Origin of the sequence: Candidatus Contendobacter odensis Run_B_J11 (assembly GCF_000531125.1) — a bacterium.
In the GTDB taxonomy this organism is placed as follows: domain Bacteria; phylum Pseudomonadota; class Gammaproteobacteria; order Competibacterales; family Competibacteraceae; genus Contendibacter; species Contendibacter odensensis.
In genome coordinates, this window is sequence record NZ_CBTK010000257.1 from 1 (window position 1) to 57671 (window position 57671).

Annotated in this window: 43 protein-coding genes and 1 pseudogene (1 of these 44 running past the window's edge); 23 read left to right on the forward strand and 21 right to left on the reverse strand. The window is 56.9% G+C overall.

Going from position 1 to position 57671, the window contains the following annotated elements; genetic code table 11:
- Positions 1-99 precede the first annotated feature (99 nt).
- From BN874_RS14855 to BN874_RS22765, 13 genes are all read left to right on the forward strand, one after another.
- A complete protein-coding gene (locus BN874_RS14855; protein WP_195912205.1) occupies positions 100-459 on the forward strand; it encodes a CZB domain-containing protein in 360 nt (119 codons plus the stop codon).
- 165 nt (positions 460-624) lie between these two features.
- The gene (locus tag BN874_RS14860; RefSeq protein WP_051497892.1) at positions 625-1473 is read left to right on the forward strand and encodes an ABC transporter ATP-binding protein; all 849 of its coding nucleotides are present in this window, start codon (positions 625-627) and stop codon (positions 1471-1473) included.
- Positions 1470-2255 (forward strand): lipid asymmetry maintenance ABC transporter permease subunit MlaE, encoded by a 786-nt coding sequence (gene mlaE / locus BN874_RS14865; RefSeq protein ID WP_034434935.1) that lies wholly within the window; start codon positions 1470-1472, stop codon positions 2253-2255. Before BN874_RS14860 ends, mlaE begins: the two co-directional genes overlap by 4 nt.
- Positions 2256-2257: 2 nt before the next feature.
- Positions 2258-2740, forward strand: a complete 483-nt coding sequence (gene mlaD, locus BN874_RS14870) for an outer membrane lipid asymmetry maintenance protein MlaD (protein ID WP_034434937.1) — start codon at positions 2258-2260, stop codon at positions 2738-2740.
- 379 nt (positions 2741-3119) lie between these two features.
- Positions 3120-3731: an MlaC/ttg2D family ABC transporter substrate-binding protein gene (locus tag BN874_RS14875; protein WP_034434939.1), complete on the forward strand. Its 612-nt coding sequence runs from the start codon at positions 3120-3122 to the stop codon at positions 3729-3731.
- Positions 3731-4027, forward strand: coding sequence for an STAS domain-containing protein (locus BN874_RS14880; RefSeq protein ID WP_034434941.1), 297 nt, complete (start codon positions 3731-3733; stop codon positions 4025-4027). Before BN874_RS14875 ends, BN874_RS14880 begins: the two co-directional genes overlap by 1 nt.
- Before the next feature lie 15 nt (positions 4028-4042).
- Positions 4043-4441: an MAPEG family protein gene (locus BN874_RS14885; protein ID WP_034434943.1), complete on the forward strand. Its 399-nt coding sequence runs from the start codon at positions 4043-4045 to the stop codon at positions 4439-4441.
- Between the two features lie 70 nt (positions 4442-4511).
- On the forward strand, positions 4512-4757 hold the full coding sequence (locus BN874_RS14890) for a BolA family protein (RefSeq protein WP_034434945.1): 246 nt from the start codon (positions 4512-4514) through the stop codon (positions 4755-4757).
- Between the two features lie 19 nt (positions 4758-4776).
- Positions 4777-6036, forward strand: coding sequence for a UDP-N-acetylglucosamine 1-carboxyvinyltransferase (gene murA / locus BN874_RS14895; protein WP_034434947.1), 1260 nt, complete (start codon positions 4777-4779; stop codon positions 6034-6036).
- Between the two features lie 6 nt (positions 6037-6042).
- Positions 6043-6675 (forward strand): ATP phosphoribosyltransferase, encoded by a 633-nt coding sequence (gene hisG / locus BN874_RS14900; protein WP_034434949.1) that lies wholly within the window; start codon positions 6043-6045, stop codon positions 6673-6675.
- Positions 6676-6739: 64 nt separating this feature from the next.
- Positions 6740-8038, forward strand: a complete 1299-nt coding sequence (gene hisD / locus BN874_RS14905; RefSeq protein ID WP_034434951.1) for a histidinol dehydrogenase — start codon at positions 6740-6742, stop codon at positions 8036-8038.
- Between the two features lie 80 nt (positions 8039-8118).
- A complete protein-coding gene (locus tag BN874_RS14910) occupies positions 8119-10266 on the forward strand; it encodes an SLC26A/SulP transporter family protein (RefSeq protein ID WP_034434952.1) in 2148 nt (715 codons plus the stop codon).
- Between the two features lie 66 nt (positions 10267-10332).
- Positions 10333-12420, forward strand: coding sequence for a sensor domain-containing diguanylate cyclase (locus BN874_RS22765; RefSeq protein WP_051497893.1), 2088 nt, complete (start codon positions 10333-10335; stop codon positions 12418-12420).
- Between the two features lie 186 nt (positions 12421-12606).
- On the opposite strand, the gene BN874_RS14920 is transcribed toward BN874_RS22765, so the two are convergent.
- Complete coding sequence (locus BN874_RS14920) at positions 12607-14427, reverse strand: RNB domain-containing ribonuclease (RefSeq protein ID WP_034434954.1); 1821 nt, start codon at positions 14425-14427, stop codon at positions 12607-12609.
- Between the two features lie 418 nt (positions 14428-14845).
- On the opposite strand from BN874_RS14920, the gene BN874_RS14925 reads away from it, so the two are divergent.
- Together BN874_RS14925 and accC are read left to right on the forward strand one after the other, a co-directional pair.
- A complete protein-coding gene (locus BN874_RS14925; RefSeq protein WP_034434956.1) occupies positions 14846-16378 on the forward strand; it encodes an acyl-CoA carboxylase subunit beta in 1533 nt (510 codons plus the stop codon).
- 12 nt (positions 16379-16390) lie between these two features.
- On the forward strand, positions 16391-18376 hold the full coding sequence (gene accC / locus BN874_RS14930) for an acetyl-CoA carboxylase biotin carboxylase subunit (protein WP_034434958.1): 1986 nt from the start codon (positions 16391-16393) through the stop codon (positions 18374-18376).
- Positions 18377-18468: 92 nt separating this feature from the next.
- Here the strand turns inward: accC and BN874_RS14935 are convergent, their stop codons facing one another.
- From BN874_RS14935 to BN874_RS14980, 8 genes are all read right to left on the reverse strand, one after another.
- Entirely contained in the window at positions 18469-18936 is a 468-nt protein-coding gene (locus BN874_RS14935; RefSeq protein ID WP_034434960.1) for a bacteriohemerythrin, read from the reverse strand.
- A 98-nt stretch (positions 18937-19034) separates the two neighbouring features.
- Positions 19035-20849, reverse strand: a complete 1815-nt coding sequence (gene phaC, locus BN874_RS14940; RefSeq protein ID WP_034434963.1) for a class I poly(R)-hydroxyalkanoic acid synthase — start codon at positions 20847-20849, stop codon at positions 19035-19037.
- Between the two features lie 170 nt (positions 20850-21019).
- Complete coding sequence (locus BN874_RS14945; RefSeq protein ID WP_051497894.1) at positions 21020-21478, reverse strand: phasin family protein; 459 nt, start codon at positions 21476-21478, stop codon at positions 21020-21022.
- A 135-nt stretch (positions 21479-21613) separates the two neighbouring features.
- The gene (gene pepN / locus BN874_RS14950; RefSeq protein ID WP_034434965.1) at positions 21614-24268 is read right to left on the reverse strand and encodes an aminopeptidase N; all 2655 of its coding nucleotides are present in this window, start codon (positions 24266-24268) and stop codon (positions 21614-21616) included.
- Positions 24269-24419: 151 nt separating this feature from the next.
- A complete protein-coding gene (locus tag BN874_RS14955) occupies positions 24420-29405 on the reverse strand; it encodes a hypothetical protein (RefSeq protein ID WP_051497895.1) in 4986 nt (1661 codons plus the stop codon).
- Positions 29395-31203 (reverse strand): methylation-associated defense system protein MAD7 family protein, encoded by a 1809-nt coding sequence (locus BN874_RS14970; RefSeq protein ID WP_051497896.1) that lies wholly within the window; start codon positions 31201-31203, stop codon positions 29395-29397. Before BN874_RS14970 ends, BN874_RS14955 begins: the two co-directional genes overlap by 11 nt.
- Positions 31204-31262: 59 nt before the next feature.
- Positions 31263-35132, reverse strand: a complete 3870-nt coding sequence (locus BN874_RS14975; protein ID WP_034434967.1) for an NERD domain-containing protein kinase family protein — start codon at positions 35130-35132, stop codon at positions 31263-31265.
- A 20-nt stretch (positions 35133-35152) separates the two neighbouring features.
- A complete protein-coding gene (locus tag BN874_RS14980) occupies positions 35153-37984 on the reverse strand; it encodes an N-6 DNA methylase (protein WP_034434968.1) in 2832 nt (943 codons plus the stop codon).
- Between the two features lie 132 nt (positions 37985-38116).
- On the opposite strand from BN874_RS14980, the gene BN874_RS14985 reads away from it, so the two are divergent.
- Positions 38117-39607: an aminotransferase class V-fold PLP-dependent enzyme gene (locus BN874_RS14985; RefSeq protein WP_034434970.1), complete on the forward strand. Its 1491-nt coding sequence runs from the start codon at positions 38117-38119 to the stop codon at positions 39605-39607.
- A 186-nt stretch (positions 39608-39793) separates the two neighbouring features.
- Entirely contained in the window at positions 39794-40711 is a 918-nt protein-coding gene (locus tag BN874_RS14990) for a 5-bromo-4-chloroindolyl phosphate hydrolysis family protein (RefSeq protein ID WP_034434972.1), read from the forward strand.
- Positions 40712-40728: 17 nt separating this feature from the next.
- Here the strand turns inward: BN874_RS14990 and BN874_RS14995 are convergent, their stop codons facing one another.
- The 7 genes from BN874_RS14995 to BN874_RS15020 form a co-directional block, all read right to left on the reverse strand.
- A complete protein-coding gene (locus BN874_RS14995; protein WP_051497897.1) occupies positions 40729-41601 on the reverse strand; it encodes an alpha/beta hydrolase in 873 nt (290 codons plus the stop codon).
- An 8-nt stretch (positions 41602-41609) separates the two neighbouring features.
- Complete coding sequence (modD, locus tag BN874_RS15000) at positions 41610-42449, reverse strand: ModD protein (protein WP_034434975.1); 840 nt, start codon at positions 42447-42449, stop codon at positions 41610-41612.
- Between the two features lie 116 nt (positions 42450-42565).
- Positions 42566-42736 carry a hypothetical protein gene (locus BN874_RS25175; protein ID WP_195912206.1) on the reverse strand — a complete coding sequence of 57 codons (171 nt, stop codon included), beginning with the start codon at positions 42734-42736 and terminating at the stop codon, positions 42566-42568.
- Positions 42737-42830: 94 nt separating this feature from the next.
- Positions 42831-43259, reverse strand: coding sequence for a group II truncated hemoglobin (locus tag BN874_RS15005; RefSeq protein WP_034434977.1), 429 nt, complete (start codon positions 43257-43259; stop codon positions 42831-42833).
- 58 nt (positions 43260-43317) lie between these two features.
- Positions 43318-43794, reverse strand: coding sequence for a Uma2 family endonuclease (locus BN874_RS15010; RefSeq protein ID WP_034434979.1), 477 nt, complete (start codon positions 43792-43794; stop codon positions 43318-43320).
- 20 nt (positions 43795-43814) lie between these two features.
- Entirely contained in the window at positions 43815-44201 is a 387-nt protein-coding gene (gloA, locus tag BN874_RS15015; RefSeq protein WP_034434981.1) for a lactoylglutathione lyase, read from the reverse strand.
- A 76-nt stretch (positions 44202-44277) separates the two neighbouring features.
- Positions 44278-45495 carry an argininosuccinate synthase gene (locus BN874_RS15020; RefSeq protein WP_034434983.1) on the reverse strand — a complete coding sequence of 406 codons (1218 nt, stop codon included), beginning with the start codon at positions 45493-45495 and terminating at the stop codon, positions 44278-44280.
- A gap of 161 nt (positions 45496-45656) precedes the next feature.
- Between BN874_RS15020 and pyrC the strand changes: the two genes are divergently transcribed.
- Positions 45657-46703: a dihydroorotase gene (pyrC, locus tag BN874_RS15025; protein WP_034434985.1), complete on the forward strand. Its 1047-nt coding sequence runs from the start codon at positions 45657-45659 to the stop codon at positions 46701-46703.
- 123 nt (positions 46704-46826) lie between these two features.
- Positions 46827-47216, forward strand: coding sequence for a phasin family protein (locus BN874_RS15030; RefSeq protein WP_034435018.1), 390 nt, complete (start codon positions 46827-46829; stop codon positions 47214-47216).
- 225 nt (positions 47217-47441) lie between these two features.
- Here BN874_RS15030 and BN874_RS15035 read toward each other — a convergent pair whose 3' ends face one another.
- From BN874_RS15035 to BN874_RS22770, 4 genes are all read right to left on the reverse strand, one after another.
- Positions 47442-47912 (reverse strand): hypothetical protein, encoded by a 471-nt coding sequence (locus BN874_RS15035; protein WP_034434987.1) that lies wholly within the window; start codon positions 47910-47912, stop codon positions 47442-47444.
- Positions 47913-48165: 253 nt separating this feature from the next.
- Entirely contained in the window at positions 48166-48507 is a 342-nt protein-coding gene (gene grxD, locus BN874_RS15040) for a Grx4 family monothiol glutaredoxin (RefSeq protein ID WP_034434990.1), read from the reverse strand.
- Positions 48508-48549: 42 nt separating this feature from the next.
- Complete coding sequence (locus tag BN874_RS15045) at positions 48550-50346, reverse strand: N-acetylglutaminylglutamine amidotransferase (RefSeq protein ID WP_034434992.1); 1797 nt, start codon at positions 50344-50346, stop codon at positions 48550-48552.
- Positions 50347-50386: 40 nt separating this feature from the next.
- Positions 50387-50749 (reverse strand): BON domain-containing protein, encoded by a 363-nt coding sequence (locus BN874_RS22770; protein ID WP_051497898.1) that lies wholly within the window; start codon positions 50747-50749, stop codon positions 50387-50389.
- Between the two features lie 262 nt (positions 50750-51011).
- Here BN874_RS22770 and BN874_RS15055 point away from each other — a divergent pair, with 262 nt between their 5' ends.
- Together BN874_RS15055 and BN874_RS15060 are read left to right on the forward strand one after the other, a co-directional pair.
- Positions 51012-51590 (forward strand): superoxide dismutase, encoded by a 579-nt coding sequence (locus BN874_RS15055; RefSeq protein WP_034434994.1) that lies wholly within the window; start codon positions 51012-51014, stop codon positions 51588-51590.
- Between the two features lie 266 nt (positions 51591-51856).
- Positions 51857-52381, forward strand: a pseudogene (locus BN874_RS15060) (DUF3782 domain-containing protein).
- Positions 52382-52634: 253 nt separating this feature from the next.
- Here BN874_RS15060 and hrpA read toward each other — a convergent pair.
- A complete protein-coding gene (gene hrpA / locus BN874_RS15065) occupies positions 52635-56507 on the reverse strand; it encodes an ATP-dependent RNA helicase HrpA (protein ID WP_034435021.1) in 3873 nt (1290 codons plus the stop codon).
- Between the two features lie 262 nt (positions 56508-56769).
- Between hrpA and BN874_RS15070 the strand changes: the two genes are divergently transcribed.
- Positions 56770-56982: a cold-shock protein gene (locus BN874_RS15070; protein ID WP_034434996.1), complete on the forward strand. Its 213-nt coding sequence runs from the start codon at positions 56770-56772 to the stop codon at positions 56980-56982.
- Positions 56983-57371: 389 nt separating this feature from the next.
- On the forward strand, positions 57372-57671 hold the beginning of the coding sequence (gene typA / locus BN874_RS15080; RefSeq protein ID WP_034434999.1) for a translational GTPase TypA. It continues 1518 nt past the right edge of the window; 300 of the gene's 1818 nt are visible here — the first part of the coding sequence; the start codon lies at positions 57372-57374; the stop codon falls past the right edge of the window.

Consider the following 57671-nt stretch of genomic DNA (forward strand, 5'->3'; position numbering starts at 1 on the left):
TTCGGCTGCGAACTGGCCCAGGGCTACGGCATCGCCCGCCCCATGCCAGCCGCCGACCTCCCGGGCTGGGCGGCCGCCTGGCGCCCCGATCCGCACTGGGTGAATCGGTCCGCCGTCAGTCGTGACGAGGTGCCGATCCTGTTTGCCGGCGTCGAACACCGCGCCTGGATCATGGCCTTCGAGGCCTTCCTCAAGGGAACCAGGGAAGCCCTGCCGCTGGATCATCATCCGTGCCGGTTCAGCGCGTGGCTGGAGGCTGAGAGTTTGGCCGGACGGAACGCCCCGTCCGCCCTCGCAGTGATCGCCGCGCTGCATCAACAGATGCATACGTTGGCGGAGGCGCTGTTGGTGCTTCACGCTCAAGGCCGGAACCCGGAGGCGCTGGCCAGGCTGGGCGAACTCCACGCCCTGCGCGACCGGCTGCTGGAGCATCTGGCGGGTTTGCTTGAGAAATCCTGATGCATTATGCATTCGGCGCTTCTGCCCGGTGTCCTGTTCAGGGCGCTGCCGCAACGGGTCAGGAGTGCCGGCGACCCGCTGATTTGACTTGACAGCGGCTTGACCGGAAACTACCGCGCTTTCACACCTTGATCCGCTGCTACTTTCAACCGGTTACGCATCGTAATGTCCACCAGCGCCACGCTCTCCCACACCGCACTGCCCAATAACAAACCGCTGATCACCGTGCGCGGGTTATCGTTCCATCGCAGCGAGCGAATTATTTTCCAGGATGTGGACCTGGACATTCCTCGCGGCCGGATCACGGCGATTATGGGACCCAGCGGTGCCGGTAAAACCACGCTGTTGCGGCTGATCAGCGGCCAGATTCGTCCCGATGCCGGACGCATCGAGGTTGATGGGGTTTGCATTCACCAACTGGGGCGGCGAGAGCTGTACCAGTTGCGCAAGCGCATGGGCATGCTGTTCCAGAGCGGCGCCTTATTCACCGACCTGAGCGTATTCGATAATGTCGCCTTCCCGTTGCGCGAGCATACCCGCCTGCCAGCGCATTTGATTCGCACCCTGGTGCTGATGAAACTGGAATCAGTCGGTCTGCGCGGCGCCCGCGAGTTGATGCCGGCAGAGCTGTCCGGGGGCATGGCGCGGCGAGTGGCGCTGGCCCGTGCGATTGCCCTTGACCCGATGATGATCCTGTACGATGAACCCTTTGCCGGTCAGGATCCGATTTCAATGGGGGTGCTGATTAAGCTGATCCGCACCCTCAACAATGCGCTCGGTCTGACCAGCATCATCGTTTCACACGATGTCAAGGAAACCGCCGCCATCGCTGATTATCTTTACCTGATGTCTGACGGTCGGGTGGTGGAACACGGCACACCCGCAACGCTGGGTCACTCCGCTTCACCCTGGGTCACTCAGTTCATGCACGCCCTGCCCGACGGTCCGGTGTCGTTCCACTATCCGGCACCGCCCTACTCTGCCGATCTACTATTAGCAGGCGCGCCGGCATGATCGCGGTGCTAACCAAGATCGGGCAAAGCGTTCTCGATCCGCTGGCGCGAATGGGACGGGCCAATCTGTTCTTCCTGCGTCTGCTGGGTGCATTGTCCTTCCTGTTGCAACGCCCTGGCCTGCTGGTCAAGCAGTTGCACGCGGTCGGCGTCCTGTCGCTACCGATTATTCTGGTATCCGGTCTGTTTGTCGGGATGGTGCTGGGGCTGCAAGGCTACGCCAATCTGGTGGATTTCGGTGCGACCTCATCGCTGGGCACGGTGGTGGCGCTGTCGCTGGTGCGTGAGTTGGGGCCGGTGCTGACGGCATTGCTCTACGCCGGTCGCGCCGGCTCGGCGCTGACCGCCGGGATCGGACTGATGAAAGCGACCGAGCAACTCGCCAGTATGCAGATGATGGCGGTCGATCCCTTTCAGCGGGTGCTGGCCCCCCGGTTTCTGGCCGGTTTTATCGCAGTTCCCCTGTTGACCGGTATTTTCACTGCGGTCGGTATCCTGGGAGGCTATCTGGTGGCGGTGGTGCAACTGGGCGTAGATGGCGGCGCCTTCTGGGCGCAAATGCAGGCGAAAGTGCATTTCTTCACCGATGTAGTAAACGGGGTTGTCCTCAAGAGTCTGGTATTCGGCGTGGTAGCCAACTGGATCGCCCTGTTCGAGGGTTATGAGGCGCAGCCCACCTCGGAAGGCATCAGCCTCGCCACCACCCGCACCGTGGTGTCTACCTCGCTGGCGGTGCTGGGGCTGGATTTCCTGTTGACCGCACTCATGTTCGGAGTCTGGTAACTATGGCGAAAAAGAATCTGGAACTGGCGGTAGGTCTGTTCGTCGTGCTGGGACTGGCAGCGCTCTTCCTGCTGGCGCTTAAAGTCAGCGATATCGCCAGCCTCGGCGAGGACAAAGGCTATCGAGTATCGGCGCGCTTTGAGAACATTGGCGGCCTCAAGGTTCGTGCGCCGGTCACCTTGGGCGGAGTGCGGATCGGGCGGGTGGTGGGTATTGACCTCGATCCGCAACGCTACGAAGCCGTGGTCACCTTGTCCATTGATCCCCGCTATGATCATCTGCCTGAAGATTCCAGCGCCAGCATTCTGACCTCTGGTCTGCTGGGCGAACAATACGTTGGATTGGAACCGGGGGGGATGGACAGCGCTCTCAAGAACGGCAGCACCCTCAAGCTGACCCAATCGGCGCTGGTGCTGGAGAAACTGATCGGTCGGATGGTCACCAACGCCGCTTCGGGCGATCCACCACCGGCCAAGACGCCCTAAGTCAACTACCCCGCCCTAAAGGGCGAGGCTTGTGGCGACAGTGCGGCAAGCCCAGGTTGACCAGCCTAAGCCCGCCTCACCGGGAAGTTGAAAAGGGCTACGTTGCGTAGAGGTTCAAGACCTACCTTGGGATGCTTCCTCAGTCCCAGGCTCTAGAAGTCCCGGTTGCAGACACGCATTGGGTAAGCACGAAACGGATCAGGACGTAATGCCGCTACGCAACATGGGCGAGGGGAGCGAGCCGCAAGGCTCCGTTACCAGACCCTTACGGGTTGACGGCCGGGAAAGACCGGCACCTAACATCAAAAGCGGACCGTGCTTTGCACGGTTCGCTCTACCTCCCCGGCCTAAAGGCTGAGGTTTCTCGCGGAGAATCTTGATGAAGAAAACGATTGCTCTTGGATTGCTTCTGCTGCTGTTGAGCAGCAGCGCCCTCTGGGCTGCCGCCCGTGCGCCCCAGGATGTGGTGCAGGACACCTCGGCGCGGATGGTGGAAGCCCTGCGCAAGAATCGGGCGACGCTCGACCGTGATCCAGGTCGGCTGTACGAACTGGTCAATCAGATTGTGCTGCCAAATTTCGATTTCGAGCTGATGTCGCGCTGGGTGCTGGGCCGGGCTTGGCAACAGGCCACGCCGGAACAGCGCCGCAGCTTCACCGAGGAATTCCGCATCTTGCTGGTTCGTACCTATGCCAAGGCGCTGCTGGAATATGCCAACGAGGAGATTCGAGTGTTACCACAACCCACGGGGGCGGACGGCAACGAAACCACGATCAGGACCGAGGTTAAACCAAGAACCGGTCAGCCGATTCCGATCAATTACAGCATGCATCTTGGCAATGACGCCTGGAAGGTCTATGACGTGACCGTCGAAGGGGTCAGTCTGGTCACCAACTATCGCGGCACCTTTGCCAGCCAGATTCGTAGCAATGGCCTGGATGCCGTCATTGCGGATCTACGGCAACGCAATAGCATCCCGGGCGGACGCTGATGGCAACAACCACCACCGACCGCGACGGTGAGACCCTGTGCATCCGGGGCGATCTGGATTTTGATTCGGTCGCTGAGTTATGGAACGCGACTGAATCCCTGTTTGCCGCTACCCCACCCTCCCGGATTGACCTGAGTGGAATCCGTCGCGCCAACAGCGCCGGGGTCGCGCTATTAGTGGAATGGTTCGGTCAAGCCCGGCGTCAAGGGCAAGCATTGGTTTTTGTCAACGTCCCGGAACAGATGCGGGCAATCATCGCCATTGCTGACCTGGATACGGTACTTCCGCTGGCCTGATGGGCGCCAAAAACCATGCACACTCTGTCGCTTTACGCTGCCCTTCTGGCGCTCCTGTTTGTGGCGCTCAGCATCCGTATCATCCGTCTGCGGCGAAGCCTGCACATCGCGCTGGGCGACGCTGGCAACGACGCATTGCTTCGCGCCATCAGCGTTCATGCCAACTTCGCCGAGTATGTGCCGCTGAGTCTGATCCTGCTGTACTTGCTGGAAGGGCAAGGCGCGCATCCAGCATTGCTGCACGGCTTGGGCGTGAGCTTGTTGATGGGCCGGCTTTCACACGCATTTGGCGTTAGCCAAGCCAATGAAAACTTCAGATTTCGGGTTTTCGGCATGGCCTTGACCTTCACCACCCTTATTACCTCGTCGGCGTATCTGTTGGTTGCCTATTTGCTGCGAATGGGTGGCGCTTAGCTTGGTACCCAGCGCGAATAGAGCCAGCCCCCACTGTCTCATCATTTTAATCAAAAGGTTGAATTACGTTATGCACGCTGAAGAAATTGCGTCTCTGATTGAACAGCAACTGCCGGGCGCACGGGCGACCGTCCGCAGCGATGACGGCGTTCATTTCGAGGCTGTGGTGATCAGCGAAGTTTTCGCGGGCAAATCGCCAGTGCAGCAACACCGGCTGGTTTACGCTGCGCTGGGCGAGCGGCTGAAACGCGAGGAGATTCACGCCTTGGCTCTCAAAACCTACACGCCAGACGCTTGGCAACAGTTGCAATCCTGAATTGCGGGATCCATTTTTAATGAGCAAGCTGATTATTAACGGCGGTGTTCCGCTACAGGGCGAACTCCGGGCCTCCGGCGCCAAGAATGCAGTGCTGCCGATTCTGGCCGCTACGCTGCTGGCCGACGCCTCCATGACCATCCACAATGTCCCGCATTTGCAGGATGTCACCACCACCATGGAATTGCTGGGCCGGATGGGCGTGGATTTGGTGGTAGACGAGCGGATGAACATTCAGGTGGACCCGCGCACCATCCAGAGCTTTCAGGCGCCTTATGAACTGGTGCGAACCATGCGTGCCTCGATCCTGGTGCTGGGACCGCTGGTGGCTCGTTTCGGTCAGGCTGAGGTGTCACTGCCGGGTGGTTGCGCGATTGGCTCGCGCCCGGTGAATCTGCACATCAAGGGACTGGAAGCGATGGGTGCCGAGATCAAAGTCGAAAACGGCTATATCCGCGCCCGTGCCAACCGCCTGCGCGGAGCGCGTATCGTCATGGATCTGGTAACCGTGACCGGTACCGAAAATCTGCTGATGGCCGCCACTTTGGCGCGAGGTATTACGATTATCGAAAATGCCGCCCGCGAACCGGAAGTTGTGGATCTCGCCAACTGTCTGATCGCAATGGGCGCGCAGATTGACGGGGCTGGCACCGATACCCTGGTGATCGAGGGGGTGGATCGTCTGCACGGTGCTAATTATCAAGTGCTACCGGACCGGATTGAAACCGGCACCTACTTGCTTGCTGGGGCCATCACCGGCGGCCGGGTCAAGGTCAAGGATACTCGCCCGGACAATCTGGAAGCGGTGCTGCTTAAACTGGAGGAAGCGGGCGCTTGGGTCAACACCGGCCCCGACTGGATCGAAGTGGACATGAACGGCGGTCGTCCCAAGGCGGTGCGCATCCGTACCGCACCCTATCCGGCTTTCCCTACCGATATGCAAGCGCAATTTGTCGCCCTTAATTCGGTCGCTGAAGGCGTTGGGATCATTACCGAGACTGTGTTTGAAAACCGCTTTATGCATGTTCAGGAGTTGCAGCGCATGGGCGCGCAAATCGAACTGGAAGGCAATACCGCCGTCATCACTGGCGTCCCCAAACTGACGGGAGCGCCGGTGATGGCGACCGACCTGCGCGCTTCGGCCAGCCTGGTGCTGGCGGCACTGGTCGCGGACGGCGATACGGTGGTGGACCGCATCTACCACATTGATCGCGGCTACGACTGTATCGAGGAAAAGCTGTCGCACCTGGGTGCGCGGATCCGCCGGACCCCGGGTTGACCACTGATGACCATGCTATTGACTATTGCCTTATCCAAAGGCCGCATCTTCCAGGAAACCCTGCCACTGCTGGCGGCAGCCGGCATTCTGCCGGTGGATGATCCCGAAACCAGCCGTAAGTTGATTCTCGACACCAACCAGCCTGATGTAAAACTGGTGATCATTCGAGCCACCGACGTGCCGACCTATGTGCAATATGGCGCGGCTGATCTCGGGGTGGCGGGGAAGGATGTCCTGATTGAACACGGTGGGGAAGGGTTGTACGAGCCGCTGGATTTGAACATTGCCCGCTGCCGATTGATGGTCGCGGGCCACCCCGATCACCGCCCACAGCGGAGCCGGCCCCGAATCGCCACCAAATACCCCAACACCACTCGCCGCTATTTCGCCGATCAGGGTCGCCAGGTGGAAGTGATCAAGCTGTACGGTTCGATGGAACTGGCACCGCTGGTCGGGCTGGCTGACTACATCGTCGACGTGGTAGACACCGGCAATACTCTGAAAGCCAACGGGCTGGCGCCGCTGGAACACATCGCCGACATCAGTTCGCGGCTGATCGTCAATAAGGCCGCCATGAAGATGAAACACGCTCGGATCAAGACGATCATCGAACGAATGGCGGCGGCGGTCGCGGCGTAGATTCCCTCACCTCCAACCCCTCTTCCAAACGGCGAGGGGTGTTTTCAAGCCCGGAATACCGCTCATGCCGAACATTCAACGCCTGAACACTATTGATGCCGATTTCTGGCCGCGCCTGGAAGCGCTGACCGCTTGGGAAGGCGTTGCCGACCAGACAATAACCGCCACGGTGCGCGAAGTTCTCGCCCAGGTGCGCTCACGCGGCGACGACGCACTGCTGGAATATAGCTGCCGTTTTGACCGGCTGAACCTGGCTCATGCCGCCGATCTGGAAATTCCTGCGGCCCGGTTGCATCACGCGCTTACCGTTATTTCCGCTGAACAGCGCACGGCGTTGGCAATGGCCGCTGCCCGTATCCGCAGCTACGCCGAACGGCAGAAGCTGGAATCCTGGCGCTTTACCGAAGCCGACGGCACCGTGCTTGGGCAGCAGGTAACACCACTGGATCGGGTGGGCGTGTATGTGCCGGGCGGCAAGGCGGCGTATCCATCTTCCGTGTTGATGAACGCCATTCCGGCCAAAGTCGCCGGAGTGCCGGAAATCATCATGGTTGCGCCCACGCCGGATGGTGCGTTGAATGAACTGGTCTTGGCCGCCGCTGCGGTGGCGGGCGTAGATCGGGTCTTCACTCTTGGCGGGGCGCAGGCGGTAGCGGCGCTGGCCTATGGCACGGCGACCGTGCCACGAGTGGATAAAATTGTCGGGCCGGGCAACATCTATGTCGCCGCCGCGAAACGCCAGGTCTTCGGCACCGTGGGGATTGACCTGATCGCTGGCCCGTCGGAAATCCTGGTGCTGTGCGATGGGCGAACTGACCCGGATTGGATCGCCATGGATTTATTCTCCCAAGCCGAACACGATGAAGACGCGCAGCCAATTTTAATCAGTCCCGATACAGCGTTTCTGCAACGGGTTCAGGAAGCGATTAGCCGACTGCTGCCGAAGATGGAACGGGCGGAGATTATTACTGCTTCGCTGCACCGGCGGGCGGCGATGATTCAGGTGCGGGATTTAAGCGAAGCGGCGCAGGTGGTGAACTTTATCGCGCCAGAGCATTTAGAGTTGTCGGTAGAAAGGCCGGAGGAATTACTGCCACTGATTCGTCATGCCGGTGCTATTTTCATGGGTCGCTATACCGCCGAGGCTCTAGGAGATTACTGTGCTGGCCCTAATCACGTGTTACCGACTTCACGCACCGCCCGGTTTTCTTCGCCGCTGGGCGTGTACGATTTCCAGAAACGAACCAGCCTGATCTATTGCTCGCCCATTGGAGCCACGACCCTGGGTCGAACCGCTTCGATATTGGCACGAGGGGAAGGTTTAACGGCTCACGCCCGGTCGGCGGAATTAAGGCTTCCTTAAACAAGCGGGCCTACCTTCCTTGAGATAGGCCACCTGCGGATTCAGCGCCTATCCGCCTACTTGAGCGAAAGTGCTGTGCGATGAAATTACCGGTTGATCTGCTCGCCGATCTGCGCGGGGGTCTGGTCGCTGCTGCCGTGGTGTTGCCGCAAGCCACCGCTTTCGGCGTCACCGTGTTCGCTGTCTCCCTTGGCACTGCGTCCGGCGCGCTGATCGGTCTGGTCGGCGCGATTCTCCTGCTGCTGATTTCCGGTAGCATCGGCGGCACAGTTGGCCTGATCAGCGGCCCAACTGGCCCCAGCATGGCGCTGTTGAGCGGGACGGCAGCTTTGCTGGTTACCGCCGGCCTCGCCCCCGCTGCGATTGCTCCAGCCCTGTTTGCCATCACCGTCCTCGCCGGCCTGATGCAGCTACTGATCGCCCTCGGCGGGGGCGGTCGGCTGATAAAGTTTATCCCTTACCCGGTCATTGCCGGCCTCACCACCGGTACCGGCCTGCTGATGATCAAATCCCAGTTCAAACCGCTGCTTGGCATCGGCCATGATGGAGCGTGGGCACAAGGGCACTGGTTGCCTACCGTCACTGCAATCACCACCTTCGGCATCACCCGTTACGCCCCGCGCCTTTTTCCGCGCCTCCCCGGCCCTATTGCCGGCCTGATCGGGGGCACGGTGCTGTTTCAGATCATCCTCCATCACCCCAATTTGCCCGCCGCACCGGATCACTGGGTCATCGGCGCCCTGCCCAGCCCGGATCAATTCCACTTTGCCGCCCACTCATTCACCGCTTGGCGGGCATTGCCTTGGCCGCTGGTACTCAATGCCGCCTTCGCTCTGGCGGTGCTGTCCTCGCTGAATACCCTGCTGACCTCTGTGCTGGCCGATACCACCACCGGCCTGCGCCACCATGCCCGCCGTGAGTTGCTGGCGCAAAGCATCGGCCAGATCGCGGTGGGTCTGATTGGCGGCATGGCCGGATCGGCCAGCATCGGCGGCACTGTCACCGCTGTCCGGGCTGGTGCTCGCCGTTGGGCCGCGCCCGCCGCCGGAATCGTATTGCTGCTCTTGCTGCTGTTATTCGGCCAAGTTGGACAGTGGCTGCCGACCAGCGCCCTGGCCGGCATCATCATCGCTTCGGCCCTCGGCCTGCTGGAAACCGACATCTTCGCCTGGGCTCGCCGTCGCCGCATCCGGCTGGACGCAGCAGTCGCCCTGCTGGTCACCGGTATCACCCTCGGCTATGACCTGATGATTGCGGTGCTGGTGGGACTGGCGATTACGATTCTGCTGTTCATTCGTGAGCAAAACCGGGTTTCGATTATCCATCGCCGGCTGACTTCCACTGAACGGCCCTCGGTGCGGCAGCGCCCGGCGGAACAAGCGGAACTCCTCGCCCACCACGGTGACCGCATCGTGGTCTACGAACTGCGCGGCACCCTGTTCTTCGCCAAGGCTGACCAATTGTTTGAGGAAATGCTGCCGGACCTCGACCGACCGGCCTGGATCATCCTGCACCTGCGGCGGGTGATTCAGATTGATTTCTCCAGTGTGCGGCTGCTGCAACAGATCGCAGCCCGGCTGGAGGCGCATGGCGGCGAACTGCTGTTCTGCGAAGTCCGCGAAGACCATGGGCTGGGTCGCGAAGTCGAACGGACCCTGCGCCGAATCAGCCTGAATCACCGCAAGCTGAACGTCAAAACCTTCGCCAGCACCGATCTAGCTCTGGAATACGCCGAGAACGCCCTGCTGGGCGCGCTGGGATATGCACCGACGGTGCTGGAGCAGCGCGTCGCGCTGGCAGCGCTGGATTTGTGTCGCGACATGAAGCCGGTGGAAATTGCCGCACTGGTTGCGGTGCTGCGTCCCTGCAACCTTGACCAGGGCGAACAGCTATTCGCGGCGGGTGATTCCGGTGAGACCCTGTATCTGGTACTGCGAGGCCGAGTGGATATCCGATTGCCCGCCACCGCCGATCGCTACAAACGACTGGCCATTTACGGACCGGGCACGGTGTTCGGTGATATTGCCTTCCTTGATCCCGGCCCACGCGCCGCCGAAGCGGTAGCGGTCAAACCCAGTGAACTGCTGGTGCTGGATCGGGCTGATTTCAACCGCTTGCGCGATATCCATCCCAACGCCGCCATCGCCTTGTTGCTGGCGCTCGGTCGGCAACAGAGCCGCACCCTGCGTTGGAGCGCCAAGGAAATCCAGCGGTTGATTCAGTGGTGAAAAATAGAGTATTTATGCTGTATGACTCCATGCCAACGATCACCTGATAATTACAGGTTCACCATCATGCCGGCGCTGGCCCTGAAAACAAAAATGACTTTGGCGGTCTCGCTGCTGGTGGCTGGCATTGCCCTTTTTATCGGTTTCGTCAATCTGTTTGAGTTCGAGCGTTATTACAAAAAAATGCTCGCTGATCAACAGTTCCTGCTAATTTCAGCATTGGTGGATGAAATTGATGACAAATTAGCAACCGCACAAAATTCGCTGGTTGCTGTTTCCAGGCTAATCACGCCTGGTATGATTAGTGACAAACAGGAAGCTCAACATTTTATTGAGGATCGAGTAGGAATTTCTTCCATTTTTGAAGGTGGCCTGTTCCTTTTTTCCACAACCGGAAAAGTCATCACGCATAACACCCATCATGAGATTAGTAGTAATAACTATTCCTATCGTGACTACTTCAAACAGACAATGGCCACTGCCAAGCCCGTCATTTCTGAACCGTTTCTGGCTTCGTTTGCACCTTATAACCCTGTTATTGTCTTTACTGCTCCAATTCTGGATAACCAAGGAAAGGTGATCGCAATATTCGCCGGCGTGATAGATCTGACTAAAGACAATTTCATCAGTAAATTATCCAGTATTAGAATCGGTGAAAGCGGTTATCTCTATCTTTTCAACCGTGACCGGATGATGATTATGCATCCCGACAAGAATCGCATCTTTGCAAAAGATGTATCAATCGGCACTAATAAACTCTATGATGCTGCAATGAAAGGCTTTGAAGGTTCGGGTGAAACGGTTAATTCTCGTGGTACCCCAATGCTGGCCAGTTTCAAGAGTTTGAAAAAGAGTGGATGGATTCTAGCGGCTACTAATCCCCAAAGGCAGGCTTATGCACCACTGGTCGCAGCACGGCGACAGTTTTATCTATTGCTGAGTACGGTGATTGGGATGGCGATGGCGCTCACCTGGCTATTGATGAGCCATCTCACTGCACCTTTGCTGGCGGTGATCGATCATATCGCAGTAATGCCCTTAAAACAGGGCGATGACCGCTTCCTGCATGTTCAGACCCGCGATGAAATTGCGGTACTCGCCACTCGCTTCAACCAGATGATCATGGAATTTGACAGTCAGACCGAAGCCGCTCAGCGTTTAGCTGCGTTCAAAAAAGCGATTGAAGCAGACGACAGTCTGGAAGATGTCTATGTGCGACTGGGCTGTATTTTCCAGCAATTCGGTTTACGTGATAGCCTGATTTATCAGATCAGCGATGATCAACATAAAATGCGGCTCATTTATCCGTCCATCCGTGACTATGAACAAATTCCCGGCGATAACGTCACTCCGAATCAAAGCAGATTATGCGAGAAGCAACCCGCAACCGATGATAGAGCCAGGGCTTCACTGATATTTCAACGGCTTTGCAGCCCGTTTCCTGGCGAATCCGCCAGTCCTTATCACTGCATCCCTATTATCGCCGGTAACAGCCTTATCGGCATCGCCCGATTTCCAGTCAATCCATTAGCGGCTAACTCCCCGGAAATGACCCGGAAGATTGCCCAGGCTGAACAATACATCCAGGAATCGCTCCCGGTCATTGAAGTCAAACGACTATTGCGTAAACTCAAGGAATCAGCGCTCACCGATTCCTTAACGGGTTTACACAACCGTCGCTTTCTCCAGGAGTACACCGAAAATCTGGTTGCCAGCATGCAGCGGCATCAGAAGACGATTGGCCTGATCATGTGTGATCTGGATCACTTCAAGCAAGTGAATGACCAGTACGGTCATGATGTCGGTGACATCGTGCTAAAGAAAACCGCACAGACGATTAAAAAAAGCATACGGGATTCTGATCTGGTAATTCGTTTCGGCGGCGAGGAATTTCTGGTCGTATTATTGGATATTGAAACCGGCAGCGCGGCGGCTATTGGTGAAAAAATACGGGAAACCATACAAAAGACTACTTTCCCATTAGCAAAAGGCACCCTCAAACAAACCATCAGCCTTGGCATCAGCGAGCTACCCCACGATACCGATAGATTCTGGCAATCCATCAAATTCGCCGATGTCGCTCTCTACCAAGCCAAGGCGGCGGGCCGTAATTGTGTTGTTCGGTTCACGGAAGCGATGTGGCGAAAGACTTAATTTCAGGACTTTCGCTAAACCCGTAAATTCGTCATACCCGCGAAAGCGGGTATCCAGGCTTTTCAGCGGCTGACTGGATTCCCACCGACGCGGGAATGACGGAAAGCGAACGTCCTGAATTTTAGGAGATTGCCGCTTTTGTTGCTGGGTACCGGGCGCTGGAACGCTTACAGCCCAGCAGCAAGATCAACGCTCCACCCGGAAATACGCCGCCCGTTCGGGGAGATCAACCCCGGTCAGCCGCAACGGCAGCACGCTATCCAGCGCCACATCCTCCGCGACTTTCACTCGCGTCTCAAAAGCCAGGGCCGGAATCAGTACCGCCCCGCGTGGCTGCCGTTTCTCAACCAGCACCCCTTCACCCCGCCAATCGGGATGTTGCTGGAAATAGACCATCATCCAATGCTCGCGTGACAGCCGCTCGGCCCGACGCACTCCCGCCGCTACCGTTTCCGCCGCCCCGATTCGTTCAACGACTGCTTGAGCATCCAGCAGCATGTCGCCACGCAGGAATGCCCGCAACTGCTGATGAGCGACCAAATCCAGATAACGCCGGAGCGGGCTGGTCACCTGAGCGTAAAGCTCCAGTCCCAACCCACCGTGCGGCCCGGGCAGACTGCTGTATTGACGCGGACGCAGACTACGTCGCAACGCGCACATCGCCGCTAATCCAACCGGTTCGCGACTGGGTATGTCAACCGCTGCTTCCTGGGTCGTAAATGGAAACGGCAGACCCTGTTCCAGCGCAAACCGCGCTGCGGCCTCGCCCGCCATCACCATCGCCTCGCTGACCAGCAACCGGCTGCGCAAGCGGGGCAGTGGCTGGATACTCACTCGCCCATCGGTCACCTGCATTTTCACTTCCGGCAAATCGATAAAGATCGCCCCATTGGCGCGGCGACGATCCCGGTGTTGCTGGGCCAATCGGTATAAACGGAGGAACGGTCCTTCCTCATCCAGCCGTTCCTCGACCTGTTCATAGCTGAACCGCTGCACCCGCACCCAACTGGGCACAATATCCACCTCGGCCACGACGCCGTTCGCATCCAGCCGCAACCCAAACGAGAGCGCTGGCGAACGATCCGCCAGTCCCAATCCCAACCGCTGCACCGCTGCCTCCGGCACCATCGGGACGGTGGTTTCCGGCAGATACAGCGTGGCTCCCCGCGCCCGCGCTTCCAAATCAGCGGGACTGTCCGGCGGGATCAACGCAGCTACATCAGCGACGTGCACCCATAACCAGTCACCCTCTAAACTGAGTGCATCGTCTGGATCCGTGTTACCTGTGTCGTCAATCGCAAAAGTGGCTAAAGCGGTTAAATCCCGCCGTGCTTCCTCCGGCAGTTCCGGCAATTCCACCACCGGCGCGGTCAATAGGGCTGCGACCCGGCGCGGCCACGGATTCGCTGTTACCTCCCAATAACCCAGTCGTAACAGCAGGGCATGAGCATTAACCGGCGTCTGACTGCAATCCAGCGCCTGCAATACTCGGCTCTGCTCCCGCTGCTTCCAGGCCACCTCCTCAACCTCGCATAAGTAGCGGGCATCCTCCACCCCGCAACGACCCGCCCGCGCCCGTGCTAGAAAACGGTTCCACGCCTCCCGCTCAGCGGCTTTCGCCACCCGCTCGGTCTGTTCCCTCGCCACCTCAGTCAGCGACCGAGGCGTGATCCGCTCTGGCGTACCGTGGAAGTACAATCCCTCATGCAGCAACTGCCAGGTGGCCCAAGCGGTCGCCGGGGTGTAAGCGCCATAGACCAGATCGGCCAAATCGGCCAGCGTGGTCGAATTTCCTTCCAGTAGTTCGCAGGCCGCTTCCGCCTCACCGGCGGGTGCATCCAAGCCACTCAGCCCGCTCAACGGACCGGGATGCAGCAACACCACATCCTTGGGGCGAACCCGCAACAACCGACCGTCTTCCAGTTCGATGTCCAGCTTGTCGCCGAGGGTGATGACCCGGGCCGGGCCGTTTTTGTAAAGCACGAGGCTATGTTGCAGGATATTCATGGGGACTCGTTGAGGCTGCGAGCAAAGGCCAGCTGTTGACGGACGGTGGAAAACCCGGGAAGTGATGACGATTAAAATATCGGTTCACGACTGCGAAAATGGCTAAAAACCCTATTATAATTGGCGAACCTAGCGCAGGCTGTTCATCCCGCTGCTATGCCCACAACGACAATCCAAAAAATTGAAAAGACAAATAAATTTGGATCCTCTATCCCGAATTGCCGCCCATCCGCCCTTTGCGGATTGCGTCTTTTGCCGTCGGAAGTTCCGCTTTACCATCGCGCTGGGCGGATCACCGCCCGCAGTGTCTGGATTCGTCCCCGCGATCCGGCAGGTTCAATCGTGGGATCTGATCCCCCCAAGCCTCCGGCGCCGTTAGTCCGCTACTGGTGCCTGTATCCGTGAGGAGAAAGTGTTCATGCATGACATTATTAACCAACTGGACCAAAAACGCGCTGCTGCCCGTCTTGGCGGCGGGCAACGCCGGGTTGACGCCCAGCATAAGCGCGGCAAGCTCAGCGCCCGCGAGCGCATCGAAGTGCTGCTCGATCCGGGCAGCTTCGAAGAATGGGATATGTTCGTCGAGCATCGCTGCAACGACTTTGGCATGGCCGACACCAGCACGCCGGGCGATGGCGTCGTCACCGGCTACGGCACCGTCAATGGCCGGGTGGTCTTCGTATTCAGCCAGGATTTCACCGTGTTCGGCGGTTCGCTGTCGCAAGCCCACGCCGAGAAAATCTGCAAGATCATGGATCACGCCATCAAGGTCGGCGCGCCGGTGATCGGCCTTAACGATTCCGGCGGTGCTCGCATCCAGGAAGGGGTGGACTCACTGGCGGGTTACGCCAATGTGTTTCAGCGCAACGTGATGGGATCCGGGGTGATTCCGCAGATTTCCGTGATTATGGGGCCATGCGCCGGCGGCGCGGTGTATTCGCCGGCGATGACCGACTTCATCTTCATGGTCAAGGACACGTCGTACATGTTTGTGACCGGCCCCGACGTGGTCAAAACCGTCACCCATGAGGAAGTCACCGCCGAGGAACTGGGCGGCGCGATCTCGCATTCGACCAAATCCGGCGTGTGCGACCGGGCATTCGAGAATGACATTGAGGCACTGCTGATGGTGCGGCGCTTCATCAACTTCCTGCCCGCCAACAATCAGGACAAACCGCCATTCCGGCCCACGCCCGACCCGGCTGACCGGACCGACTACTCGCTGGACACCCTGATCCCCGACAGCCCCAACAAGCCCTATGACATGAAGGAGTTGATCCTGAAGGTCGTGGACGATGTGGATTTCTTCGAGGTTCAGCCGGAAAACGCCAAGAACATCATCGTCGGCTTCGCCCGCATGGACGGCTGGCCGGTGGGCATCGTGGCCAATCAGCCGATGGTGCTGGCGGGTTGCCTGGACATCAAGTCTGCGATCAAGGCCGCCCGCTTCGTTCGTTTCTGCGATGCGTTCAACATCCCGGTCGTCACCTTCGTGGATGTGCCCGGCTTCATGCCCGGCACCGCCCAGGAATACGGCGGCATCATCAAGCATGGTGCCAAGCTGCTCTACGCCTATGCCGAATGCACCGTCCCTAAAGTCACCGTCATCACCCGCAAGGCGTATGGCGGTGCCTATGACGTAATGAGTTCCAAGCACCTGCGCGGCGATGTCAACTTCGCCTGGCCAACCGCTGAAATCGCAGTGATGGGACCCAAAGGCGCGGTGGAAATCATCTTCCGCCAGGACATCGGCGATTCGGAAAAGATTGCCGAACGCACCGAAGAATATCGTAAGAAATTCGCTAATCCGTTCATCGCCGGCCACCGTGGCTTTATTGATGACGTGATCATGCCGCACGGCACCCGTAAGCGCATCTGCCGCTCTCTGGCGATGCTGCGGGATAAGCACCTCGAAAATCCGTGGCGCAAGCACGGCAACATTCCGCTGTAAGGGGTTAGGCGCATGTTCAAGAAAATTCTCATCGCCAATCGTGGCGAAATCGCCTGCCGCGTGATCAAAACCGCCCGCAAAATGGGTATCAAGACGGTGGCGGTTTACTCCGAGGCTGACCGGGATGCCCTGCATGTCGAGATGGCCGACGAGGCGGTGCTGATCGGCCCGCCGCCCACCGCCCAGAGCTATCTGGTGATGGAACGCATCCTCCAGGCCTGTAGGGATACGGGTGCCGAAGCGGTGCATCCGGGCTACGGTTTCCTGTCCGAACGGGCGGCGTTCTGCGAAGCACTGGAAAAGGAAGGGATCGCGTTCATCGGCCCCAAGGTTCGCGCCATCGAAGCCATGGGCGACAAGATCACTTCCAAGAAACTGGCTAAGGAAGCCGGGGTCACCACCGTGCCCGGCTACACCGAAGTCATTAAAGACGCCAAGGAAGCGGTGGAGATCGCGCTGGAGATTGGCTATCCGGTGATGATCAAGGCCAGCGCCGGCGGTGGCGGCAAGGGCATGCGCGTCGCCTGGAACGACAACGAATGCCGCGATGGCTTTGAACGCTCTACCAATGAAGCCCGCTCCTCCTTCGGTGACGACCGCGTGTTCATCGAAAAATACATCGAAGAGCCGCGCCATATCGAAATTCAGGTGTTGGGCGACAGCTACGGCAATATCGTCTATCTGGGCGAACGTGAATGCTCGTTGCAACGCCGCCACCAGAAGGTGATCGAGGAAGCGCCTTCCCCGTTTCTGGACGAAATCACCCGGCGGGCGATGGGCGAGCAGGCGGTGGCACTGGCGCGGGCGGTGGATTATCAATCCGCCGGTACCGTCGAGTTCATCGTCGATTCCAAGCGCAATTTCTACTTCCTGGAGATGAATACCCGCCTGCAAGTAGAACATCCAGTCACCGAGTACATCACTGGACTGGACTTGGTGGAGCAGATGATTCGGGTGGCCGCCGGCGAGCCACTGAGCTTCACCCAAGATGACGTCAAGCTCAAGGGCTGGGCGATTGAAGCGCGGGTTTATGCTGAAGATCCGTTCCGCAATTTCCTGCCGTCGATTGGCCGGCTGGTCAAGTACATGCCGCCCAAGGAAAGCGAGGTGGTACGGGTAGACACCGGCGTCTACGAAGGCGGCGAAGTGTCGATGTACTACGATCCGATGATCGCCAAGCTGATCACCTACGGCGCAACCCGCGACCGCGCCATCGCCCACATGCGGGACGCGCTCAACGAGTTCTTCATTCGTGGTGTCGCCCATAACATCAGTTTCCTGGCGGCGTTGATGGTGCATACCCGGTTTATGACCGGGCGGATCAGCACCAACATGATCGCCGAGGAATATCCGCATGGTTTTCATGCCGCCGACGCACCGCACGACGATCCGGCGCTGCTGATTGCGGTCGCAGCCTTCCTGCACCGCCGTTACATGGATCGCGCCGCCCAGATCAGCGGCCAATTGCTGGGTCACGAGAGTACGGTCAGCAATGACTGGGTGGTGCTGATGGGTGGTCAGTCCTACCCGGTACATATCGATCCCGCTGAGGGCGGTTACGATGTGGATTACATGGGTGAAACCTATCAGGTGCGCAGCGACTGGCAGTTTGGTCAGCCGTTGTTCAAGGGGACGCTGAACGGCACGGATATCTGCATCCAGGTCGAACGCCGTGATCTGCATTACCGGCTGTTCCACTGGGGTTCGCAAGCCGATGTGATGGTGATGTCGCCCCGGGTAGCCGGCTTGCAAGCGCTGATGCCAGAAAAGGCACCACCGGATATGTCCAAGTATCTGCTGTCGCCGATGCCGGGTCTGCTGACCAAGATCGCGGTACAGATCGGGCAGGAAGTCAAGGCTGGCGAGGAACTGGCCGTCATCGAGGCCATGAAGATGGAGAACGTGCTGCGCGCCGATCAGGACGCCAGGGTCGCCAAGATTCTGGCGGCGCCGGGTGATAGCTTGGCAGTGGATCAGTCGATCATCGAGTTCGAGTGATCGGAAACGAAAAAGGGGCGGTTACACCGCCCCCACGGTTTTGCCAGAACCGGTTGTGCCATAGTGGACAATCGGTTTTTTGTTTTCTTGCCTTAATTCCCGCCCAGCGACCGCCAAAACCGCTGTGACCAAGAGCTTTTCGACAATTCCGGCTTGATCCCCTGAGCCAGAAAATGCGCGGTGTAACGCTTATCTCCCTCCATAATGTGTTTGGTCAGCCACATCTTGAGGAACTGGGCCAGATCGAAGCTGATCGAACTTTTTCCCGCGTTCATTTTGTTGCGCAGTTCGGTCAATTGCCCAATCAGTTTATCGTGCTCTTCCTTGTGCCGCTCGTATTCGGGATAGTGGAGAATTCGCATCAGGCTCTCCTCGACGGCGAAATGCACCCGGGTGTATTCATCCAGCCGCCGGATAATGTCCTGGGTGACTTCCACCCCCTGCCGCCGCTGGATCGCTTCGTGAACCTCGTTCAGTAAATCCACGAGAATCTGATGCTGGGCATCAATTTCCTCGATGCCGACGCTAAGTTCGTTAGACCATTCGACGAATTTGCTCATGGCTTCCGATTCGCCCTCGCTGTTTTATAACGGCAAAAACGGCCACCGTTTGTACGGCAGCCGTTCGGATCGTTCACTGACCGATTGGGATGGTGAAGCTATTTGACCAATCGCGCCTTGACGTAACTGCCTGGCGCATCCTCAATCACCGGCAGTTTGCCAGTGCCAGGGACGCGGGCCGGCACTTTCTCACCGGAGAGTTTACCCAGCCACTTCGCCCAATCCGGCCACCAGGAGCCGTCGGTCTGCTTGGCTTCCTTCAGCCATTCATCCGCATCGGCAGGGTGCTTGGGATTAGTCCAGAAGAAATACTTATTGGCTGCCGGCGGATTGATCGGGCCGGCGATGTGACCGGAACCGCTCAGTACGAATTTCACCGGGCCAGTAAACAGCAGGCTGCCGCTATAAGTAGAAGTCCACGGGGCGATGTGGTCTTCAATCGCCGACAGGAAATAGGTCGGCACCTTGACCTTGCTCAGATCAATCGGCGTACCCAGCAGGGTAATGCCGCCTGGATCTTTCAGCCGGTTGTGCTGGTACAGATTGCGCAGATAGAAACTGTGCATCTTGGCTGGCATCCGGGTGGAATCCGAGTTCCAGTACAGCAGATCGAAGGGGAACGGATCCTTGCCGAGCAGGTAGTTGCTGATAAAGAACGACCAGATCAGGTCATTGGCGCGCAACATGCTGAAGGTGGTCGCCATCTCGCTGCCGTCGAGATAGCCCTTGAGTTCCATCCGTTTCTCCAGCGAGGCGATTTGCTCTTCCTCGATGAAGACCTCCAACTCGCCGGGCTGGGCGAAATTCAGCATGGTGGTGAGATGAGTGCCGGAGGTGATGCGCGGCGTGCCTTGAGCCGCCAGATAAGCATTAGTGACCGACAGCAGGGTGCCGCCCAAGCAGTAGCCCAGCGCATTGACCTCAGCCTCGCCAGTCGCCTGTTCAATGGCCTCCAGCGCCGCCAGCGGGCCATCCTTCAGATAGTCGTCGAAGGCTTTTTCGGCCATCTTCTCGTCTGGATTGATCCAGGACATCAGGAACACGGTGAAGCCCTGATCCACGCACCATTTGATCAGCGAATTCTTGGGCCGCAGATCCATGATGTAGAACTTGTTGATCCACGGCGGGAAAATCAGCAACGGCTTCTTGAACACATCCGGTGTACTGGGATCGTATTGCAGAAGCTGCATCATCTCGTTCTGGTAAACCACCTTGCCCGGCGTGGTGGCGACGTTCTTGCCCAGTTCAAAGGCATCGAGGTCGGTCATCCGCATACTGAGCTTGCCCTTGCCGCGTTCGAGATCGCCCAGCATATTCTTCAGGCCATTGATCAGGTTCTGACCACCGGACTCAATGGTAGCGCGCACCACTTCCGGGTTGGTCATCGCGAAATTGCTGGGCGACAACGCATCTACGAACTGGCGAGTATAAAATTGCAGCTTTTTCTTGGTCTTGTCGTCGAAACCTTCGACATTGGCGACCATGTCGTAAATCCAGCCTGACGTCAGCAGATAGGACTGCTTGATATAGGAAAACAGTACATTGTCCTGCCAGTCGTCGTGCTTGAAGCGCTTATCCCCCTTCGGTTCACGCACTACCGACTCCATCGGCTGGCCGAACATGGCGGGCAGCGTCTTCTGCCACAGCTCCATGTAGTTCTTCCACAGATCCATCTGGGCCTGCGCCAGCTTCGCCGGATCAGCCATGATTTTCTGGGTCATCTCCATGAAGGATTTGCCCAGAGCCATGGTGTCCTTCATGTCGTGGGCGCCGTCGGTGCTCTGGCGGCTCAGGAAATCCTTGACGATCACCTGGCTCTTTTCGGCAATGTGGGAGAAAAGCTGCGCCATCTCCGCCGGATCCGGCATCTTGATTTCCGGCAGTTTCAATTCAGGTTTTTTTTGCTCAGCCATACCTCATTCCTCGCGTCATTATGGTGGTTAGCGGGTACCCGCTTCATTGTAACTCATGGTGCATCTCTAGCGTCAGCAGCGGGAACCCCAAAAAAAATAAGCGGACAGGCCACCACGGAAAATCCGTGCGGCCTGTCCGCTTCATTAAACGGGCTTGCGAACCCGCTGCCTTATTTGACGACCAGTGATTTGAGTTCTTGCAGGCTCTCGGTCACACGCTTGTTGATGATGGCAAACGCTTCGGTGTTGGACTTACTGACCATCTCGGCCAGCTCGCGCGCATTAGCCAGCGCCTGCTCAAAACCCTTACGGGCCAGTTCGGCCTGCTTGGCGGTCATTTCCTGGGGATTGCTGCCCGCGCTGGATAGTTGCTGCACGACCGCAGACACTTCGCTCATGGCCTGGCTCAGAATTTCCGCCTGCCGCTGCGCCACCGCCTGCATGCCCTGTACCGCAGTCTGGTTGGCGGCAGTCAGCGCTTCAATGTTCTTGCGCTGCGCGGCGACAGCGGCTTCCATGTCAAAACCGGGAATCTTGAGATCGCCCAGCATTTTGCTCATGTCAAACTTGTTCATATCGAACTTGGCGAAATCAACATTGGCGAATGGATTGAAGGGATTGTTAGCCATCACATACTCTCCTGATTCATGGGTTCAAAGGTTATTGTGCAACGCAACATCGGTTTGAGTATTTTGCATCGCGCAATTCCGGGAGTCAACCGAAATTTTTGCAATGCAGCAAACTCATCGCGATCCTGGATCCGGTCACCCTTCCCGCCCCAGACTTTTGGCGGCGATCTCATAGACATCCGGCGATAGCTCCGGCGTGGTCAAGATTCGCTCGATCTGGTTTTGCATCCTCTGCTGGCGATCCGGATCATACTTGCGCCATCGAGTGAACGCCGCCATCAGCCGTGCAGCGATCTGGGGATTGAAGGCATTGAGTGCCAGAATCTGATCGGCGAGGAAAGTATAGCCGCTGCCATCAGCAGCGTGAAAATGTACGGGATTGGCCTGACTAAACACACCGATCAACGCCCGGACCTTGTTCGGGTTACGCAGGCTGAACGCCTCATGCCGCATCAGACCCTGAACGACCGCCAACGTACCGGAAAGCCGGGAGCTTGCTTGCAAGCTCAACCACTTGTCCATCACCAGCGCCTCCTGCCGCCAGCGGTCATAAAATTCTGTCAGTGCTTCCACCCGTTCCGGGCCAGCGCAATGAGCCAGCGGCGCCAGCGCTCCGATCTGATCCGTCATGTTGCCCGCTTCCCGGAACTGGCGCAGGCAGAGAGTGCGCAAATCGGCATCGTCGAGCTGCATCAAATAATCGAGGCAGATATTTTTTAGCGCCCGCTGACCGATAGCAACGGCATCAATCCGGTAGCCGTCCCGTTCCCGCTGATGCAAAGTCTCATAGGTCGCCAGTAATGAATCGCGCAGCCGTTCCGCCAGTGTCCGCCGCACGAAGCTGTGGGCAGCGTGGATACCGTCCACGTCCACGATCGCCATCTGTTCAGCGAGATAGTTTTCACTGGGTAGAGTCAGCACCTGAGCCAACAGCGCCGGATCGGCGGCAGAAGTGAGTGCCCGGCTAAACGCAGCGCTGAACGATTCCGGCAGCATCCACGTCCGCCCCTGCCGACGATCTTCGACCAGGGCGAGAAGTGCACGGATCGCCAAAGTCTGGCCGGCATCCCAGCGATTAAAATCATCGCGGTCATGCGCCAGCCGGAAGCGCACATCATCGTCGCTTTCCGTCGTGTTCAACTTTACTGGCGCGGAGAAGTCGCGCAATAGCGAGGGCACCGGGCGCTCCGGCACATTGACGAAGTGGAACACCTGTTCCGGTTCGCGCAATTCCAGTAGCCGGGTGGTTCCTTGCGGCTCATCGTCTCCCACCTGTTGCAGCGGCAAATCCTGTCCGTTGCGGTCCAGCAAGCCTAGCAGCAGTGGAATATGAAACGGTTCCTTGTGCGGCTGCCCCGGCGTCGGCGGGCAGGATTGGCGCACGGTGAGGGTGTAGGTGCGAGTTGCTGCATCGTAAGCGTCGCTGACGGTCAGTTCCGGGGTTCCAGCCTGGTGATACCAGCGCTTGAACTGAGTCAGATCAGCGTCATTGGCATCGGCCATTGCGGCGACGAAATCATCGCAGGTGACTGCCTGGCCGTCATGGCGCTGAAAATAGAGATCCATGCCGCGCCGGAAGCCGTCCCGACCGAGCAGGGTTTGGATCATCCGAATCACTTCGGCGCCTTTGTTGTAAACGGTAACGGTGTAGAAGTTGTTGATTTCGATGTAGGAATCCGGGCGCACCGGATGGGCCATCGGCCCGGCGTCCTGCGGAAACTGGCTGCTGCGCAGAATTCGCACGTCTTCAATCCGCTTGACCCCGCGTGAGCCGAGATCGCTGGAAAATTCCTGATCGCGAAATACGGTCAGCCCTTCCTTGAGGCTAAGTTGGAACCAGTCGCGGCAGGTCACCCGATTGCCGGTCCAGTTGTGAAAATACTCGTGGCCGATCACGCCGAGAATGCCCTGATAATCGACATCGGTAGCGGTTTCCGGCTTGGCCAGCACATATTTGGTGTTGAAGACGTTGAGGCCCTTGTTCTCCATCGCGCCCATGTTGAAATCGCCTACCGCCACGATCTGATACAGATCGAGATCGTATTCCAGCCCGAAACGGCGCTCGTCCCAGGCCATCGCCTGCTTCAACGAGTACATGGCGTGATCGCACTGGCTGATGTTGTCCGGTTCGACGTAAATTCGCAGCGTCACCGCCCGCCCGGAACCGGTGATGAACTGGTCTTCAATCCAGCGCAAATGACCGGCCACCAGCGCGAACAGATAGCAGGGCTTGGGAAAGGGATCATGCCAGGTCGCCCAATGATGGCCGTCGGCCCGGTCACCGCTGGCGACCGGATTGCCATTGGACAGCAGCACCGGATAGCGGCTTTTATCCGCCGCCAGCGTGGTAGTAAAAATCGCCATCACGTCGGGGCGGTCGAGGAAATAGGTGATTTTGCGGAAACCTTCCGCTTCGCACTGGGTGCAGAAGTTGCCGCTGGACTGATAGAGACCTTCCAACGAAGCATTGTCCTGCGGGCGGATGCGGGTTATCACCGCCAGTTCAAAGGCTTCGGGCGGATAGAGCAGGCTTAATTGGTCGGCGTCCACTTGATAGCGGTCGGTTGCCACGGGTTCGCCGTCCAGTTCCAGCGAAACCAATTCCAACTGTTGACCATCCAGCACCAGTGGCGTACCGGCGGGCGTGGCTTCGGCGCGGACGATCCGCAGCCGGGAATAGACTGTGGTGAAGTCATCGCCCAGTTCAAACCGCAGTTCAACCGTCGGAATGCAGTAGGCGGGCGGGGTGTACTCATTCAAATAAGTGGTTTTAGGGGTATGGGTCGGCATGAGGGGCGTCTTGAGAGTGAGGTTTAGGCGTAGTTAGAGGGTCTTGCTGCAAAATTTATCGAGACTGGATATGCGCGTGAGTTCCGGCAGCGAGTGGCACTTTCTTGGAGTCAGACCGCTAAATCGCAGAACTTGACGACCCGTTAGCACCTTATGACCCATTAGGTGCTTCTGCCAGCAAAGCCACGTTCAGCGGCACTCTTAACCCCTCGCCGTAATACATTCCCCGGTATTTGGGCATCTGCTTGATGCGGTCAGCATACAACCCGACTTTATCAGTAGCCGCGAAAGTCTTGGCCATCAATTTGGCGTCGGCCTCGCCCAGGCGCAGCGCCAGATAATTCGCTACCGCCATGAACAGCGACGGATCAAAATCCTTGGCTTCCTGCGACGCCACCACAAACGCAATCCCGTATTTGCGGCATTCCTTGACCATGGTGGGAATCAGCTTGAGCCGGGCCGCCCGGTGCGCTTCGTCGAAAATGATCGCGTGGGTGATGCGCGGCGCGAGACCACGGCGAAACATGGTCTGGTAAAGGTTATACAGCACGAAGGTGGCGAAAGCGCGTTGCAGGACATCGTTGCGAGCATCGTGAATCTGGATCAGCACTGGACGATTTTGATCCAGCAGACTGGGCAATTCGCCGCCGGTGCCGAACAGGCCGTAGTCGTCCAGTTCCGCCAGACGGTTCAGCAGCTTTCGGTCGGTTCGAGCATCGGCGCGGAGCAGGTCGAGGAAAGCGCGAAAGGCGGGAACCTCGCCGCGCTGGCTCGGCCCCCAGCCTTGATCCAGATAACTTTGCTTGAGCGCCTCACGCAACGAACCCAACTGCAATTCGCCCAGATCGGGGAAGATGGCGGCGAAAATGTCCCGCAACTGGCCGGCGTTGTCGAGATATGCGGTTGGGGTGACGCCGTTCACCTGCATCGGGTTGAAGCCCAAGCCGTTGTAGCGCACGGTCAGCGGCAGGTCGGGTAATTGCGCGGCCAGTTGCTGGTCCAGATCCTGATGATAGGAAAAAACAATCGGGGTAATGTGTTGCGCTGCGAGTTGCTGGCACAGGTTAATCAGACAGGTGGTTTTACCCATGCCGGGCAGGCCGAGAATCATCAAGTGCGGGTTGGCTTTGATGCTGATCCGCCAGATCACCGGCTCGTCGCCCGATTCGCGGTGGCCGAGCAGGATGGCGGCAGCGGCCTGACTCCGGTTCTCTCCTGCCAAGGGTGGGTGATCCAAAGGGTCGGGGGTCGCGCTGGACGCATCCAACCACTCCGGCGTTTCGCGCCACCCCTCCTTATCCAAGGCGGGGAGAACGGCCAAGTTGACCGGCGGGGTTTTCGGCGCGGTTGGCGCTGGAGTGGAATCGGGACTGAGAGGAATACCCGGTTCCGGCAGCAGGTCGGGGCCAAACAACCACAAGGGCGCTTCGCCGCCGTGGCTGATTTCCGCCGGTTGCCGCCCGTGGTATTCCGGGCAGAACACGAAGCCAGCCCGTTGCAATTCACCCAGCGCCGGCGGATCGGTCTCTTTCTTCACCAGCCGGTCAATTTCCCGCATTGCCCGCTGGAAAGCGTCTTCGCTCAGGGTATGGCGACGACCCTTGCGGGCGTAGAAGCGCAGGATGCGCGCCAGCCAGGCGCGATGGACGGTCTTTTCCAAAGCCGAAGTCTTGGGGCCGAACAGTTGTTCCCAGCGTCGGCAGGAAGCGTCGATCTGCTGATCCATCGTTTCCGCCAAATCCGGGGCGCGGGCGGTTTTGAGATAGCGGCGGAATTTGACCTCGATGAAGGCAATCCGCAGTCCGCTGCCTTTTTTGGGGGTGCTGATGTGCAGCAGATCAGCGCGCTGTTCGTTGCCGGGCAGGGCTTGATCCGGTTCGCGGAACAGTTCGGGAACATCATCCAGCGGGATGAAAAAGCCTTCGGTCAGCGCCAGCCAGACTTTGTCGGTCTCGCCAGCTTGGGCGCAATGGCGATGAACCAGGGCGACCGCGATCATTTCCTGTGGAGTGTGGCCCAGACCCGCCAGCCGTAGCGCCAGCCGCCCACTCACCGCCCGCAGCGCATTCAGCAGAAATTCGCAGTTGCGTTGACTGGAGGACAGTCCCATTTCGTTCAACGCGCCATCCAGGAGATGCCGCACTTCGTCGAAGCTGCTGGTGGAAGTGATCAGTTGCAGGAAGCCGAGATCATCGCGTTCCGGCACACAGTCAATCAGGTAAGCGTCGTAGACCAGCGGCAGGTCACGGGGAGAATCGAAATACTCCAGCCCGGCGTTGCGGTCGGCGGTGATGACCCAATCGCAGAGACCGTGCAGATTTTCCAGCAGGTTGGCCTGTTCAGTATCCACTTCGGTCAACAGCACCGGCCAGTCTTCGGCATTGCCGCCCAGATGGCGGGCGACCGCCTGTAAAATGACGCTGTGCAGCTTGATTTGGCGGGTGGTGAGCAGTTTGGTCGCGGGATGAGATTCCCCTTTCGGATCAGCGGGAATGAAGCTGATCCAGTGCGGAGGCGGTCCGGGTTGAAACTCGCGCGTCGGCATCAGGGTGAGGCCGTGCGCTTCGAGAACGCCGCCGGCAGGCAGACTGGATAACAGGCGGCAGACCACGCGGGAGGTGAACACATCGAAGGTCAGCGCCAGATGCGCGGGAGTCTCCGGGATTGGAGTATCGCGCCGCGCCCAGCGCAAGCGGGGCAAATTGACGCTGCCGGGGCGCGATACGCTGGTCATGAACCAGCGATCTTCTTCTGGCACCGAACCGGCGCCGCTGCGGCGGCGTTCTACCGTAGCGGACAGGAAGCGCCCGGTCAGCTCGGTCGCCTGCCCTGCTGCGGGATACAGATCGAGTTCGTAGCAGAGATCGTGTTCTTCGCGGCGCAATTGCTCATGATCGGGCAACTCCGCTTCTTCATCATTATTAACCGTCGGGAGTGCCTTGCCGAGGGCGCGGGCGACCGGCATGGCATCGCCAGCCCGCAAGGCGTGAACCTGAATCCGCCGGTAATCGGGATGCAGATACAGATAGCGGCGGACTTCTTCAGCCAATGCCAGCGCCGCGCTTTTACCAACCGTGGGGGCAGCGTTATCGCCGTCGCCGATTAACCGCGCCAGCAACGCCACGGTCGCTTTCGGCTCTGGATCGCTAATCGGGGTCAGGGCAATGGCGTGAAAACCGAGGGTGTCGGCAAACACAAAGGTTTCGCCGGGATTCAGTCCGGGCAGAAAGGCCGGGTGGTGAGCGCCGGTGACGGTTTCCAGCAGATGCTTGATTTTAGGCGCAGCCAGATCTTCGGTGTAGCGGTGGTACTCGACCAACAGATCGAAACTCTGTTGCCACGCGACGCGCAACGGGTGAGTCGGTAGCACAATCAATCCCAGACAGCGCCCGGCCAGAGAGACCACTTCCAAGGTGTGAATCAGGGTTAATTCGGGGGGGCTAGTTTTCCAGACTTCATTGGCCGCCGACACATAGTCATTAAAAACTTTTGCATCGTTATAAATGATGCCCAGTGGCCCTTGACTGCCCTTGAGCCAATCAGCGAACTTGCGTGATGCTTGAATCAGCTTTTCCGCTGATAAATCACTATCAGCCGGAATAAATTCCGCTGCGCCAACTTGCGTGCCATCGGCCCGAACCCGTAATCGCCAGCGCCCCAACGCGCCGTCATGCGCAGTCCATTCTTTTGCCAGTTCAGCCAGTAATGGCGAACCAAAGACTCGTGCGATCTTATTTTCCCAGCGACAGGTGATATAGCCGTTTTTGTCATGACTAAAGATCTGCCCGTCGTAAAACTGCTTCAACAAGCGTTTATACGATTCGCCCTCCGGGACAATATGGGCCACGGCTAAGGCCAGGGTTGGATAAACCTTACCGCTACCTCTAGTGACTGTTTCTGAATTGTCTTGGCCGAAACAGAGGATGAAATCTTCGCTCTCGGTTTCACCAGCATTATCACCCAAAGCGCGAATGACTACTTGTGGTTCAAATAGCGCCTTCTCATCCAATTCATCGAAACTGTCTTGAGTGAATACCGCTTTCTGGATTGGCTTGCCGGAATGTGAAATATGAGTTTCCGCCAATATATCCTGCTCGGTGCGAACTGAAACCACATAATCGACGGCTCCCTTAGCTAGGGTGTCTGGTTCCACGCGCCAACGAACTTCAAGGCGGGCGCGTTCCTTGGGATTATCGCCATCGGGATTGAGTAAGAGCATCAAACGCCGTTGGGTTTTTTTATTTTCCGCAGATTCGCTGTTTTCGGATAGGCCGGACCATTTTAACGGTTTGCCGGTTTTTCCACGCCAAGGCAACCAGTGAATAGATTGAAGCGCTTGTTCTTCAAATAAACCCGGATGCAGTCGGTTGAGATAGAAACCTGCTTCCTCTTCAACTCGCGCCAGCGCTTCTAAACGTGGCAGTCGTTCAGTTTCACGGAGAAAGTGGATTAGGCGATGTTCAGTTTCTTTGTCAGTAGCATCGAGCTTGAGGGTTTCTACCCGCTGTTCGGGAGTCAGGCGCACTCCTTGGATAGGAAACAGTTTTTCGGCCAAAATAGCGGATCGATCCAAATCCTGTTCACTGGGTTTGTCGCCGATAGCGATTGGCCATAAGCCAATTTCCGGCAATCCTTTGCCGACTTCGGCTTTATCCTGAGCAGCGCGGCATAGATAAATAAAAACGCTCCAAGGAACCAAGGCGCGTTGGCGTCCGGCTCGCCAGGCTTTAGTGAGGGCTTTTTTGACAAACAGTTTGTAATTGCGCGGTAAATGATTGCGGGCTAAATCATGGGCGGTATCAAATAACTCGCGTTCATTGATTTCCCGTGCTGCGCTATAAATACCGTCCATTCCCGCACCGGCGACGGCAGAATCGACCAGCAACAGCGTAGCATCTTGTTTATCCTCACGCCATTCCACTGCCCGATCCGCAGTAATCAAGCGGTGATCAGTTTGTTCTAATTCAACCACGGCGGCAATTTGCCAACCCGTGATTTTGAAACGTAAATCTTTCGCCAAAGTACGAACTATATCGGGCGGCAGACAGCGAACATAAGCCATGCCGCCTAATGTGGGTCGTCCTAGCAGCTTGGTGAATGCTTTAGCGAGCAGCGGAACTGCATTGTCAGGCAACATTACATGTCTCCACACGATAATGCGATTTTAATTGTTTCATGCTTTCAGCGTCATTCACCCCAATCAGCAATCCCAAATCACGCAATCGCCGCTCCAAATAAGCCTTGTTACGCAACAGCATTTCCTGGGGAATTGGTTGACCGGGCGGTTCCTGGGCAATATAAAGACCGTAGCGATCTCGCAACAATTTAATGAAGCCCTGCAAAGACAAAGATACAGGGTCTGTGGCTGTCCGGCGCAGGTGACGATGCACTAAAAACTCCAATAATGGCGTGGTGAGTACAATAGAGCGTAAATCCATCCGACGATTTGATCCAGATTGGCTGCGTTGCACTCGGCGCTTGATGGCAAAACCATTAGGCTGATCAGTCATCAGTGCATTTTCCAGACATTTCACGTAGTGAGTGCGTTGAAGTTTATCACCCATTAGTTCGCATAAAGTCTCAGCCAAGCGCAAAGCAGGGTTGCCCCGGCTATGACGAAGATGATGAGCTATTTCAGGTTCAGCTATGTCTGGATCGTTTTCCAACGGTTCAGCCAAACGCTGGCAATCCTCATCCAATGCGTTTGTAATAGCATCGGATCGCGGGTGCCGTTCCTGATAGATTTCACCTAACAGGTTGATCCAGTCAGTGGCATCTGGAATGTTAGCGGGAAGGGAATCACGTAGTTTTCGATCAATCCGTACCCGGTCATCCAGTACCCGCAGCAACATCATCAACAGCGGTAGCCGTTCAAAGCGGCGAATACCTTCCGATGTAGAACCTTCGGATAGATCACGCAATATCTTATCTTGGCCTTGGGAACAATCCACAAATAGCGGTAGGGAAATCTGTTGGGTGGCTTCAGGAACTTGACCGGTAACTTCCCAAACTGTGAGCAGACTGGTAGTGGACAGCAGCAAGTTGGTCATTCCCACGCTGATCCCTGCCTCCAGCATTTGTAGAAAGGCTTGGCGGGGTACAACATCGCCATACGCCATGATGAATATGCTTAGGTCTTCCCGCAACGCTTCAGCGGCGCGATGCGCCAGGGGATGCCGATTAAAAATACGCTCGACATCAATACCCTTTGCTTTGAGTGGTGCGCTACCACAGGCTTGCGCTGTACGCACAGCCAGCAGTTCATCTATACCGATATTGGTTGCATTTTCTTCAACAAAAAAATCCGAAGTTAAATTGCTGGCATTTTGACCTTGAATAAGCATCTGTTGTCCAAACAGGGTCAGCAGCGCATTATCAGAAAAACCTGCTCCAATAGCGAATTTTTCTTTCCGATTTTGGTTGCCTGATTCAAGATACTGACCAGTCTTCTGTTGATTTAGTAAAACTGTCAATAACTCAGGTACGCCACGTAGATGATTTGCTTCCTTGGGCAAATCAACCCAGCTTGACAGGTAATGAGCAGGAAAAATCCGTTGCACTTGTTCATTATGACCCAAGGCACGTCCTTTGTTTTCCAAACAATACGCCAACAATAAATCACCGAGTAGATATTGCCCTATTGCATCGTTAAAACTACCCAAAGTTGATTCTGGTTGGACTAATCGTCTGGCGACATCAGCAATCGTCGGGGGTTTTTGAATTTTCCCTTCCTGCTGACCGAAAGTTGCGGCGAATCTACCAACACCACGACGATGACCCCAACGAGCTAGATACAGCATTGCTGGCAATAAAGCACCGACATCAAAATTCTGCGGAGTCATCGGCAAAGCTGGCAAATAATTCGCCGTCCAAAGCGCGTCAGCGCGTTGTTTGGTCAACGATTCTTCAACGATGTTGCGAGCGGTGCGTGGCATAGTGTGGCCTCAAGTGAAGTTGAAAATGATGCTTAAACTGCTAACTCCTGTAAAACGACCTAAAGTATTTCCCGAATCAACGTCTGCCGGCCATTCTGCAATTCCACCCGTAACCGGAATACTTGTTCTTCCTCAGCCGGATGCCAGCCATACAACTCACGCGCATCTTCTCGCGCCAAGCGCTGTGTAAAAATCTTTAGATTGGCGAAAACTCCTTCCTGGGCAATTCCAGAAATTTGCACTCCGCTTTTTAACTCCATCAGTCGCTGAAACAGTTCCAGATTGATCAGCAACGCCTCGGTACTGCCGTTACCGTAGCGATAAATCAGCCGCAAATGCGTATGCAACGTCTCCAAACCCTCGGCGCTATCCGGCAATGGCGCTTCCAGACTAAAGCGCGCCCAAGGCTTTACAACCCAAAAGGCGCTTTCAATCGGGGTTCGTGGCGTAATCCGCAACGGCGCTCCACTTTCCAGATACTGGGAATCGAAAGCGATAGGCGGCAAATCTTCCAACCGCGCCATGCCTAAACAAAGTTCCCGACCCAGCGCGTTCAGTTCCTCGACGGAACACAACGGCGCATTGCGGAAGCAATTCAGATGACGACCATCAGCTAATTGAATCACCGCGTCCGGTTGCTCAAAATAAGCCCGGCGGCGAACTTCCGCCAAGCGATTCAGCGAATGTAGTGGCGCGTCTTTGAGCAATTGCCGATCCAGCGCTGGATTCGCCTCCAGCGCCGGATCAAATCGAACCAGTTCCGCCAGTAACTCACCTTGTCGTTGCGGAGAATGTGCATCAAAGGCCCGTTGGTAATAGCGGGGCGGACACAATTCAGGGTTTTCATGCAACTCGGCGCAATCATGAACGCCAAACAGGATATAGGACAATGCGGCTCGCAATTCACGGGCGGTAATATGAACCTCACCGCGCTGGTGACAGGCTTGCAAAGCGTCAGTCAACCGTGATCGCAAACGCGGCCCGGATTCAGCATTCCGCAGGGTTTGCACGGAATACCAAGCGGTGCAGCGAGATTGGGCGCTGCAATTCCGGCAGGGTTGCCAATAATCAGCATCAACTCCGAGCAACCGATCCAGCAGCGCATTAAGAAAAGCAGTCGTCACCTGCTTCGATGCGCCCTCCACACCACCGACCAGAGAGCGCTGGTTGAGATCAATCAGGCGGAAACCGGGATCAAGCTTGACTTCTTCGCCCAATAAAACCTGGCGTAATTGCCGGGTCAGATAGGTTTCCTGTTCATGCGATTCAATCCATTCCAGTAACTTGCCACTGTTAATGGCAACAATATGGACATTCTCGCGTGGATAGTCCGGTTGCTGGAAAGGCGCAAATAACTCATCGAGCAACTGATTCGCCGATCGGCCTTGCCATGCGGCGGAACCATCCAGATTGACCCGCAGCATTCGATCATTTGCCAACCGACATTCCCAAATCCGGCGTGAAGAATGAACCTCCTCAACTCCCAATTTTCGAGCCAGATGTTGCAGAAATGCGGTCTTGCCGTCGCCAGCATTGCCAAACAGGATCGCCAGATTAACGTGTCCGGCTTCAATTTCCGCCAGCAGGGTAGAATCCAGTCGGGTTTCGACATAAGTTTCGACCGCAAACGGGGAATCCAGACCACGGGTTTCGCTATTACCGTGGCGGGAACCGGGATAAGCCGACAGCAGGTTATTCAGCCAAGGTGCGGTATTGGGCGTCAGCGGCGCTGCTGGCTCCGGGGAGCCGATGAATGGCTCGGCATTCCCGTCATCCGTCCGCAATCCCCATAGAAATTGCCGGGCCACCGCAGCATTAGCAAAGCGTTGTTCGGGCTGGGGATGAGTGGCGCGTTCCAGAAAGGGCCGCAACCGTTCATAACCGGCCAAACCCGGCCAGCTCAACCCCTGCTCCGGGCCACTCGGTACCGGTTCACAGTCGAACAGCAGGTGAAAGAAACTGGCGGCCAGTGCATAAACGTCATCGGCAGGATACAGCGTGGCCCGATTTTGCACTCCTGGACTGGCGTAACCGGGGGTGCCGCCGCGCGATAAACCACCCGCTGCGCTGGCCTTGTCGTAATCAGTCAGCACCACCGTTCCGCCCTGGACAATGATATTGCGCGGGCTGACATCGCCATGCGCCAGACCGTGTTGATGCAACTCGCCCAAACCGGCGCAGAGTTCCAGCAGCCAGCGCAACGCTAATGTTTCTGCCGAAGATTCGCCTAAATCCTCGGCGTAGAGCGGCAATACCCCAATCAAATCCTGTAACGGCATTCCCTCAATCCATTTCAGCAACGCCACAAAACCATTCGCCCGCCATTCCGGGGCAATCTCGTGAATGGTGGACAAATTGGGGTGGGTGGTATGGGCGCGAACCTGACGATACGCCCGCAAGGCCGCTTCGCCGTCCTCCTGATGACGCACGGTTTTGGCGACATAAGCTCCGAACCGTTCATCGGAATGAATATCCAGCTCCACCACTTTGAAAGTCTGGCCGATCCCGCCCGAACCCAGCCGGCTGAGGATTTTATAGCGGGAGTTCTGGAACGGAATCAGGGTGTCCTCATCCCAGTAATCCGGCGCGGGCAAATCCGGCGTGGGGAGCACGACGCCTTGCAACGCATCCAGCGCCGTCGCCAGCTCGGTCAGCGTGGCCCGCTCCGCCGGCTGCGGACGACAACCCCGCGCCAGAACCTCCCGTGCCGCTCCCGCCAAAGGATCAACGCCGGTAAACAGCGTCGTCAGCGTGGCGCACAGCGCGTAAACATCGGCGGGCGAGGTCGCCGCCGCTAACCCGCCAGTCAGCAGTTCCGGGGCGACATACGGCGTCATCGCCCCGAAATCCACCGTCACGGCGGAAATACTTGGCGCATCGGTCAACCGGCTCAGGCTGAAATCGGTGAACAGCGGACGGTTGTTGTGCCGCACCCGCAGACTGGCTGGCGTTATCCGCCGATGGAGCAAGGGCGGCTGGTCAGGCTGGTCGGGCTGATGAAACCCGGCCAGGGCGCGGATCGCATCGCTGGCAAACGCCAGCCGGGCCGGAGGATCCCAAGTCATATCCTGAGCGCGTTGGATCAGGGTTGGGGCGGCGGGATCCACCAAGGAGAAAAAGCACAACTCGCCCGGATAGCCGTCGGCATCCTGAAAAGAATCCAGCAGGCTCGGCACGAACGGCGATTTTTGCCAGCGTTGCAGGGTATCGAACTCCCGGCGGGCCAATTCCAGCGGTTGCTTGTCGGCGCTGGCGGACAGGTCGTACAGATGCAGAATCACCCGGTCGCGGCGGGTCGGATGCTGGCCGCGGTAGCTGCGATGAAAGGCATCGGCTTTATCCGACAGCCGTTCCAGGTTGATCAGGCTGGCGAAGGTTCGCAACTCCCCGTTCAAGGTCACCTTCACCATTGGCTCCAGCAGTTGAGCCGCCTGTTCCACTTGCGCCGGGGTCAGGCGAACCGGCCCGTCCACCGTGAGCAATTCGCGCCATTCCGGCAAACCGAACACGGCCACTCCACGGACTTGGGATCGCGCTTTGCCGGCAGTTTCCAGATGCAATTCGCCTCGAGTCAATAACAGTCGGGCAGTGACGAAACCCGGATCAAAATGCCGGCGTAACTTGCCGGCGATTCGCTTGGCCTTGGCGTTGATTCGCTCCGCTTCCGGTTCGGCAACCGGCGCCTGCTGCCGCAGATAAGCAGCGTCCCAATGCTTAATTTCGATGACGTAGACGCCGGGTGAGCCAATGGCGATCAGATCAATCTCGTCGGAACGTGAACCAGAATGTGCGGAATGATTCAGGTTGGAGAGCAGAATCCAGAACGCCTCGACGCTGTGCAATTTGGAGCGTAATCGATCAACGGCGATGCGCTCACTCTCATTGACGAACTCTCCACAGGGAATAAAACGGACACCGGTCTGGTTCATCTGACTTCCTACCTTTTTGATTATTTTGATAATACCGCCGATTTCCCCGTCAGTCCCGGTTCCCGCGCCAGCATTTCCCGCAGCGGCGCTAAATCCGGCAAACCCAGCGCCGCGATCAACGCCTCGTCAATCGCCTGCCGCACCGGATCAACATTCAGTTGGGCGAGCGCCAGCAGTTCCCGGTCGCACAGCGCGTCATAGGCCGCAGCCAGACTTGTAACCTGCGCATCGCTCAACACCCGCACATCCAGAACCGGCATTGCTGCCCAAGCGGGTTTTTTCATCTGCATCCAGGCGCTGCGAGTGGCTACCCGACTTCCGAAAAAGGCGAGCAACGATAAGCTGCCATTGAGCCAGAGCAATAGCGCCTTGCGGCGTTCCGGCGAAACCTCGGTTTTAAGCGCCCACCAGGTATTGCCCAGTACGGGTTGATCGAAACTCACTGCCAGAACCCGATGAGTGATCGGCCATAGCCGCTCGGTCAAAAGAATGTCACCGGCCATGCTCCACAGTTGATAAGGATAAGCGGCGTAGTCCGCCGTAGCGGCTCGGTCGGCATAGCGCGGAGTCGTTCGAGGTTGCAGCCAGGCGTTGGGCTGTTGCCGAAGCGTTCTGACCTTATCGGCCTCGTGATCCCAGAATGCCGGATGCAGCGTCGGAACATCGTTATACAGATCGAACGCTTCGTGGATGCGTCGCCGGTCGGGGCCAATGCTGCCGATCTTGCTGACCGGACACAGAGCAACGGAAACTGCCGCTTGTCCTGGCCAACGCACTTGCCCCTGTCGCAGCGCTAAAAACGCTTTCGCCAAATCGCTGCGGGCGAACAACGCGCCGTGCCAGTTTTCTGCGCTGGTCGTGGCAGGCAGGTTGAATGCCTCGCCGGTACTGCCGGACGGTGGACGGATGATGCCTTCCGGCAGGGTTTTCAATCGTTCGGCCAGATCAAGCGCCTCGTGGATGGTGGTCGGATTGCGCCACAAATTGATGTAGGTCGTAGTCTCTGCCGCTTCCATACCCGTCTGCTTCTTGCGGGCGATGAACAGCAGTTCGGATAAGTCGGTATTTTCGGAGAAGTTGGGGCGCTCAGCATCGTAGCTCGACACCACAATTTCCAGATGATAGCGATCCGCCAGCAGTTTCCGGGTTGCACCCCACGCCTCGCCGGAAGCCAGCGCGTGCGGCAACACAAAAGCCAGCCGCCCGCCGGGTTTGAGCGACGCATCCGCCAGCGCCACAAACACCGCGCCCAGCCCCGCCGTGATATTGGCTTGAAGATTCTTGACCCGCTTTTTCAGTTCGCTTTGCATCGCGCCGCGTTCGTCGGGCAGCGAACCAAACAGCAGATTACCGCCGACGCTGCGCACAAATGGCGGATTCATCACGCACAAATCCAGTTCGGGTATCGTTGCGCTAGTCGCTTGGGTCTGATCAGCGCCGGCGCGGATGATTTCGATTTGTGATTGATCCAAAGTGATTTGCGTCTGTACTTCGCTTTTGCCGATGAAATCCAGACTGCCCAGCCGTGGCGTGCCGCCGTCCAGCCCTAGCGGCATGACGTAGAGATTCATCCGCACGAAAGCGATTTCCGGGGCCAGCAACGCCAGCGTGGAAGCGGTGAGATGGACGGCGGTCGGCAGCACGTCATAGCCGTACAGGATGTTTTCCATGATCGCCCGATGCAGGGTTTGCAAATCCACCGGCGACAGACTGCGCCCGGTGTTGGCCCGCGCCAGAATATAAGCATCCGACACCGCCTGCGCCGTCGCCATCAGCAACGTCCCGGTGCCGCAGGCTAAATCCGCCACTTTGAATTTGGCGAGTTGCGCCGGGTCGCCGAAATCGCGGTTCCAGGGTCGGCTCAGCGCCAGCTTGAGCAACAAAGTCGCCGCCGATACCGAGGTATAGTAGGTGCCGAGATATTTGGCGTGATGCAACAGCCAGTGATAAATCCGCCCCATCAAATCATGGCGCAGCGCCGATTGATGGGTGCAGATGGCTCTGGCTTCTCTCAGCAACGCTCTGAATGCGGTTAAGGTCGCCGGGCTGGACGGTAATTCTTCCAACACCCGCTCGCCCAGTTGGAAGATCGGCACATAGTTGATGTTCTGCCAAATCCACTGCCAATGATCGTGAGCAGCATCCACCAGATTATGTCGGCCTTCCAGCTTACGCAGGGGCGTCACCCGGCTATCGGTGATCGCTAACTGCTCTTGAAAGATGAGCGCGTTCGCCAGCACCAAGGCGGACACTTTGGCCGCTGTAGTGCGCCGTCCTTCGGCTTTGTCCTCAGTTTCGCCCTTCGGCGCGGGCATCCCCAACAGATCGGACAAACGGTCGCAAGCGCCGGTTTGCCCGATCCAGATCAGCACCACGCCAGTCAGTTGTTCCAGCAGGGATTGGGCGATTTTGGCCACGGTGTCATCCTGGGCCATCGTTTCCTGAGTCCGGCGCAAGGCATCCATGATCGCGGCGGGCGTCCCCTCGAACCACGTGGTTTCTTCGCTCTCCGAAATCATGCAATACGCCAAAACCGACGATTCAAGCGAGTCGAGCAGTTGCGGGGTCGCTACGATGCGGAGTGAGCTGGGATAAACTACGGCGGCGGCGATATTGGCGATGCCGCGCTGCACTCGCCCCCACGCATCGCCCAGCACCACCTCCCGCGCCTGCGGGTGATCGGCGAACTTGCCTTCGATCACTACGCGCAACCCGCGCCAGTTGAACAGCACATCGGGCCGCTCCCGTCCCTTGGCTTGGATCGTCTCGGCATCCGCATGAACCCCAAACCGGGACAGCAGAATGGCGAGTTGGGTATTGAGAGTTTCTTCCCGGTGTCGGTAAGCAGTCATTGCTATGCCCTATGTTGTGTCAGCTCTACACGCAAGCAAAAGTCCTGATTCATCATCTACTCTGATGGATACTGGCCTTATTTTCAAAGTCAAACCACTGCATCGCAAAAACACGCACTCCCCTACACAGCTATGTCACATCCAGAATGGCTCGAAAATCTCCACCTTGATTTTATCGGCCTCGACACCCGCTACTGGCTGGCTGACGGTCGAGAGACGCGCCGTCATTACCTCGATTCCGCCGCTTCGACGCTGGCGCTACGCAGCGCCCACCACGTCGCCGGCGAGTTGTTGCACCATTACGCCAACACCCATAGCCAAGCGCATTTTTCCGCCCGGATTGCCAACCACGCCTACGCCTGGGCGCATGAGCAAGTGCTGCAATTCATCCAGGCTGACTCGGATCGTTACGCCGCGTTCTTCGCCGGCAGCGGCTGCACTGCCCCGCTCAACCGGCTGGCGCGGACGCTGGCAGCGCGGCGACCGGAGCGGGATGTGGTGCTGGCATCGCTGCTGGAGCATCACGCTAACGACCTGCCCCACCGCAAACACGCTGGAACCGTCATCCATATTCCGCTTACGGGCATCGCGCCGACTTTGGGCGCAGTAGACCTGGCGGCGCTGGAACGGCTGCTGGAACAGCATCGCGGGCGGGTCAACTATGTCGCGATCTCAGCGGCCAGCAATGTGACCGGCATTTGTAATCCGGTCCATGAGATCGCCGCGCTGGCTCACGCCGTTGACGCTTGGATCGTGATCGACGCCTCGCAACATCTCGCTCATGCACCGCTGGCTATGAGCGACACGGGTGCGGCAGAGCGGGAACTGGACGCGGTGGTGTTCTCCGGTCACAAGCTGTACGCGCCGGGATCGCCGGGCGTAGCAGTGGTCCGGCGCGCGTTGCTGGACGGGTGCGAACCGGACGAAGTCGGCGGCGGCATGGTGGAGGACGTGCATCTCGGCGATTACCGAATCACCGCGCAATTCCCGGATCGGGAAGAAGCCGGCACCCCCAACATCATCGGCGCCGTGCAATTGGGTGCCGTGCTGAACGTCCTGCAACGAGTCGGGATGGAGCGGATTCATACTGCCGAACAGCAGCGGTTGCGGCAATTACTGGCCGGACTGGCGGCGATTCCGGGGCTGCGGGTCTACGGCGATCCCGACCTTGACCGCACGCCGCGCCTCGGCACGGTCGCCTTCAATCTGGACGGGCTGGACCATGGTCTGGTCGCTGCTGTACTGAACGACTATCACAACGTCGCCGTCCGCAATGGCTGCTTTTGCGCCCATCCTTATGTGCGCGAGTTGCTGAAGCCGGAACTGTGGGCGCTGGATCTTGATCCCGACGCCGAGGATGCCGCTACCCTGATCCAGCGCCGGCAAGGCATGGTGCGGGCCAGCCTCGGTCTGTACACCACCGATGAAGATATTGCAGCGCTGCTGGGCGGCATCCGCGATCTGCGGGCGCAGCCGGAGTATTACCGGGCACAGTATGACGCGGATAGCGAGGGCAACGTCCACCACCGCGAGTTCGCCACGCCTACAGAAACCCTGTTCGACCCCGCAGCGGCGCTCGACCGGGCGCTGGCGCAGCTAAGTGCAAGCAGTGGCATGTTATAGTTAACAATGTTCACTGTTACCCAGCGAGTTCGCCGCCATGCCCGATTTTCTGCGTAAATTCATTGGCCTGCTATTGATCGTTGCCGCTGTTGGCGTCGCCTCCTGTCAAGCGCTCATGGTGTCATGCTCGTCCAGCGCGACCGCCGTTTCTTCTTCACTCTTGCGCTGACTCCAGGAATCGCCTGTATGGGCCGTCTTCTGCTGCTGGCCGGTGTTGTTCTAATCCTGCTCACCGCCTTGATCCTGCTGATTAAACGGGTAACTCGCTCCATGGCCGAACGCTTCCAGCAAACCCCCAGCCCCTTCCCGTCCCTCAAGGGCATGTTAATGTTCCTGTTGCCACTGCCAGTATTGATCGCCGCCATCGTCTCACTGGGGCGCGGCAGCCTGGACGGTTTAATCGGTAACGCCGCCGGTTACGGGCTATTTCTGGCCGGCGCGCTGCTGCTGCGGCACGGTCTGCAGTCCGAAGTGGAGTATGACCGCCGCCGAGTGGCGCGCACGCCCTGGCCGTTCAAAACCCTGGGCGGCACGGTGATTGCGCTGGCCACCAGTGTCACTGCCTGGCTTGGCGCTGATCATCACCCCGCAATTGCGGTCGCTTTCGGGTTAGCCGCGCTGCTTGGTTGCTACCTGAGCTACGGCTTTGATCCGCGCACCGCCAAACGCTTTACCGACAGCGAAGGGGTGGACACCACCGACCGAGTGTTGGAAGCTCTGGCGCAGGCCGAACGCGGTATCGCCGCTATCGAGCAGGCAACCCGCAACATCCGCAATGCCGAACTCAATGGCCGGTTACGACGCATCGCCGCGTTGGCCCGACAGATTTTGACCCTGGTGGAAGAGGATCCGCGTGATCTGCGGCGCGCCCGCAAATTTCTGAATGTCTATCTGGACGGCGCCAAGCAGGTGACGGAGGGCTACGCCAAGACCCACGGGCGGGTTTCCGCACCCGAACTGGAAGACAATTTCCGCCGGGTGCTGATCACGATTGAGGAAGTTTTTACGGAACAGCAGCAAAAACTGCTGGAAAGCGATGTCAACGACCTCGATGTACAAATCGAAGTGCTGACCACGCAATTAAAGCGGGAAGGCGTTGTTTAGCGGCTGTTCCTTGCGAATCAGCCGGTGGTTTGGCTACGTGCGTCGGGCTGCAAAAGGAAAGACAAGGGGATATCCGCCCGTGCGCGCCAAGCCCGTTCGGAATGTTCGGCTCCATCAAACGCACGGGTGAGCCAATCCCGACCCGCTGTATAACCCGCTGTTTGCAACCATGTGTCCATTCGTTGCTGATAGGGTTCATAGTCTGCATCTAATGTTGCAGTGCCATAATCGAAATACAGTCGGTGCTGGCCCGCTTTCGGCAAAGCCGCGCCGAAATAATCCACCATCGCCTCTTGTCCAATGGTCCAGTGTGTTGACAAGCACCCTGCTCCGCCAAAAATATCGGGATATTCGGTTAGAGCATAAAGCGAAATTAATCCGCCCATGCTCGATCCCATGATAAAAGTGTTTGCCCGATCCGCTAAGGTGCGATGCGTCTTATCAATAAAGGGTTTTAGTCCGGTAGTGATGAATTTGAGATAATAATCTGATAAGGGCGCGCCCCCAGCATCCTGGCTAAATCGGGTCAGCAGTCTTCGCCCCGGTGACATAATGAGCGGCTTACAGGGCATATATTCTTGCAAGCGGCGGGGACTGTTCCAGATACCAACAATGATTGCACCGGGGAATTGATGCGCATGGATCAAGCGCATCATAGCTTCATCCATACCCCAATCCACTCCGATATAAGAGGAATCTGGATCGAAAAGATTTTGCCCATCATGCATATAAATAACCGGATAACGTGCTGTAAGCGCTGTCTCATAGTCAGGCGGTCGCCAAATGTCCACATGACGAGGAAGAACATAATGTGAGGCAAAATCAGCGTAGCGCCTCACCACTCCAGTTTCACCGGAAAGCGGAATCGTAATGACTGTCGAAGCGGACATTGATGATTTTACCGCGCTGAAATGACGACTTTGATATCAGAAGGCGGCGCAAAATAAGGAGCCGATGTGACCAGGATGTGTGCACCAGCGCGGGCGTAGTCGGCAGCATTAGCCGGATTCACTCCGCCAGCAGCGGCTACTTTGGCATGAGGCGTCACCTCAGCCATTCGGGCCACAAGAGTAGCCACCACATCAGGCGAGAATTTCTCCAATTGCACCACATCCGCTCCAGCTTGAGCAGCCAGCAGTGCTTGGTCTGAGCTATTGATCTCAATCACGATCTTACGCTCAGGGCAGACGCATTTTAATCGCGCCAACGCTGAAGCCAGGCTTTCACCAGTCAGAAAGACGCAATGTTCCGGGAATACCAATACGGTCTCGGATAAGCCAAGGCGGTGTGGCACCGCGCCTGCCACCATGATGGCTTTCAGCGAAATTGCTTTAGCGCCGGGAAAGGTTTTTCGAGTACAAGCCACCACAACCTTTGGATTGACAGCACGCGCCGTCTGAACAATATCGGCGGCCACGGTGGCAATGCCTGAGGCGTACTCCATCAGTGTCTGTGCGACTTTCCAGCCCGCCAACAGGGCGGCAGCAGGCCCATCGGCCACCAGCAACCGGGTACCTGCTTCGACCTTGGCGCCACTTGGGCAGACCTCATTCACTGTGCAACCCACGCGCACCAGCAGGCGAGCGGCTTCCTCAGATGCCGCTACCACCAGGGTTTCGCGGGCCTGGAACGTCATGCGCCCTGGCCGCTCACCGATACCCAAGGCGTGGGTGGTCAGGTCGCCAAAGGGGACATCCTCAACCAGCCAGCGGTCGATCTCGGCATCAGGAATCAACATCAACAAGTGATTACCTCCCCTGCAATCACAGCGAACTGCCCGGATAGAGCAAAACGAAATCGGGAACAGGTTGATTGATTCCGCCCAATTCCAGATCCCGCTTCACGTCATCCATACTATTCCGGCTGAGTGGGTGTTTCCATAGTTTCCGCTGCTTCCATGTCTTCAGTAGCTTGCTCAGGTGGGACACTGCTTTTATCTACCTTCTTCTGTCGTTTCTCTTCCTGTTTTTTTTTCTTCGCAAGGTCCTTTTGGCGTTTCTCATACTGATAGTTAGGCTTAGCCAAGGTATTATCCTTATGGGTTGTGTGGTGACGGGTGAACAGGAGAACTACAAGTAGCCCCTTGATAACGGCTTATGGCATTCCAATCAATCTTTTACTATTGCTCTCGATTTCTGCTACGTTCCGCAGGCACATAGAGTTGTTCCATCAGGTAGTTCTTGAATTCGGCTGGGTATGACTGTCTGTTTAGCGCTTTCTGCATACATAGCAACCAGGCATCGCGTTCACTCGGTCCAATTTCTAAATGACTATGTACCTGCGGTATTCTAATTTGACCATATTTTTCTGCAAAAAGTTTTGGGCCACCCAACCAGCCGCATAAAAACAGGGTCAGCTTATCCCTTGAAATCGTCAAGTTTTGCGGATGCATGTTTCTGATTTTTGCAGCTTCGGGAAGCTGCTCCATGGCATCATAAAAATCATCAACCAGCTTTCTAATACCGGCTTCGCCACCTGCTGCTTGGTAGGACGCATCCTCAATCCCGTATTCAGGCTTATCTTTGCTTTGTGAGTCTGAGTTTTCCAATACTCCTAACTCCTGATGAAAGTGTTTACTATAACAAATGGTGATTAGAAAATTGTTATCAAAATTCAATTTTTCTCGGGAAGTTTGGAAAAAAATTTGAATCCTCCAATAGTCCTTGATAGGAATAAACTACGAGCAACCCATTCTCATCACATATCCAAACTTCTTTTGCGCCCTTGGATAAATAGAGTGTGGTTTTTTCCTGCATTTCCTGAGTTGAATTTGATGGTGAAATAATTTCTACACAGATTTCAGGAGCTTCCAAATAAGGAGTATCAAACCCATATTTTCTAAAAAAATCGATTGAAGCCCATGCAACATCGGCAACCTTTACCCCTTTGGGAGTATCAATAGAACACTCCGTAATAATCTTTCCAGGTTTACGATGTTCTCTTAAAAAACCCACTATTTCAGCTTGTAACATTCCATGCTTATTGCTCGCTGGACTCAAGACAATCTTTCCCCATTCGTTCATTTCAATCTTGAATGGAATATCCTGCAACGTCGGCTCTTGTAAAACATCTGACCAGTTCATCAATCATTTCACCACGCCAATCACCCTTTTCTGCCAATCAATTCAATTGGATAACCATCAGGGTCTTCGATAAAGGAGATAATCGTAGTCCCCGCATTCATCGGCCCTGCTTCACGCAGCACTTTACCACCACGTCCCCTGGCTTCCGCTGTAGCCTGATAGACATCTTCTACCTCAACGGCGATATGTCCATATCCAGTTCCTATTTCGTAGTGATCCACCCCCCAATTATAAGTCAACTCAATAACAGTGTGATCGGATTCATCACCATACCCCAGGAATGCCAAGGTAAATTTGCCACTAGGATATTCCCGTTGCCGTAACAATTTCATCCCCAATATTTCAGTATAAAATTGAATCGAACGATCCAGATTACCTACTCTTAGCATGGTGTGGAGAATACGCATTTGATTGACCCTTCAAATAGAATTATAGATAAAAACCGGCGTATCCTAACTCAAGCTACGCCGGATTCTCTGAAAATTACTGCCGTCCTTTCATTGCCGCGATCCGCATCCTCAATGCATTGAGCTTAATAAAACCGCCCGCGTCTTTCTGGTCATATGCGCCGGCATCATCCTCAAAAGTGGCGATGTTCATATCAAACAGGCTGTCATCCGATTTGCGGCCCACGACAATGACGTTGCCTTTATACAATTTCACTCGCACCGTACCATTGACATGAACTTGCGAGGCATCAATCAGAGTTTGCAGCAGTTTCCGTTCTGGACTCCACCAATAACCGTTATAAACCAGGCTTGCGTAGCGTGGAATCAATTCATCCTTGAGGTGTGCGACTTCTCGATCCAGCGTCAGCGATTCCATAGCCCGATGCGCCTTAAGCATAATCGTTCCACCCGGAGTTTCATAACAACCCCGTGATTTCATCCCGACATAACGATTTTCCACTAAATCCAGCCGCCCAATGCCATGCTCACCGCCCAGCTTATTAAGCTGGGTCAACACCTCTGCCGGACTCAGCGCCTCACCGTCAATTGCTACAATGTCGCCATGCCGATAACTCAATTCCAGATATCCGGGCTTATCCGGGGCTGTTTCCGGCGACACCGTCCAGCGCCACATTTCTTCCTCCGGCTCATTCCATGGGTCTTCCAACACGCCGCCTTCATAGGAAATATGCAGCAGATTGGCGTCCATCGAGTACGGCGATTTGGTGCCGCGTTTCATTTCGACGGGAATGCCATGTTGTTCGGCATAAGACAGCATCTTCTCCCGTGACAATAAATCCCATTGCCGCCACGGTGCAATGATCTTGATGTCCGGTTTTAGCGCATAGGCGCCCAATTCAAAGCGAACTTGATCATTACCTTTACCCGTAGCGCCGTGCGAGACCGCATCGGCATGGGTCGCTACCGCGATTTCGATCTGGCGCTTGGCAATTAACGGGCGGGCGATGGAGGTGCCCAGCAGGTATTCACCCTCGTAAATCGCATTGGCCCGGAACATCGGGAAAACGAAGTCGCGCACGAACTCTTCACGCAAATCCTCGATGAAGATATTATCCGGCTTGATACCCGCCATCAGCGCCTTCTGCCGCGCCGGCTCCAGCTCTTCGCCTTGGCCCAGGTCAGCGGTAAAAGTCACCACTTCGCACTGATACACATCCTGTAACCACTTCAGGATCACTGAAGTATCCAGCCCGCCTGAATAGGCCAGCACGACTCTGTTGATGTCGGACATAATGCTCCTCAATAAAATGTCAGTCAGTTCAACCATGCGGCTCGACCCAGACCCCGGCCCGAACCGCCGCAACGTGTTAGCTTAAGACTTTACTCCCGTGCGTCAAGGCGCGCCGGGCTGATAATCCGCCGCCGCAGCGCCATCAACACTCATCGGAAGCCATGATGGACACCCTTCACTTTACCCGCCCCGACGACTGGCACCTGCATCTTCGCGACGGGGCAGCCCTGCGTACAGTCGTCCCGCACAGCGCTCGCCAGTTTGCCCGCGCCGTCATCATGCCCAACTTGCGCCCGCCGGTCACCACCACTGAGCAGGCGTTAGCCTACCGGGAATGGATTCTGGACGCAGTGCCGCCAGGGTCGAACTTCCAGCCGTTGATGACGCTATACCTGACCGACCATACCTTGCCTGCTGAAATCGCTCGCGCCAAAACATCCGGCCATATCATTGCTGGCAAGCTCTATCCCGCTGGCGCAACCACCCATTCCGATTCCGGCGTAACCGCTATTGGCAAACTCTATCCAGTGTTGGCGGCGATGCAGGCGCACGATTTGCCGCTGCTGATTCACGGTGAGGTCACCGACCCGGAGGTAGACATTTTTGACCGTGAGGCGGTATTTATCGAACAGGTATTGATACCGCTGATCCGCGATTTTCCGGCGCTGAGAATCGTGTTGGAACATATTACGACGCAAGATGCAGCAGATTTTGTGCGAGCTGCGCCGACCACGGTCGCGGCGACGATCACCGCTCATCACCTGCTTTATAGCCGAAACGCCATTTTTCAGGGCGGGATTCGTCCACATTATTACTGTCTGCCCATTCTTAAGCGTGCGAGCCATCGGCAGGCACTGATTCAGGCCGCCATCAGCGGCAACCCCAAATTCTTCCTCGGCACCGATAGCGCCCCACACCCACGCCACGGCAAGGAAACCGCCTGTGGTTGCGCCGGCTGCTACACCGCTCACGCTGCGCTGGAACTGTACGCCGAAGCCTTCGATGCTGCTGGAGCGCTGGATAAATTGGAGGGATTCGCCAGCTTTTACGGCGCGGATTTCTACCGCCTGCCGCGCAACTGCGATGCCGTTACCCTGCTTCGCCAGCCCACGCCTATTCCGGCTACGTTCCCGTTTGGCGCCGATGAATTGATCCCGCTGTGCGCCGGGGAAACTATCGGCTGGCGACTGGTCAACAGGAGAACTTAAATCGTAGGTAGTGTGCGTACTCTAATTTTGGTTGCTAGAGTGTGTCTCAACAAAGGTTGAAACCCGCCGGTAATCAATAAAGACTGGCTTAACGATCAGTATCTTGTATCGAGGAGAGTCATCATGACGAACACTGCACTGCAAAACATTCTGGAAGCCCCTCTGTCCACCAACATCCGTGAATCGGCGAATCGTATTTGGTTGGCGGGATTAGGCGCCTTCGCCAAAACCCAAGAAGAAGGCGAGAAATTATTCCAAACGCTGGTGAAAGAAGGTGAAGCTGTCGAGAAGCGCGCCAAGGAAGCTGCTGAAGCACGCTTCGAGGAAGCCAAGGGCAAAGTGGTTGAATTCCGTGGCAAGGCTAACCAGCAGTTCGACCGGCTGGAAGAGCTGTTCCAGGAACGAGTCGCCCAAGTGCTGAACCGGTTGGGGGTACCGACCCAGGATGATATTCAGGAACTGTCCAAGCGGGTTGAGGCGCTGAATGAGAGTATTTTGGCACTGAAGAAATAAGCACCCGTTTCAAACCAGTTTGAATATTTGAATTAAACCCTGCGGCGCGAGCCGTGGGGTTTTTCTTTTGTGGCTTTCGCTTTCTTTCGTTCTGACCAAAAGCTTAAATCCAGTTATCGGTTATTCGTAGTTATTGATCGTTGATGTTTGGTTAAGCTCAAAAAAAACCCGGCAGCAATGCCGGGCAAGCTTCTGTTTTACTGGAGCAGAACACCCATCGTTATTTTAAGATCCAGTTTGCGCCAGAGTGAACTGGCTATCGGACAGCAGAGCGCAGCCATAACCATAGTGGTGTTGCAAATGTTGCCAATCCTCAAAGGAATATTGGCGGGAATCGTCATGCTCCATGGTGGGGGCATCAGTTGCAATTCCGAGCGGGTCCAGCACTACCAGCGTATTACCCGGCGTTGGCAGGTGGCGAGCATCCAATAGGGCAACGGCCTGGCGAGCGTAGATCCCATTAGCTTGCTCGCCAACTCCGATCCGATACAGCCGGAAACCCTTCATTCGCGCCATCCGTGGCAGATAGCGGAGCAGACGGCGGGCTGCGCCACCGCCATCGCTGGTTGGAGTAGCCGTCGTACCCTCCTCTAAGCCGAAATGGGTGTAAACCTGTTCAATTCGATGCAACTCTTTGACTTTATCGGGATCGACGCCCTCGAACTGTTGGGCGATTTCTTGCAAGACACTGGGCATGGTATTTCACCTCTCGCTCGACCATGACATGGGCGATAGCTAAAAATCATCGGAGGAGAATTCATTCGCGCCTCTGGGGCGGATTCAAAGACATTGGGGTTATGATTAAATACATTCCCTAGTGCTTGAATGCTTGTATTGTAGCTTTTATGGATCGTTTGTGGGAAATTGATCGGAATTTTTTTCGCATTGTGCAATTGCACAAAAAAGCCCGGTGGAACCGGGCGAGCAGGATTGGAACAGAAATAATCGTTCAGGTGGGCTGATGATCGCCAGACTTGGCGACCGCGTCTTCCATCAGCTTTTGCAGATCACCGTTCTGATGGAGTTCCAAGGTGATGTCGCAACCCCCAATCAATTCACCGCCCACATAAATCTGTGGAAAAGTGGGCCAGTCGGCATAGCGGGGCAGACTCTCGAAAATTTCCGGATCGTCCAGCACGTTGACATAGGCAAAGGGCAGACCCGTGGCAGCCAGCGCTTGGGAGGCCCGCTGCGAAAAGCCGCAACGTGGCATCTCCGGAGTGCCTTTCATGTAAATCACCACCGGATTGTTTTCAACCTGTTCTTTGATACGTTCCAGAATGTCTTCCATTGCATCACCTCGGCAGAAGATAGATTGGCGAAATGGGGTCTACTACCAGGGATTGACCCGCGTGGCTGGGTCTACGTTCAATTGCAGCCACAGTTCCAGCAGCGCCGCATGCCACAGCTTACTGCCCAGCAGCCGGGTTAGATGCGCTTCCGGTTCAGCCAGCAGAGTATCCAGATAGGCGCGCTGGAACAGGCCGCGTTCTCGGCAGGCGCGGGAGTTCACAATGTCGCGCATAAAATCCAGAAACGGCCCGCGCACGAATTTGAGCGCCGGCACCGGAAAATAGCCTTTGGGCCGATCAATCACCGCGTCGGGTAGCAAACCACGGGCGATCTTCTTCAACACGTATTTGCCATCGCCGCCAATTTTCAAGGTGGGCGGCAACTGCATCGCCAATTCGACTAACTCGTGATCCAGGAACGGCACCCGCGCTTCCAATCCCCAAGCCATGGTCATGTTGTCTACCCGCTTGACCGGATCGTCAACAATCAGGGTGGTCACATCCAGCCGTAGCACTTGGTCCAGATACTCCTCAGCGTCCGGTAGAGCCAGCCGTTCCGCAATCAGTTCGCCGGTGTAATCGGGACCGTGCCAAGCCGGTGCGACGGTTTCCAGAAACTCCGCATGATCGCGGTCGAAATAATGGCGGCGGAATCGTTCCAGATCACTGCCGGTATCCGCCGCCATACGCGGATACCAGAAATAGCCGCCGAACACTTCGTCAGCGCCTTGGCCGCTCTGCACCACTTTAACCGCCTGGGAAACCCGCTCGGACAACAGGAAGAACGCCACCGCATCCTGGCCGACCATCGGCTCAGCCATGCAGGTGACGGCTTCCGGCAGGCGCTTGAGCACGTCGTCATTGGGAATCAGATATTTATGGTGACGAGTCTGATAGCGGGCCGCCACCGGATCGGAGTATTCAAATTCGCTGCCTTTCTCTTCCGGCTGATCCTCGAAGCCGACCGAAAAGGTCCGCAGATCGCGAACCCCGGATTCAGCCAGCAAGGCTACCAGCAGGCTGGAATCCAGCCCGCCGGACAGCAGGACGCCAACTGGCACATCGGCGACATCCAGCCGCCGCCGCACCGCCAGCCGCAGTGCGGCATGAACCGCTTCAGTCCATTCCGCCTCGGTTCGCGGCATCGCTGGGCGCATTGCCCGCAGGTTCCAATAGACCCGGCTGCGCTCGTTGCCACTGGCGTCCAGCGTCAACGTCGTAGCGGGCGCCAGCTTGCGGATACCTTGTAGAATGGTGCGCGGCGCGGGAATGACCGCATGCAGGGTCAATTGATGATGCAGGGCGACCGGATCGAGAGTGGTGTCTACGTCAGGTGCTTCCAACAGCGCCTGACTGTTGGAAGCGAAGCGGAAGGCGTGCGGAGTGCGGCTGTAATACAGCGGCTTGATACCCAGTCGGTCGCGGGCCAGAAACAGGGTACGTTCGCGCAAATTCCAGATGGCGAAGGCGAACATGCCCATCAGATGTTCGACGCAGTGTTCGCCCCATTCGGCATACGCTTTGAGAATAACCTCGGTGTCACCGCCGGAAAAGAAAGAATGGCCCTTGGTGAGTAAATCCTGTCGCAGTTCCCGATAGTTGTAGATGGCGCCATTGAATACCAGCGCCAGTCCCAGATCGGGATCGACCATCGGCTGGTTGGAACGGTCGCTGAGGTCAATGACCGACAGTCGGCGATGACCGAACAGCAGCGGCCCATCCGACCAAGTACCTTCGTGGTCAGGACCGCGCCGCGCCAGGCGCTTGAGCATCCGCCCCATCAGGGCCAAATCGGGTTCGCCGCCGTCGAGGCGCAGTTCGCCACCAATGCCACACATAGCGTTTTACCGTTGCAGAAATTGAAGAGCCGAGCCAGGGCTAAAATTTTAGGGCGGTGGCGACCACCGGTGGGCGTACTCCCGGGGCGCTGCGGGCCACCGAGATCGCCCGATTATAAGTCTGGGCATTGGGCGCGTTGCCGCTCAGGGTGACGACGCCCTTTTCAACCGTCACCGTGATACTGGCGGTAGCAAGCTGCGGGTCTTGCTTGAAGGCGTCTTTGATCGCCGCGGCAATGTCGGAATCACTCACCTTGGCGCCACCGCGCCCGCCGTCGCTAAGGCTGGCCGTGGCCGTTCCGCTGTCGCTATCGCTGCTGGAACCGCCGCCCAGGCTGGCACAGCCGGTGGTGGCTAAAGCGGCCAGGAAAACGGGAATAACGAGATTGCGTGGATTCATCATTAGGGGGAGTCTCTATGGGTGGTTACGAGGTACGCGGAGCGGCCTTGCATCGGGCCGACGCACCGGATCGGCGGCAAGAATATCACACCCGTACTGCCTGAAACCCGCGTTGCATCGGCGGGGCGACGGCGGCTAGACTAGCCCGGCATTCCCGACCGGCCCCGCGCCGCTGGCGAAACTTAATACAGTTACCGGGGTTCCAAGCAAGCGCTCATTGCTTTAACACTGATTCATCATCCACTGATTAAACGGAGAAAGACGCATGGTTCATCAACTCCCCGAATTGCCCTACGCCAAGAACGCGCTGGCACCGTACATCTCGGAAGAGACCTTGGAGTATCACTATGGCAAGCATCATCAAGCCTACGTTACCAATCTGAATAGCCTGATCAAGGGCACCGAATTCGAGCCTCTGTCGCTTGAAGACATCGTACTGAAGTCCTCCGGCGGCATTTTCAACAATGCGGCGCAGGTATGGAATCACACCTTTTATTGGAATTGCCTGAAGCCCAACGGCGGCGGCGAGCCGAGCGGGGCGCTGGCGACGGCGATCAACCAGAAATTCGGTTCGTTCGCGGCGTTTAAGGAGGAATTCGCCAAGTGTGCGGTCGGCACCTTCGGTTCCGGCTGGGGCTGGCTGGTCAAGAATGCGGAGGGTTCGGTGGAACTGCTGAGTACCTCCAACGCCGGTACTCCGGCGACCGCCGGTAAAAAGGCGCTGCTGACCTGTGATGTTTGGGAACACGCTTACTACATTGATTATCGCAACCTGCGCCCCAAGTACGTTGAGGCGTTTTGGAACCTGGTCAACTGGGATTTCGCGGCTCAGCAATACGCCTGAACTGGCAAAATCGCCACCGGACGCTAGACCAGCAGCAGTTCCCGCTGTCTTGATTTATAAGGATTTTTCGTCTAATCGGGGTTACATTTCGAAAAAATATCCTTAAAAATCATGGTAACAAAAATAAGAGAGCGGGAACTGCTGCTGAACCGCAGGCTGTCTCTGGCGGTAGGCAGCGCCGACTAAACCGCGAAAACTCGGAAGATTCGAGGTGTAAAATTTCCTGGCAAATCCCCTCAAGGCATTTTTCACGGAAGCGCATGGCGATGGCAACGACATTGGATGAGGTGTGGGCCTTGTTCCGCGAAACGGATCGCAAGTTTCAGGACACTGACCGCAAGCTTCAGGAAAGCCGCGCAGAGACTGACCGCGAGATCAATGAACTCGCCCGCGAGGCCAAGGAAGCCAGCCGCCGCGTAGACCTCCAGATCGAAAAGCTGGGTCAAAAAGTGGATCAGGTCAGCGACAACCTGGACAAACTCGGCGGTAAATGGGGCCACTTTGTCGAAAATCGAATGGAAATTGACGTGCTGGTGGTCAACGCCGGTCATGTCGTCGCGGTAGAGGTCAAGAGCAGCCTGAGCGTCGCCGATGTCAAGGAGTTCATGGTCAATCTGGCTTAGTTCCACCGATTCTTCCCGGAATACGCCGACAAGCCGTTGTACGGGGCGGTAGCGGGGATGGCGATTGAAGAAGCGTCAGATCGCTTCGCCTATCGGCAGGGCCTGTTCATGCTGGTGGGCACTGGGCTTAAGCCACTGGATTTGCCCTTGTGTCGAGTCGTTGGGTGAGTTGTACTGAGGTGATGAAGACGCTGACGATGCTGGTTTTGCCGGCCTGCGGTTCCGGTGACACGGCCGGTCACCCCGGCGAGGTACCGGCCGTGCGATGGGCTCTCATAGCGGCTTCTTTGCGCCTTGAAGAGATCCGGAGGATGCAAGAGGCTGCAGGATGCCCAAGCAACCGCCGGTTCGTCCCTCTCTTCCCTTCGCGTCCTCTCCAGAAAGGCGGCTTACCGTGGTTTGATCCCGGTGCCGGCAAATATCAACCCTGTTTTATCCGCCCCCACTGCTCCTCCAATCGCTTCACTGATACCGGCGCAATGGTCTTTAATTCCTGGGCGAACAGGGACACCCGCAATTCCTCCAGCAGCCAGCGAAATCGAATCAATTCTGGATCATGCCGTTCCTGCCTGGCGTTGTGTTCCCATTGCCGTTTGCAATGCGCCCAAAGCCGAATGACATCACCCGATTGCTGACGGTCTCTATCCGGTGCTTGCCGGATTTTTTGTAGCCGCAACGCCATAGCGCGTAGATAACGTGGTAGATGCGGTAACCACTCCGCTGGCGTCTGGCTCAGAAAACCGGGATAAACCAACCGCGCCAGTTGATCGCGACTATCGGCTATTGCCTCGGCCCAAACCAGCAATGACTCGCTATTCAACAGACGGCGGACTTCGTGATAGGCCACTAGAATTGCATCAGCGGTATCGCATACCTCGGACCGCATTGCCGCTAATCGGGTCTTGCCGCGTTCCAGTACCGCAGCGAAGGCCGCCGCATCACGCGGTAATGGTGCATCATTGAGAAAAGCCCGGTCGAGAATAGTGTTCAGCACATCCACACACAATGCCTCCTGCGTCCCCAAACCGACATAGTGCAACGTCATTCGCTGGAAATGCGGCAGATCACGGGACAGTGATTTGAATGCTGATCCCAGCCGCCAACCGATTAACCGTCGTAAACCCGCACGAGTCGCTGCTTCCGCTCGCGTCGGCGAGTCCAGTACTCGCAGCGCCAAGGTACCGGCCGTTTCTGCAATCAATGCCGGATAACCGCGCAACTGAATCCCATTGCGGACGAAACTGACCACTTCGGGTAATTCACCGAAATCCCAGTCGCGTAACTGCTCTCGTTCAAACTCCGGGGTCGGCAATGCTGCAAAACTGGACTGCGCTTCACCGCGCAACTCAGCCTGAATGGCTTGCCAGTCGCGCCCAACGGCCAGCACCGCCCCATCAGCATCTACGATTTGAAAACGCATTCGCAAGTGGGCCGGTACGGTGTCGGGATTCCAGGCATCTTCGGGAATCCGCACCCCGGTCATTCGCTGCAAATGTTCGGTCATCACTTCGCTCAAGGCGTATCTATTCGGCTCCATTACCGCCAGCAAGGCTTGTACATAATTGGGTACAGGCACGAAATGACGCCGTAATGCTTTCGGCAACGACTTCAATAAGGCTGCCATCCGTTCCGCCCGTAAGCCCGGCACCAGCCAATCCAACTGCTTTGAATCTACTTGGTTAACTGCCGCCAATGGCACCGTTAATGTCACTCCGTCATCGTCCGCTCCCGGTGTAAAGCGATAGCTTAACGGTAACTTTAACCCGTCGAGATCGAGATGATCGGGGAAGCGTTCTCCATTCACCACCGGTCCTGCTTCCGCCAGCAGCGCGGCGCGGTCGAGAAACAGCAGGCGTGGATTTTCCCGCTCGGCCTGCTTGCGCCAGGTCTCGAAAGTCGGGCCGCTGTAAATGCCGTCTGGAACATGCGCAGCGTAGAAACGATACAGTGCTTCTTCGTCCGCCGTCAGATCACGGCGGGCGCGCACTTCCAATTCTTCCAATTCGGCCAGCAATTGCCGATTATGCTGAAAAAACGGTGCCTTACAGTGAAATTCACCCTCAACCAGTGCATGGCGAATGAACAAATCCCGTGCCAGTGCTGGATCGAGCGGCCCGTAATTAACCCGGCGATTGGCAATAATCGGCAAGCCGTACAGCGTGACCTGTTCAATAGCACTAACCTGGGCAGCGCGCTTCTCCCAGTGTGGCTCGGCATAACTGCGTTTGAGGAGATGCCCGGCCAGCCCTTCCACCCACTCTGGATCGATGCGCGCCACGGTGCGGGCATACAGCCGAGTCGTTTCCACCAATTCGGCGGACATCACCCAGCGTGGCCGTTTCTTGAACAGCCCGGAACCGGGGAACAGGTAAAAACTCCGTCCGCGTGCGCCGAGATAAGTATTTTCCTCTTGTTTCAAGCCCAAATGACCTAGCAAGCCGGTTAATAACGCTCGATGCAAATTTTCATACAAGGCTGGTTCGCTATTCAGCCGCATCCCCATTTCAGTGATTCGTCCCAATAATTCCTGATGCAGATCGTGCCATTCTCGCATCCGCACGAAGGAGAGAAAATCGGTCTGGCAAAGGGTACGCAACTGGTTTTTGGAGAGTTGCCGCGCCTGTTCATGGTAGTAGTGCCACAGATTAAGCAGTGCCACAAAATCAGAATGATCGTCGCGAAAGCGGCGATGTTTCTCATCCGCCGCCGGCTGTTTTTCCAGTGGCCGTTCACGCGGATCCTGAATCGCCAGTGCAGCCACGATGATCAACGCTTCGCTCAAACTGCCTTCCCGTTGCGCCGCCAGCAACATTCGCCCCAAACGCGGGTCCACCGGCAGTTTTGCCATCTGCCGGCCTAATTCAGCGATCCGGCGCTGTTCATCCACTGCCTGCAACTCGAACAGCAGCCGGAAGCCGTCGCTAATCTGGCGCGAATCCGGCGGTTCCACGAACGGAAAGTCCTCCGGCTTGCCCAGATTCAATGCACTCATTTGCAAAATCACCGCCGCCAAGTGGGTTCGCAGAATCTCCGGATCGGTGAAAGCGGGGCGGCTCTGGAAATCCGCTTCTGCATACAGGCGGATGCAAATACCGGCACTGACTCGTCCGCAGCGCCCGGCCCGCTGGTTGGCGCTGGCCTGGGAAATTTTCTCGACCGGCAGGCGCTGAATCTTGCTGCGTGGACTGTAGCGGCTGATCCGCGCTGTGCCGGGATCGATGACGTAGCGAATGCCGGGCACCGTCAGGGAGGTTTCGGCCACATTGGTCGCCAGCACGATGCGCGGGCGGCCTCGCGACTGGAACACCCGATTCTGTTCAGTGGCCGACAGCCGGGCGTACAGCGGCAACACTTCGGTATGGGGTGGATGATGTTTACGCAGGCTTTCCGCCGTTTCCCGAATCTCCCGCTCGCCGGACAGGAAGATAAGAATATCGCCTGGCCCTTCCATCCACACCTCGTCCACCGCGTCCAGAATCGCCTGCTGCAAATCGCGGTCGCGCTCGTCCTCATCCGCCGCCAGCAACGGCCGATAGCGAGTCTCCACCGGATAGGTTCGCCCCGACACTTCGATAATCGGCGCGTGATCGAAATGGCGGGAAAAGCGCTCTGGGTCAATGGTCGCCGAAGTAATGATCAGCTTGAGATCGGGTCGCTGCGGCAACAACCGCTTGAGATAGCCCAGCAGGAAATCAATATTCAGACTGCGCTCGTGGGCCTCGTCGAGGATGATGACCTCGTATTGGGCCAACTGGCGGTCGCTCTGGGTTTCCGCCAGCAGAATGCCGTCCGTCATCAGTTTGACTACCGCCTCCGGCCCGGTTCGGTCGGAAAAGCGCACCTTGTAGCCGACCCAACCGCCAACCGTGGTTCCCAACTCGGCAGCGATTCGGGTGGCTACGGAACGGGCGGCGATCCGGCGTGGCTGAGTATGGCCGATCAAGCCTGCTGCACCATAACCGAGCGCCAGGCAGATTTTCGGCAACTGAGTGGTCTTGCCGGAACCGGTTTCCCCACACAGCACGACGACCTGGTGTTCACGGATGGCGGCGGCAATGGATTCGCGATGGGCATTGATCGGCAGGCTGTCGTCGAAACTTGGCTGCGGCAGCGCAGCGCGGCGTTCCCGCAGGCGAGTAACAGCGACTTCGACTTCAGCACTCAGTTGTTCCAGAGCGCGATCAATCGGCTTGCCATCGTGTTGGCGACGGCGCAGACCATGAAGACGACGGGCGAACGCAGCGCGATCACGGGTGGGGCATTCGATCAAGCGGGCTTGCAGTGAAACGAGCATGTTTTCCATAAAGATTGATAAGGTTTCGTTGGGCAGGAATGAACAGCCGCCCGCTTTCAAAATGGGACTTTGCACTAAGGCAGTGCAAACGTACATAAAATCGGCTTGCGGAACCGGATGCTTTCGCGTAATTTTTCAACGCGAATGGAAGTTTTCAGCTTCCAAGCGCCCAGCGTTGAGTGCTGGATACCGAGCTAATCCTGTATCTTGGATGTCGCGCAGATCGGCAGGAAAAATGTTTTATCTTTGAGGTCGTGCGTTAATGCGTATAGGAACTGTGAAGTGGTTTGATGAAGCCAAGGGCTTTGGTTTCATTGCTCCTGAAGATGGCGGCAGCGATGTGTTCGTCCATTACTCGGTGATTGAAGGTAAAGGATTCCGAACCTTGGCTGAAAATCAAAAGGTCGAGTTCGAGGTCAAGCCTGGTCCCAAGGGTCCACAGGCCACCATGGTCAAGAAACTCGCGGAAAAATAACATTTCCCACCCAACGAACTCATCCAAAAGCCCCGTCCAGGCGGGGCTTTGTCGTTTACGGTCGCCCGGCTTCGTTATCAGGACTTTCGCTTTTCGTCATTCCCGCGTCAGCGGGAATCCAGTAACCTGCTGAAAAGACTGGATACCCGTTTTCACGGGTATGACGACACCAAGTTTATGAGCGAACGTCCTGATTATAATGCCCTGCCTAGCCACACCCGAATGGCGCCGGATAAACCGAATCACGCAGGTTTCATGAAAACCGATAGAATGCAGTTAAAGAAACAAATCATTATCAAATCAACGATACTCTTTCTTCCGCTGTCCGCCCCAATAACCTTGGCCTTATTCAATGCGCTCTTATCGAGCGTAACCTACGGATTTCGTTTGTGATCGAACAACTGCGCAACATCGCCATCATCGCCCATGTGGACCACGGCAAGACCACGCTGGTCGATAAGCTTTTGCAACAGTCCGGTACGCTCAGCGACCGGGGCGCCCCGGTGGAACGGGTGATGGATTCCAATGACCTGGAGAAGGAACGCGGCATCACCATCCTGGCCAAGAATACTTCACTACACTGGCGCGATTACCGCATCAATATCGTGGATACGCCCGGCCATGCCGATTTCGGCGGCGAAGTGGAGCGGGTATTGTCCATGGTGGATTCAGTACTGCTGCTAGTAGAC

What these genes read in the sequence shown, in the direction of transcription:
- BN874_RS14860 (WP_051497892.1), top strand. Translation starts at nt 625, where the DNA reads ATGTCCACCAGCGCCACGCTCTCCCACACCGCACTGCCCAATAACAAA.
- mlaE (WP_034434935.1), top strand. Translation starts at nt 1,470, where the DNA reads ATGATCGCGGTGCTAACCAAGATCGGGCAAAGCGTTCTCGATCCGCTG.
- mlaD (WP_034434937.1), top strand. Translation starts at nt 2,258, where the DNA reads ATGGCGAAAAAGAATCTGGAACTGGCGGTAGGTCTGTTCGTCGTGCTG.
- BN874_RS14875 (WP_034434939.1), top strand. Translation starts at nt 3,120, where the DNA reads ATGAAGAAAACGATTGCTCTTGGATTGCTTCTGCTGCTGTTGAGCAGC.
- BN874_RS14880 (WP_034434941.1), top strand. Translation starts at nt 3,731, where the DNA reads ATGGCAACAACCACCACCGACCGCGACGGTGAGACCCTGTGCATCCGG.
- BN874_RS14885 (WP_034434943.1), top strand. Translation starts at nt 4,043, where the DNA reads ATGCACACTCTGTCGCTTTACGCTGCCCTTCTGGCGCTCCTGTTTGTG.
- BN874_RS14890 (WP_034434945.1), top strand. Translation starts at nt 4,512, where the DNA reads ATGCACGCTGAAGAAATTGCGTCTCTGATTGAACAGCAACTGCCGGGC.
- murA (WP_034434947.1), top strand. Translation starts at nt 4,777, where the DNA reads ATGAGCAAGCTGATTATTAACGGCGGTGTTCCGCTACAGGGCGAACTC.
- hisG (WP_034434949.1), top strand. Translation starts at nt 6,043, where the DNA reads ATGACCATGCTATTGACTATTGCCTTATCCAAAGGCCGCATCTTCCAG.
- hisD (WP_034434951.1), top strand. Translation starts at nt 6,740, where the DNA reads ATGCCGAACATTCAACGCCTGAACACTATTGATGCCGATTTCTGGCCG.
- BN874_RS14910 (WP_034434952.1), top strand. Translation starts at nt 8,119, where the DNA reads ATGAAATTACCGGTTGATCTGCTCGCCGATCTGCGCGGGGGTCTGGTC.
- BN874_RS22765 (WP_051497893.1), top strand. Translation starts at nt 10,333, where the DNA reads ATGCCGGCGCTGGCCCTGAAAACAAAAATGACTTTGGCGGTCTCGCTG.
- BN874_RS14920 (WP_034434954.1), bottom strand. Translation starts at nt 14,427, where the DNA reads ATGAATATCCTGCAACATAGCCTCGTGCTTTACAAAAACGGCCCGGCC.
- BN874_RS14925 (WP_034434956.1), top strand. Translation starts at nt 14,846, where the DNA reads ATGCATGACATTATTAACCAACTGGACCAAAAACGCGCTGCTGCCCGT.
- accC (WP_034434958.1), top strand. Translation starts at nt 16,391, where the DNA reads ATGTTCAAGAAAATTCTCATCGCCAATCGTGGCGAAATCGCCTGCCGC.
- BN874_RS14935 (WP_034434960.1), bottom strand. Translation starts at nt 18,936, where the DNA reads ATGAGCAAATTCGTCGAATGGTCTAACGAACTTAGCGTCGGCATCGAG.
- phaC (WP_034434963.1), bottom strand. Translation starts at nt 20,849, where the DNA reads ATGGCTGAGCAAAAAAAACCTGAATTGAAACTGCCGGAAATCAAGATG.
- BN874_RS14945 (WP_051497894.1), bottom strand. Translation starts at nt 21,478, where the DNA reads ATGGCTAACAATCCCTTCAATCCATTCGCCAATGTTGATTTCGCCAAG.
- pepN (WP_034434965.1), bottom strand. Translation starts at nt 24,268, where the DNA reads ATGCCGACCCATACCCCTAAAACCACTTATTTGAATGAGTACACCCCG.
- BN874_RS14955 (WP_051497895.1), bottom strand. Translation starts at nt 29,405, where the DNA reads ATGTTGCCTGACAATGCAGTTCCGCTGCTCGCTAAAGCATTCACCAAG.
- BN874_RS14970 (WP_051497896.1), bottom strand. Translation starts at nt 31,203, where the DNA reads ATGCCACGCACCGCTCGCAACATCGTTGAAGAATCGTTGACCAAACAA.
- BN874_RS14975 (WP_034434967.1), bottom strand. Translation starts at nt 35,132, where the DNA reads ATGAACCAGACCGGTGTCCGTTTTATTCCCTGTGGAGAGTTCGTCAAT.
- BN874_RS14980 (WP_034434968.1), bottom strand. Translation starts at nt 37,984, where the DNA reads ATGACTGCTTACCGACACCGGGAAGAAACTCTCAATACCCAACTCGCC.
- BN874_RS14985 (WP_034434970.1), top strand. Translation starts at nt 38,117, where the DNA reads ATGTCACATCCAGAATGGCTCGAAAATCTCCACCTTGATTTTATCGGC.
- BN874_RS14990 (WP_034434972.1), top strand. Translation starts at nt 39,794, where the DNA reads ATGGGCCGTCTTCTGCTGCTGGCCGGTGTTGTTCTAATCCTGCTCACC.
- BN874_RS14995 (WP_051497897.1), bottom strand. Translation starts at nt 41,601, where the DNA reads ATGTCCGCTTCGACAGTCATTACGATTCCGCTTTCCGGTGAAACTGGA.
- modD (WP_034434975.1), bottom strand. Translation starts at nt 42,449, where the DNA reads ATGTTGATTCCTGATGCCGAGATCGACCGCTGGCTGGTTGAGGATGTC.
- BN874_RS15010 (WP_034434979.1), bottom strand. Translation starts at nt 43,794, where the DNA reads ATGAACTGGTCAGATGTTTTACAAGAGCCGACGTTGCAGGATATTCCA.
- gloA (WP_034434981.1), bottom strand. Translation starts at nt 44,201, where the DNA reads ATGCGTATTCTCCACACCATGCTAAGAGTAGGTAATCTGGATCGTTCG.
- BN874_RS15020 (WP_034434983.1), bottom strand. Translation starts at nt 45,495, where the DNA reads ATGTCCGACATCAACAGAGTCGTGCTGGCCTATTCAGGCGGGCTGGAT.
- pyrC (WP_034434985.1), top strand. Translation starts at nt 45,657, where the DNA reads ATGATGGACACCCTTCACTTTACCCGCCCCGACGACTGGCACCTGCAT.
- BN874_RS15030 (WP_034435018.1), top strand. Translation starts at nt 46,827, where the DNA reads ATGACGAACACTGCACTGCAAAACATTCTGGAAGCCCCTCTGTCCACC.
- BN874_RS15035 (WP_034434987.1), bottom strand. Translation starts at nt 47,912, where the DNA reads ATGCCCAGTGTCTTGCAAGAAATCGCCCAACAGTTCGAGGGCGTCGAT.
- grxD (WP_034434990.1), bottom strand. Translation starts at nt 48,507, where the DNA reads ATGGAAGACATTCTGGAACGTATCAAAGAACAGGTTGAAAACAATCCG.
- BN874_RS15045 (WP_034434992.1), bottom strand. Translation starts at nt 50,346, where the DNA reads ATGTGTGGCATTGGTGGCGAACTGCGCCTCGACGGCGGCGAACCCGAT.
- BN874_RS22770 (WP_051497898.1), bottom strand. Translation starts at nt 50,749, where the DNA reads ATGATGAATCCACGCAATCTCGTTATTCCCGTTTTCCTGGCCGCTTTA.
- BN874_RS15055 (WP_034434994.1), top strand. Translation starts at nt 51,012, where the DNA reads ATGGTTCATCAACTCCCCGAATTGCCCTACGCCAAGAACGCGCTGGCA.
- hrpA (WP_034435021.1), bottom strand. Translation starts at nt 56,507, where the DNA reads ATGCTCGTTTCACTGCAAGCCCGCTTGATCGAATGCCCCACCCGTGAT.
- BN874_RS15070 (WP_034434996.1), top strand. Translation starts at nt 56,770, where the DNA reads ATGCGTATAGGAACTGTGAAGTGGTTTGATGAAGCCAAGGGCTTTGGT.